This is a genomic window from Gemmatimonadales bacterium, from assembly GCA_036265815.1.
GTDB lineage: Bacteria > Gemmatimonadota > Gemmatimonadetes > Gemmatimonadales > GWC2-71-9 > CAVVWJ01.
Window position 1 is genome coordinate 1 of record DATAOI010000090.1, and the last position, 57671, is coordinate 57671.

Here is a 57671-nt window from a genome sequence, read left to right on the forward strand (position 1 = left end):
TCTCGGCATTCCAGCCGAGCCGGTGCCGACCTGGGACACGGCGCGCGGCCCGCTCGCGCTCGATCGGCCGGTCCTGGTCGGCATTCTCAATGTCACTCCCGACAGTTTCAGCGACGGCGGCCGTTATGCCGGCCGGGACGCGGCCCTGGCGCACGCGGAGGAGCTGCTCGCGTCAGGCGCCACGGTACTCGACGTGGGTGGAGAGTCCACCCGGCCGGGGCGGAGCGAATCGGTTCCGCAGGACGAGGAGCTCCGGCGGGTGGTGCCGGTGATCGAGGCGCTCGCCCGCAACGATCCCGGACTGGTGATCTCGGTCGACACGGTGAAGGCACCGGTGGCGCGCGCGGCGCTGGCGGCCGGGGCGGCCGTGGTGAACGACGTCTCCGCCTTCCGGCTGGATCCGGAGATGGCCGCAGTGGTCGCGGGCGCAGGTGCCGGCGCGATCCTGATGCACTCCCGCGGATCGGTCCTCGAGATCGCCTCCTACCAGCACGCCGACTACGCCGGCGACGTCGTCGGCCAGGTGATCGCCGAGCTCCGGGCCGCCATCGCCACGGCTGCCGAAGCCGGCGTCTCGCCGGGTGCAATCGTGCTGGATCCCGGCTTCGGGTTCTCCAAGACGGTGGAACAGAACGTTCTCCTGTTCGACCAGTTGGAGGCGCTCCAGGCGCTCGGCCGCCCGGTGCTGGTGGGGCCATCGCGCAAGCGCTTCCTCGGTAGCCTCGTCGGGCTGCCGCTGGAGGAGCGGGACCGCGCCACCGCGACCGCCTGCGCTCTCGCGTGGGAGCGGGGCGCGCGGCTCTTTCGGGTCCACGCCGTCGCCGCCGCGCGGGAGGCGCTCGCCCTGGCCGTGGCGATGGAAGGCCCGTAGTGCCGCCGGGCGGCGACGACTCCGGGCCGAACCGGGCCGCGCTCGTCTTCACCGCGCTGGTGCTCGCCGGTTATCTCCTGACGCTCGCTCCCACGGTCACCTTCTGGGACGCGGGCGAGTTCATCGCCGCCGCCAGGACCCTCGGCATCCCCCATCAGCCCGGCACCCCGATGTACGTGATGATTGCTCACGTGTGGGGGATGCTCGACCCACTGGGCGAGTACGCCGCGCGCATCAACCTGCTGAGCGCGCTGCTGAGCGCGGCGGGTGCCGGATGCCTCTTCCTGGTTCTCTACCAATCGCTGCGTGAATGGGCGGCTGACTTGCCCCCGTCTCGACGCTCCATGCTTCGCATCCTGGGTGCTGGATCGGGTGCGCTGCTGGGGGCGTTCAGCTTCACCAACTGGCAGAACTCCAACGAGACCGAGGTCTACGCGGTGGCCACCTGCAGCATCGCGGCCATGGTGTGGCTCGCGGTGGTGTGGCGCCGGCGGCGGGGAACTGCGGCAGCTCCTCGAGTGCTCCTGCTCATCATTTACCTGGCCGCACTCTCGATCGGCAATCACCTTCTCGCGCTGCTCGCAGGGCCTGCCCTCGTCGTCTTCCTGGCCGTCACGCTTCGCGATGCTCCCGCGGAAGATGCGGCGTCACGCCTGGCGGAGTCGGGCCAGGTGGCAATGCTGGCGGGCATGTGGGCGCTGCTGGTGGGCACCGGGCTCGGCAGCGTCAGCCTGGTGGTACTGGGGGCGGTCGCCGCGCTGGCAGCGTCCCTGTACGCGGCCCGGCGCGGGGCAGGGGTGTTCGCGCTGGCGAGCCTGGCCATCGCGCTGGTCGGCGTCACGCCTTACCTCTACCTCTATCTTCGCTCGGCCCAGCATCCGATCATCAATGAGGCGGCGCCCGCGACCTTCGACGCGCTCGTCGCCGTGGTCCGCCGGGCGCAGTATCCGCCGAGGACACCGCTGGACGATCCGACGGTCGTATCGGGAGTGCGCAATCCGGGCCGAACGCTGCTGCTGCTTGCCATTCAGCTGGGCGATTACCTGGTCTACTTCGATTGGCAGTGGGCGAGATCCCTCCGCGGCATGCTGGGGCCGCTGCCGTTGCGGACCCTGATCACGCTCGTCATGGCGTCCCTCGGGATCCGGGGTGCCCTGGTGCTGCGCCGGTCGGACCGGGCGGTCTGGTGGCTTCTGCTCGTGCTCTTTCTGGTCACCGGGCTCGGGCTCGTCCTCTACATGAACTTCCGGCCCGGATTCGGACGCTGGTACGACATCTACCCCCGACCCCAGGATCACGAGGTGCGCGAGCGCGACTACTTCTTCGTCGTGAGCTTCATCGTCTGGGGCCTCTGGGCCGGCGTGGGTGCGGCATCGCTCGCGCGCGCCGCCTGGGCCAAGTCCGGCCAGGTGCGGCGCCTCGCGCCGCTGCTGCTGTTGCTACCGGTTCTCCCGCTGGTCCTCAACTGGAAGGCCGCATCCCGCCGGCAGGGTGCCGACGCGCGCCTGGCGGCCGACTTCGCGTACGACCTGCTCAACAGCGCACCGCCGTACGGCATCCTCTTCACTTATGGCGATAACGACACCTTCCCGCTCTGGTGGGCGCAGGAGGTGGCCGGGATCCGCCAGGACGTGAGCGTGGTCTGTCTGGCGCTGGCGAACACCGACTGGTACATGCGACAGCTCCGGGACAGACCGGCCCGGCCGCTGGATCTCGAGCGCCTTCCCCCGGTATGGCGACCGCGGGTCTCGCCCCGTCCCGATTGGCCGTTGCATACGATGACTGATTCGCTGATCAGGGTCGCGGGGTCGGGCTATCTGGTACGCGGCACCCAGCGGGTGGCACTGGGGCCGGTCACCCGCACGCTGCGGGACGGCACCTTTCTCTATCCCAACGATCTCCTGACGCTGGAGGTGATCCGGCAGAATCTCGGGCGGCGCCCCATCGTCTGGGCCATGACCACCGGCCGCGAGTTCGCCGGGCTGAGTGACTACGTCATCCAGCGAGGCCTGGGCTTCGAGCTGCTCACCGCGCGGCCGGATACCACCTCGCCGGCACTCGACCTCCACCGCTTCGGCGGCGTCCCGCTCGACCTCCCCACCACGGAACGGCTGGTGTGGGACACCTATCGCTACGCTGGCTTGCTGGGGGGCAACCCAGATTCGTTGGAGACCAGCAGCGCCAGCGCCGCGGCCAGCCTGAGCCTTCCGTTCGCCCAACTGGTCTACGCCTATGCCTCCCGTGGCGAGCGGGAGCGGATGCTCCGCGCGGCCGATCGCGCCGGCCGCCTCTCACCCGACCCTGACGTTCGAGACGCGCTCCGGTCGGTGGCCGAGTCGGTGGCCGCCGTTCTCCGTGGGCCCAGGTAGTCTCCCCTGCAACATCGACCCAACCTGAAGTAAATTGGAAGGCTATGGACTTCCGGGACCTCCCCGATCACCTCGCCCAAGTCGGTGAGGCCGTGGCTCGGCACCAGTCCATCGGGGGATGGACCCATCCGGTCCGGATCGTGGCGGTGACCAAGACACATGGTCCGGAGGCCGTCCGCGCCGCCGTTGCCGCGGGGTTGACGGATATCGGGGAAAATCGGGTGCAGGAGGCCCTGGCAAAGCAGGCGCTCCTGGCCGATCTCCCCGTTGCATGGCACCTGATCGGCACTCTTCAGCGGAACAAGGCCCGGCAGGCGGTAGGGAGATTCGCCCTGATTCATTCCGTCGACCGTGGCGACCTGTCGGCCGAGCTGGACCGGCGCGCACCGTCCGGCATCCGGCAGCAGGTCCTGGTGCAGGTCAACTGCTCGGACGAGCCGCAGAAGGGCGGGGCGGAGCCCGGGGAGTTGCCAGGTCTGCTCCAGACACTCGCCGCGTTGGAGCATCTCGAGGTCCGGGGCCTGATGACCATGAGCGCGCTCACCGAGGATCGGGCCGAGCAGCGGCGCGCCTTCCGCCGGCTCCGCGAGCTGCGGGACCAGGCGGAGCAATCGGGTTTCCGGCTGCCCGAGCTGTCGATGGGCATGTCGGGCGATTTCCCCATCGCGGTGGAGGAGGGAGCCACCATGATCCGGCTGGGCACCGTGCTCTTCGGCGAGCGCGAGCCATGAGCGACGACGCGTTCCGGCTCACCCCGCTGGACGTCCGGACCCAACAGTTCGCTCGGCGCCTGCGCGGGTACGATCCCCCGCAGGTCGACGAGTTCATGCTCCGGATCTCGGAGGAGCTCGACCGGCTGCTCCGGGAGAACGGCCAGCACGAAGAGCGGCTCAGAAGCGCGCAGGAACAGCTCCGCGTCTACCGCGACCGCGAGCGCGCGATGAACGAGGCGCTGGTGGCGGCCCAGCAACTTCGGGCCGAGACGCGCGATCAGGCCGAGCGAGAGGCCGAGCAAGTCCTGCGGGACGCGCGGGCGGAAGCCGAGCGGGTCGTGGCGCGGGCGCGGCTGGACGAGCAGATGGTGCGGGAGCGGTCTGACAGTGCGGTGCGGCAGTTCACCGCTTACGTCGCGAGCTTCCGCGCCCTGCTGGAGCGGCATCTGGGCGAGGTCGACGGATTGGCACTGCCCGCCAGAATGGACCCGCCACAAGGTGAGAGGCACGAGGTGAGGGAATGACTGGAGGCGGCAGCACATGATCGCGGCGGCATCGCTCTTCGATCGGATTCAAGCGGCGGCGGCCGTCGTCCGCGGGCGGACCACGCTCGTCCCCGAGGTCGGAATCGTGCTCGGCACCGGGCTCGGCGGACTGGCGCGGGAGATCGCGGTCGAGCGCGAGGTGCCGTACGAGTCGATCCCGGGATTTCCGCTGTCGACCGTGGAGAGCCACGCCGGCCGGCTGCTGCTCGGCCGCCTCGGCGGGCGTGCGGTGGTGGCGATGCAGGGCAGGTTCCACCGGTACGAGGGGTACGACCTACAGCAGGTCACCTTCCCGATCCGGGTGATGCACGCGCTGGGCGCGCGGACCCTGATGGTATCGAACGCCTGCGGCGGGATGAACCCGCTCTGGGCCCCCGGAGACCTGGTGCTGCTCAGCGATCATATCAACCTGCTGGGCGACAATCCCCTGGTCGGCGAGAACGATGAGCGTCTGGGCGAGCGGTTCCCCGACATGTCGGCGCCCTACGATCCGGCCTTGCGCTCGCTGGCGCGGAAGCTCGCCCTCGAGCTCGGCATCACCCTGCGCGAGGGAGTCTACGTGGCGGTATCGGGACCCAATCTGGAGACCCGCGCCGAGTACCGGATGCTGCGCGCCATGGGGGCGGACGTCGTCGGCATGTCCACGGTTCCCGAAGTGATCGTGGCGCGGCACCAGGGCATGCGGACCTTGGGCATCTCGATCATCACCGACCAGTGCCTGCCCGACGCGCTGGAGCCGGCCGACATTGGCCGCATCATCGAGACCGCCGGCCGTGCCGAGCCGCAACTGACCCGATTGACCACGCACCTGGTGGAGCGCCTGTCCTGATGGCCTTTCCGTCCTGGCCCAAGCTGACCCCAGACAAGCTGGAGCAGGAGCAGCTCGCGCTGTGGAAGGCCGAAGGCCTGTTCCAGCGGACGCTGGAGGCCAACCGCGCCGGGCGTCCCTACGTCTTCTTCGAGGGGCCACCGACCGCCAACGGCCGGCCCGGCATCCATCACGTCTTTGCCCGGACCATCAAAGACCTGGTCTGCCGCTTCCACGCAATGCAGGGCGAATCGGTCACCCGCATCGCCGGGTGGGACACCCACGGTCTCCCGGTGGAGATCGAGGTCGAAAAGGAGCTCAAGCTCAGCGGAAAGAAGGATATCGAGCGGTTCGGCGTGGCCGAGTTCAACGCCCGCGCGCGGAAGAGCGTGTTCAAGTATCAGTCCGAGTGGGAGAACCTCTCCGACCGGATCGGCTATTGGCTGGACTACGAGCATCCCTATATCACCTGCAGCAACGACTACATCGAGACGGTGTGGTGGCTGCTGCACCGGCTGCACCAGCGGGAGCTGCTCTACCGGGGGCACCGGGTGCTGCCCTATTGCCCCCGCTGCGGCACGGTGCTCTCCAGCCATGAGCTGGCGCAGGGCTACGAGCAGGTTACCACCAACTCCATCTACGTCACCTTCCCGCTGGCCGATGACCCTGCCCGGCAGCTCCTCGTCTGGACCACCACGCCGTGGACCCTGCTCTCCAACGTCGCGGTGGCGGTGCACCCCGACCAGGAGTATGGCGAGTACCAGGTGGGTGACCGCCGGCTGATCCTGGCCACCGCGCGTGCCTCGCTGCCGAGTAGCTCGCAGAAGGGTGCGCCGAGCTTCGCCGACCTGGGCGCGCGCCGGACGTTCCCGGGCCGCGAGCTGGTCGGTCTCCGGTATTCCCGCCCGCTCGAGGTCGTGCCGCTTCCGGAGGACAAGGCCGCTCGGCTGATCGTCCCGGGCGACTTCGTCACCGCCGAGGACGGGTCGGGCCTGGTGCACCTGGCCCCGGCGTTCGGCGCGGACGACTACCAGGCCGGTGTGGAGCACGACCTGGCGCTGGCCCGGCCGGTGGCCGCCGACGGCACCTTCGTCGGAACCTCCTGGCCGGAAATCGAAGGGCGTCTGGTGACCGCGCGGGAAACCAACGATCTCATCATTCAGCGGCTCAAGCAGGAGGGTCGCTGGCATCTCACCCAGCCGTACGAGCATACCTACCCGCACTGCTGGCGCTGCGATAGTCCGCTGATCTACTACGCCCGGGACTCCTGGTTCATCCGCACCTCCGCGGTCAAGGACCGGATGCTGGAGATCAACCGGACGGTGGACTGGCATCCGCCCGAGGTTGGAGCCGGCCGGTTCGGCGAGTGGCTGGAGAACAACGTGGACTGGGCGCTCTCCCGCGATCGCTACTGGGGCACGCCGCTGCCGGTGTGGGTCTGCGATCGGGAGCCCAGTCACATCGAGGTGATCGGCAGCTACGCCGCGCTCGCCGAGCGATGGGGCAAGCCGCTGCCGGCGGCGTTCGACCCGCACAAGCCGGAGATCGACGGCTACGTCTGGACCTGCGACTGCGGCGGCAGCATGCGGCGGACACCGGAGGTGATCGACACCTGGTTCGACTCCGGCGCCATGCCGTACGCCCAGTGGCACTATCCGTTCGAGCACCAAGAGGAGTTCGCCGCCCACTTCCCGGCCGATTTCATCTGCGAAGGAGTCGATCAGACCCGCGGCTGGTTCTACTCGCTGCTGGCCATCGCGACGACGGCGTTCGACAGCCTGGCCTACCGGCACGTCATCGTCAACGAGCTGGTCCTCGACCCCGAGGGCCAGAAGATGTCCAAGAGCAAGGGCAATGTGGTCGACCCGTGGCAGGCGATCGCCGAGTTCGGCGCCGACACCATCCGGCTCTACCTGCTGGCTTCGAGCCAGGTCTGGCTCCCCAAGCGGTTCGACCGCCGCACCATTCCGGATGTCGCCGGGAAGTTCTTCAACGCCCTGGAGAACAGCTACGAGTTCCTCGCGCGCTACGCCGGGGAGTTGCGCCCGGGCGCCGCGCCTCCCCTGGCGGAGCGCCCGCTGGTGGACCGATGGCTGCTCAGCCGATTGGACAGCACCATCGAGGCGGTCACCGCAGCCTGGACCGAGTACGACGCGACCGCGGGCGTCCGCGCCGTGATGGATTTCGTGATCGAAGATCTCTCCAAATGGTACGTGCGAGTCAATCGGGGCCGCTTCTGGGCCGTCGACAGCGTGGCCGATCCGGCGGCGGTGGCCACGCTCCACGAGGCGCTCACGGCCGTAAGCCGCCTGCTCGCCCCGGCCGCCCCCTTCGTGAGCGATTGGATCCACCGTGCCCTGCAGGGAACTTCCGTCCACCTTGCCGGGTTTCCCGTTGCTGCCGGCAGACGGGACGAGGCGCTGGAAGCCGCGATGGACGCCGTCCGCCGGCTCGCCTCGCTGGCGCGTGCCGTGCGAAACGAGCGCCGCCTTCCGGTCCGGCAGCCGCTGGCCCGGATGCAGGTGGCAGTGCCGGCGGCGGTGCGCGGGCCAGGCTTCGACCGACTCCTGAGCCTGCTCCAGCTCGAGGTCAACGTGAGAGGGGTCGAGGTGGTCGCCTCGGACGGAGAGCTGGTGCGGCTCCGTCCCAAGCCCAACTTCCGTTCCCTGGGCAAGCGTTACGGCAAGCGGACGCCGGCTGTCGCGGCCGCGGCAGCCGGACTCGCGCCGGAGCAGCTCCGGGGACTGGAGCAGGGGGTCGCGGCCACACTGGAAGTGGACGGCGAGGCGGCCACCTATCTGCCCGAAGACGTCGTGGTGGAACGCGAGGTGGCCAGCGATTGGGTGGTGGCCAGCGAGGGCGCCTTCGTCGTGGCCCTCGATCCGCGGCTCACCTCCGAGCTCAGGCTGGAGGGCACGGCGCGGGAGGTGGTGAACCGGGTGCAGCGGCTTCGGAAGGAGGCCGGCTACGTGTTCACCGATCGGATCGCCTTGTGGATCGACGGGGATGATGGGGTGCTTGACGCGGTGCGCGCCCACGCCGAGTTCATTCGGGGCGAGACGCTCACCCGTCGGCTGGAGCTGGGGACGCGTGCCCCGGCGCCGGATCTGGAGCACCAGGTGGACATCGATGGTCGCGGTATGGTGCTCGGAGTGCAACGTCACGCGGACGGCCGGGGTGGCGCCGGCCCAGAACCCAGGGATCGGGAATGAACAAGAAACAGCTTACGCACCTGGAGAAGCGTCTCCTGGAAGAGCGGGCCCGCGTGATGAAGGAGCTCGGGTACTACGACGAGTCCTTCAACGCGACCCTGCAGTCTTCCGACGGTGATCTTTCGTCCTACTCGTTCCACATGGCGGACCAGGGCACCGACGCCATGGAACGGGAAAAGCAGTTCCTCTTCGCCTCGCAGGAGGGGCGATATCTCTGGCATGTGAACGAGGCGCTCCGCCGGCTCTACGGCACCCCGGACAAGTTCGGGCATTGCCATACCTGCGGCCAGGAGATCAACTTCGAGCGGCTCGACGCGCTTCCCCACGCGCGGCTCTGCATCACCTGCAAAGAGAAAGAGGAAGATGGCAAGCGTCGTTGACGCTCCCGATCTCGGCAGCGAGCGCCGGGTGTTCTGGGCCGCCGCCATCGCCACGGTGGGGCTGGACCTGATCACCAAGCTCATCGCCGAGGCGACCCTGCTCCGGACGCCCGGCGTGTCGGTCTTCGGGGACTGGTTTCAGCTTCGCCTGGTGTACAACCAGGGCGCCGCGTTCGGGCTGCACGTCGGCCCCTATTCGCGGTGGATCTTCTTTTCGGTCGCCCTGGTGGCCGTATTCGTGCTCGCGCGGATGTCGCGCAGCGGGCCGGCCGGCGACCGCTTCCGCCAACTCGCCCTCGGGCTGGTGGCCGGTGGGGCGGGGGGCAACCTGCTGGACCGGATCCGCAGCTCCCGCGGCGTGGTCGATTTCCTCGACGTCGGGATCGGCGCCCTTCGCTGGCCGACGTTCAACGTCGCCGACATCGCCGTGAGCTGCGGCGCGATCGCGCTGGCCATCTCCCTCTGGCGGGAGGACGCCCGCCGTCCCGAGACAGAGTCCGCTTCGGCTGCCTGAGCTGAGCTTCACGGTGGCCGTCCCGGCCACCGAGCGGTTGGACCGATTCCTGGCCGACCAGCTGGGACTCTCTCGAACCCAGGCGGCGCGCCTGGTTGCCGACCGCGCCGTCGAGGTCGACGGCAAGCCGGCCCGCGCCTCCCGGGTGCTGGTCCGGGGCGAGCGAGTCACCATCCACTTTCCCGAGCACGAGCCCCCCCGTACTCTCCAACCTGCGTCGATCCCCCTCACCGTCGTGTTCGAGGACGAGCATCTGGCGGTGATCGACAAGCCTGCCGGCCTGGTGGTACATCCGGCGCCGGGCCACTGGGACGACACCCTGGTGAACGCGCTGGTGGCCCGGGGCACTACGCTGTCCGGGGGCGCCGAAGGACGTCCCGGCATCGTGCACCGACTGGATCGCGACACCTCCGGCCTCATGGTGGTGGCCAAGACCGACCTGGCGCATCGCCGGCTGGGCGCCGCGATCGCGGCTCGGCGGGTCCGCCGGACCTACGCGGCCCTCGCGTGGGGGCATCTCGATGCCAGCCCCACGGTGATCGAGGCCCCGCTCGCCCGGCACCCGCAGGACCGGAAGCGAATGGCGGTTCTTCCGACGGGTCGGCTGGCGCGCACCGATGCGTCGGTCGTGGCCCGCTTCGGGGTGGCGGATCTCCTCCGCCTGGAGCTGCATTCCGGCCGGACCCATCAGATCCGGGTGCACCTGGCGCATCTGGGTCACCCCGTGGTCGGGGATCCGGTGTACGGCGGCGGTGGCAGCCGGCGGATCTCCGGTCCTCCGCGCCGGACTGCCGAGGCGCTCGAGCGGGCCACTCCCCGCCAGGCGCTACACGCGGCCGCTCTGGCATTCCGCCACCCCGCTACCTCCGAACCACTCGAATTCCGCTCGGAGTGGCCCTCGGATCTGCGGCCCGCCCTGGTTGCAGTGGGTGGCGAAGATCTGGTTGCCCGACCGGACCCCCTTGGCTATCTTGTTTTCTTCAATAGAGATGGCTGACTCCACTACGCTGCACGCCGTCGTTTTTCGGATCGGTGCGCTAATTTGCGCGGCTCCGGCAGGGATCGTGCGGGAGATCCTGCCGCGCCTCCCGGCCACCCGGATCCCGGGCGTCGCACAAGCGATCGAAGGACTGGTCAACGTCCGGGGCACCCTCCTCACCGTTCTCGACGGCCACGTCCTCCTCCAGCAGGCTCGGCGGGAGGAGGACGAAGGCGCGATTGTGGTCCTGGAGGTCGCGGGCAAGCGCTACGGACTCGGGGTGGGGCAGGTGCTCGACTTCCTCGAGGTGCCGGAGCGCTCGGTGTCCCCGCGCGCCGACCTCCCGGGAGTCGATCCCCGGCTGGTGCGCGCGGTCGGCCTGCAGGACGGCCGGCATTTCATTTTGCTCGACGTGGATGCGCTGTTCGCGCCGATCATCGGCAGCTAAGCACGACGACCCTGGAGTTGCACGGAGGAATCTGTGAGCCATACGGTGCTCGTCTGCGATGACGCCATCTTCATGCGCACGATGATCAGCGACATTCTGAGCCAGGCCGGGTTTGAGGTCGTCGGGGAGGCGGAGTCGGGCAGTCAGGCCGTCGCCAAGTACCGGCAGCTCAAGCCCGACCTGGTCACCATGGACATCGTGATGCCGGACATGGGCGGGATCGAGGCCGTGCGGGAGATCTGCAAGACGGACCCCGAGGCCAAGATCCTCATGTGCAGCGCTATGGGACAACAGGCGCTGGTGGTCGAGGCCATCCAGGCGGGCGCCAAGGATTTCGTGGTCAAGCCATTCCAACCTTCCCGCGTTCTCGAGGCGGTGCAGCGCGTCCTGGGCTGATCCGTGGACGTCTCGAAGTATGCCGCCCTGTTTCTGGACGAGAGCCGCGAGCATCTGAGCGGCTGCAACCAGCTGCTGCTCGAGTGGGAGCGGGAGCCGGCCGCGAGCGAGCCCGTCGGCGGGTTGTTCCGCTCGATCCACACGATCAAGGGAATGGCGGCGACGATGGGCTACGCCGGTGTGGCCCAGCTGGCCCACCGGATGGAGAATCTGCTCGACCTGCTCCGCCAGGCGAAGCTGCCCGCCGGACCCGGAATATTTCAGCTCCTGTTCCGCGCGGTGGATGCGCTCGGGCGGGCGGTGGAGGATGCGGCCGCGGGGAAGGACAGCTCGGCCGAGGAGCTCGAGGCCGAGCTTGACGCCGCGGCTGGAGGCGAGCCCTCGGCCGCGGTGTCGCTGGCCGCGCCGGCGCCGGCCGCCCGTCCGGTCCGGGTCGCGCTCCGGGCCGACGCCCTGATGCGGGGCGCCCGCGCCACCCTGGTGGTGCGGCGGGCCGAGGCGCTGGGCCGGGTCACCGCGGTTCGTCCTCCGCTGGCCCACTTCGACCGGGATGACTTCGACGGGCGGTTCTCCTTCCGTCTCCTGACGAGCGCCACCGAAACCGAGATCGCTGCGGCCCTGCGCACCGCCGGTGATGTCGATCAGGTGCGGTTCGACGAAGGACCGGCCGAAGCCGCGATGGTCACTCGGGCCCGCCAGATCCGAGTCGACCTGCGCCGGCTGGACGCGCTGATGAAGCAGGTCGGAGAGCTGGTGGTGGCGAAGAACCGGCTCGCCGTCTTCGCCAGCGCCAGCGGGGACGAGAGCCTGGTCGTTCTGGGTGACCGGATCTCCAAGCTGGTGTCCGGCATGCAGGCCGAGGTGATCGCCGCGCGGATGACTCCGGTGGGCGACGTGTTCGAACGCTTCCCCCGGCTGGTCCGCGATCTGGCCCGCGACCTGGGCAAGCGCATCCGGTTCGAGATGGAGGGCGAGGAGATCGAGCTCGACCGCTCCATCCTGGACGAGGTCGGTGATCCGCTGCTTCACCTGATCCGCAACGCTGCCGATCATGGAATCGAGCCGCCCGCCGAACGGGTCGCGGCCGGGAAGCCGCCCGAGGGCCGGATCCTGCTCTCGGCCAGCCGCGAGCGAAACAGCGTGGCGCTCAGGATCACCGACGACGGGCGGGGTGTCGATCGCGCTGCGATCGCCGCCAAGGCGCGAGACGAGGGCGTGGCCGGTGTCGTCTCGGCGGCCGATGGAGAGGGGCTCACCGACGACCTGCTGCTTCGGCTCCTCGCCCGGCCCGGCTTCAGCACCGCGCAGACCGTGAGCGGCGTGTCCGGCCGGGGCGTCGGCGTCGATGTCGCCATGACCCGGGTGCGCGCGCTGGGCGGGACCCTCGAGGTGAAGACCGAGGTCGGGCGCGGGACCACCTTCGTCATCCGGGTGCCGCTCACGCTGGCCATCGTCCGCGCGCTCCTGGCCGACGCCGCGGGCGAGCGGTACGCCGTTCCGCTCGCCTATGTAGCCGAGACGGTGGAGTTCGATCCGCGATCGGTCACCGCGGTGCGGAATCGCGAGGCGCTGGTGGTGCGGGAGCAGGTGATCCCGACGGTCCATCTCAGCCAGCTGGTGCGGCCCGGCGCCGATCGCGCCTCGTCCCCCCGGCGACCGACCCTGATCCTCGAGGTGGGCGAGCGCCGCACCGCGCTGGTGGTGGACCGGCTGCTGGGACAGCAGGACATCGTGGTCGAGCCGTTCGACGCCCCCCGTGGGATGCCGCCGTTCGTCGGTGGCGCGACCATCCTGGCCGACGGCGCCCCGGCGCTGATCCTCGACGCCGCAGCGCTGCTGTAGGAAGGGGAGAGCATGGAAGACGTGCGGGACCTCAAAGCACTGCAGCTCGACGCCCTCCGCGAGGTGGCCAACATCGGCGGTGGGCATGCTGCCACCGCGCTATCCCAGATGACCAACCGCACGATCATGATCGCCGTGCCGGAGGTCAATGTGCGGGCGCTGGAGGAGGTGGCCGATCTGGTCGGGCGACCCGACGAGGTCATCGCGGCCGTGCTGATGCACATGATGGGCGACCTCACCGGCCGGACCCTGGTGCTTTTCCCCGAAGGATCGGCCCGAACTCTCTGTGATATACTGATGCGGAGACCGCCCGGGACCACCCGGGAGTTCGGCGCGATGGAACAGTCGGGGCTCAAGGAGGCGGGCAACATCCTCGCCAGCGCCTACCTCAACGCGCTGAGCGATTTTATGGGCATGATGCTGGTGCCCTCGGTGCCCAGCCTGGTGGTCGACCTGAGCGCGGCGGTGCTCACCACCACCTACCTCAACTTCGGCCACGACCGGGATTTCGTCTTCTGCGTGGAGACCTCCTTCCAGGTCGCCGGGGCGATCGAGCCCCTGCGCGGTCATTTCCTGCTCCTGCCCGACATGCCGTCCCTCCGGGCGATCTTCGACGCCATCCGACTGCCCTGATCCGATGCCCGGCCCCGTGCTGTCGGAGCGCGATCTCGCCGTTCTGCGCTCCTTTGCCCGCCGGATCGATCCCTCCGATGCCGGGGCCCACAATAACCTGGGCGTCCTGTACTACCAGAAGGGATTGATCGAGGAGGCGATCGCCGAATTTGTCAGGGCGCTGGAGCTGGACTCCCGGATGCAGGTGGCCCAGGCGAACCTCGACATCGCCTACCGGGACAGCGGTCACTACGATCGCCGGATCACCGCCCTGCTGGAGCGGGTTGGCCAGCAGCCCGAAGACCGGGACGCGCGATGGGAGTTGGGCCGCGCCTTTGCCGCGCTGGGCCGCCACCCGGAAGCCATCGCCCAGTTCGAGGCGCTCCTCACCTGGCACCGGCACGACGTCCCCGCCATGCTCCAGCTCGGTCTGGCCGAGAAGGCTCGCGGCAACCTCGACGCGGCGAGCGAATGGCTGAGCCGCGCGTGCCGGGAAGACCCCGGCAGCGCGGTCGCTCACTTCTACGCCGGCGAGGTGTTCTACAATCGCGGGCTCAACGAGCCGGCGCTCGCCGCCTTGCGCGAGGCCATCGAGCGGAGCCCCGAATACGCCGAAGCGCATTATCTGCTCGCCTTCGTCTACGGTGATATGGGCCAGCACGAGGCGGCCCGCGAAGCCACCCGGCAGGCCATCAAACTCAACCCGACACTGGCGCGGGCTCAGGCCAACCTCGCCCTCGAGCGATACGGCGGGGAGCGCGAGAAGACCCACGCGCGACCGCAGATCGTCGAGGGCCGCGCGCTGGCCCACTGCAACCTCGGGCTTGCCCTCCGACAGAAGGGGTATCACGAGGAGGCGATGCGCGAGTACCACCTCGCGCTGGAGGCCGGCGAGGACCCGCGGCTCTGCCGCCAGGCGCTGGCCGAGCTCCACATCCTGCGCCGGGACCTGGTCGCGGCCCTGGCCCTCTACGAGGAGCTGGTCCGCGACTACCCCGATTCTCCCAAAGTGTGGAACGAGCGCGGGGTCTGCCTCCATCAGTCGGGCCGCCGGGAAGAGGCCGTCGCTTCGTACGAGCAGGCGGTCGCGATCGATGGCAGCTATCAGCTGGCCTGGAACAATCTCGGCGTGGTGCGCGCCCACGAGTCGGGCAGCGACGGGGCCATCATTGCCTTCGGGCGGGCGCTCGCGGGCGAGCGCCCGTTGCTGGCGGCCCGGCTCAATCTCGGGCTCCTGCTGTTCCAGCGGCGCCAGCTCAAGTCGGCGCTGGAGGAGTACCAGCGGGCGCTGGCCGAGCAGAGTGGCAGCGCCGTGGCGTGGAACGGCGTCGGCCTGGTGCTGATGGAGCTTCGCCGGTTCGAGGATGCCCGGAATGCCTTTGGCCGCGCGGTCGACGCCGACCCGGCGTTTGCCGGCGCGCACTATAACCTGAGCTTCGTGCTGAGCCAGCTGGGCGACTTCGATGGCGCGCTGCGGGAGACCCGGCGCGCGCTCGAGCTGGAGCCGCTCTACGTCCCCCAGAAATTTTCCCTCACCATCGATCTGCAGTACGAGGACCCGACCATCGCCATCGCGCCCGAGCTCGCGGCGGACGTGGGAGGGGAGGAGCTGGCGGGAGAGTTCGCCTTCGAGCCGCCGGCGCTCGACCAGCTCTTCGCCGAGCTCGCGCCGGCCACGTCCGCCGTGGGCAACGGGCACGCCGGCGACGCTCTGGCGCTGGCGCGCGACTACATCGGCAAAGGGCTGCTCGATCTCGCCTCGGCCGAGCTGAGCCGGGCCTCCGCACGGGGGGCGCCGATCGGTCCCACGGCGGTGCTTCTGGGTGACATCTTCGCCAAGCGGGGACTCTACGGCGAGGCGCTCGAGCGCTACCGCGCCGCCCGAGCCGCGAACCCCGACGACCCCGACGCCACCCTGGGTGAGATCAGGGCGCTGCTCGCCCTCGGCTGGCCGGGAGACGCGGTGGAGCTGGCCGATGCCCTGGCGACGCGCGTGCGGGGCGACGTCGAGGTGCTGGTGGCCCGGGCCCGCGTGCGCCTCGCGGTGGGCGACGCGCTCGGCGCCCTCGACTGCATCCGCGAGGCCCAGACCACGGCGCCGGGGCGGTCCGATCTCTTCCACCTGCAGGCGCAAGTGTCCGCCCTCCTGGGCGACCGGCCGGCCGCGCTCGCGGCATTCAACGCGGCGCTGCAGCTCGATCCCACGCTGGTGGGCGTCTGGTACGAGCTCGGTGGACTGGAGGAGGAGCGGGGCAACGTCGCCTCGGCTCGCGCCGCCTACGAGCGCGCGCTGGACCTGCTGCCGACCTACGGGGCCGCGGCCCGCGCGCTGGCGGATCTCCTCCGTCGGACCGAGTCCGCCCGCGCCGCCGTGGCCGTGCTGGTCGGTCTGCTCGAGGCGGATCCGTACGAGCTGGAGGCGCTGACGGCGTTGGGACGCGCCCTCCTGGAGGACGGCCGGACCACGCAGGCGCTGGAGGCGTTCGAGCGGGTGCTGCGGTTCGATCCGGAGCACGCCGCCGCGCTCTACAACCAGGGAGCCGCGCTCGCCCGGCAACGACAGTTCGAGCTGGCCGTGCAGGCCTGGGAGCGGGTAGTCCAGATCGATCCGGCCGGCCCCTATGCGTCACAGGCCCGGAGCCGGGCGCGTTCGGCCCGCGATCTCCAGCACATCTTCGCTGCCTCGGCGGGGTGACCGGTGGCGCTCGAGGGTCCACTCAAAGAGCTGCACATCCAGGACGTCTTCCAGCTGCTCGACCTGGGTCGGAAGAGCGGCGTGCTGCGGGTCACCTCCGACCTGCGCCAGACGGCGGGTACCGTCTGCTTCGACCGGGGCGGGGTGGTGGCGGCGGCCGTGGGCAGCGATGCGCAGCCGATCGGCGCCCGGCTGGTGCGCTCGGGCAAGATCACCGCCGCCGATCTGGACCGCGCGCGCGCCGCGCAGAACGCGGGCGACGGCCGACGTCTGGGGGACATCCTGGTCCAGCTGGCCGTCATCTCCCGGCGGGAGCTCGACCGCCAGCTGAAGGCGCAGATCGAGGAGGCCGTTTTCGACCTCCTGCGCTGGTCGGAGGGCTACTTCGTCTTCGAGGAGGGGAGCCCTTGCCACGCCGCGGTCGAAGCCCCGGTACGGTTTCCCACCGAGGCGCTGCTGATGGAAGCCGCGCGGCGGATCGACGAGTGGTCGCGGATCGGGTCCAAGGTGTCGCACCTGCGATTGGTCCCCCGGCTGCCGCCGCCGGAGCAGCAGGGGAGCGAGCTGCTCGATCTGGTCCCCTTCGAGTGGGAGGTGCTCGCCGCCGTCGATGGCCAGCGGGACCTGCACTCGCTGGCCGAGGTCCTGGGGCGCTCGGAGTTCGAGATCGCTCGCACCGTGTACGGACTCACCAACGCCGGCGTAGTGGTGCTGGACGATCCCGCGCGCCCCGGCGAGGAGCCGGAGCCCGGCCGCGATCTCGCCGCCCTGCTGGTGCCTGCGCGCGAGGCGCTGGGACAGGGGGAGTACGACCTGGCGGCAGGGGCACTGGAAGAATTGCTGGAGCACGATCCCGAAATGCCGGAGGCCCGTCGGCTGCTCGGTCTCTGCTATGCCGCCAAAGGTCACTTCCCCGAGGCGCTGACCTGCTGGGCCCAGTGGACTCACCTCGCCAGCCGCACGCCGGGCGAGGAGTCGGAGGCGTCCGCGGTGGAGCGTCTGCGTCAAGGCGTGGACCATCTCATGAAGGAGCTGGCGCGCTACCGTGAGTGACGACATCAGGAGTCTGACCGATCGCCTGGCCGCCGAGCCGTCCAGCCTCGCCTTCCTCGAGCTGGGCGAAGCCTTGCGGCGTCGGGGACAGCTGGAGGCCGCGTACAAGGTGGCGCGCGGTGGAGCGAGCCGGTATCCGGGTCTGGCGGATGCGCACGACCTGATGGCGCGGATCCTGAGCGATCAGGCGGACCTGGCCGGCGCGTTCGACGCCTGGTCCTCCGCGCTGCAGCTCGATCCGATGCGGGTCTCGGCGCTCAAGGGGATCGCGTTTCTCTATTTTCGCGCGGGGGACACGGTGGCCGCGGTGGATCACCTGCAGCGCGCCGCCGAGGTCGATCCGGACGATCCGTCGATCATCCAGGCCCTCGATCGGGTGCGCCGGGACGTGACCAGCGCCGGTCCACCCGCCCCGGTCGACACTCCGTCGCCGACCCCGCCTGCGCCGCCGACAGCGATGGCGTTCGAGGGCGTCGACGGCGGGGAGCAGGGCCAGCTGCTGGTGGACGGGAACGGACTCCGCCTCGCCGGCAAGCTCGCGCTGTCGGATGGGAGCGATGCCAGCGACCAGGTCGCGGCTCGGCTCGCCGGAGCCTCCCGGGAAGCGGCGCGGGCGACTCGCTTGCTCGGGCTCGGCGGATGGCACTCGATCGCGCTGGAATGTCCCGATGGCCACATCGTGCTCTCCTCGCCCACGGTGGACACGGTGCTGCTCACCGTACGCGATCGATCGCTGCCGATGGCGCGGGTCGGACTGCTCGCCGAACGGGCGGCCCGGAGCGCGCGAACCTGGCTGGAGCGCCTGGGATGAGCCCGACCGACGCGGCACTCGATCGTGTGACCCGGGTCCCGGGTGTCCGGGGGGCGCTGCTCGTGGCCGGCAGCGATGGCCTGGTCGTGGCCGAGCAGCTCATGGATGGAGTGGACGGCCGGGCGGCCGCGGCGCTCACGGCCAGCCTGGTCGGCCGCCTGTCGCGCGCGGCGGAGTGCGCCGGCATGCAGCCGCCCGCGTTCGTGCACCTCAAGGGCGAGGCGGGCTCGGTGCTCGCGGCGCCGGCCGCCGCGGACCTGGTGCTGGTAGCGGTGGTGGGCCCCGACGCCAACGTCGGACTGGCGCGGCTGGAGATGCTCGACGCGGTGGGCCGGCTGGACTGATGCGCGCCCTCGAGCCCTGGGTAGTGGATCCGCTGCAGAGCTTCCTGACGGAATCGTCGGCCCGGCTCACCCTGCTGATGACCACCTCTGGACAGGTGGTGGCACAGCATGGCTTCAGCCGCTCGCTCGACGTGATGACGGCCGCCGCGCTGGGCGCCGGCATCGTGGCCTCGACCGAGGAGCTCGCCCGGCTGATGGGGGCGTCGCGGTTCGGTGCCCTGGTGCATCACGGGGTGCGGCAGAGCTGTCTGCTCTCCGCCTTCGCGACGCCGCGGGGGCGCTGGATCGGACTGGTAGTGTTCGGGCCGGAGACCTCGGTCGGTATCGTGCAGCTCTTCTTCGATCAGATGGTGCAGCAGCTGATGACCGCGGCACCCCGCGAGCAGGCCCACGCGGCGACGCTGGCGGAGAATTTCGAATCCGAGCTCAACGCGAGCCTCAAAGCGCTCTTCGGACGGTAACGAAATGTCTCTGGTCAACTTCACGGCGCGCGAGATCACCTGCAAGATCGTGTATTACGGACCGGGCCGGTCCGGCAAGACCACGAACTTGCAGTACGTCTATGGCCGGGTGCCGGAGAGCCGGCGCGGCCGGATGGTCTCGCTCGCCACGCAGACCGACCGGACCCTGTTCTTCGATTTCCTGCCCCTGGAGCTCGGCACCATCTCCGGGTTCACCACCAAGTTCCAGCTCTACACCGTTCCGGGGCAGAGCTACTACAACGCCACCCGGAAGCTGGTGCTGCAGGGCGCCGACGGCGTGGTATTCGTGGCCGACAGCCAGGCCCGCCGCTTCGACGACAACCTGGAGAGCCTGCAGAACCTGCAGGACAATCTGCTGGGCCAGGGCGTCGATGTCCGCCACCTGCCGGTCGTCTTCCAGTACAACAAGCAGGACCTCCCCACCGATCTCATCCTTTCCCACGAGGAGATGGACGATGCGCTGAACTTCCGGGCGGTGCTGAGCTTCGGGGCCGACGCGCTGCACGGAAGCGGCGTGTTCGAGACCCTGCGCGGTATCTCCGAGATCGTCCTCAAGCGGCTGGCCGCCGGGAGCCCGGTCGCGTGACCGTCACCCTCAATCCCCTCTACCGCTTCGACACCATGGTGGTCGGCGCGGCCAACCGCCTGGCGGTTACCGCGTCGAAGGCGGTGGCCGAGTCGCCGGGGACGGTGTATAACCCGCTCTTCATCTATGCCCGCCCGGGCCTGGGGAAGACCCACCTGCTGATGGGCATCGGCCACGCGGCCCGGGCGATCAACCCGCGGCTTTCCGTCGAGTATCTCACCCTGGACGAGTTCGTGGAGGCGTTCCATGCCGCCATCGCCGCCGGCCACGGCGAGGCGTACCGCAAGCGTTTCCTCGACGTCGATCTGCTCCTGGTGGACGACGTGCAGTTCCTCACCCACCGGCGGGAGATGCAGGCTGAGCTGCTGCGGCTCACCGACGCGCTGCAGCAGGCCAACCGTCAGATCGTGCTCACCAGTGATCGGCCGCCTGCGGAAATCGAAGCGCTCGACGAGCGCCTGATCCGTCGTTTCGCCGGGGGTCTGGTGATCGATATCTCCGCCCCGGACTACGAAACTCGGGTCGCGATTCTCCGGCGCAAGGCGGAGGAGCGGCGCGCCGGGTTCGCCGATGGAGTGCTCGAGGCGGTAGCGTCGCTGGGAATCGACAACGTGCGTGAGTTGCTGGGCGCGCTCAACCGTTTGATTGCCTTCCAGGCGGTGAGCGACACGCCGCTCGGCCCGGCGGAGGCGCGCTCGCTGATCGGGGGCCCTGGGGCGCCCGATGCGGATGACGCGCCGGGCGCGTCGGTGCCGGCGGACGCGGCGGCCGAGTCGCGCGACGAGTTCGGCGAATTCCTGAGCGAGATCTCCGCCACCGTGGCCCAGCAGGTCGACGCGTGGCGGACCAAGGTCAGCGCGGCCCTCCTCCGTTGGCAGGGCGAGGGGTTCGTCATCACCCGGCTCCAGGCGCTGCTGGATCAGGAGATGGTGAGCGATCCCGCGCGGGCCATCGGCGAGTTCGAGGCGGACGTCGAGCGGCTCCAGGCCATGCGGAGGGAGGCCGCGGAGCTCGCTCCCGAGCTGGCCGGCTCGCCGGCGTTCCACGATCCGGCGGATCTCGCTGCCGCCGAGGCCGCGCTCGCCCGCGCGCGGGCGGGCGCGGTGCCTCCGCCCGCGCCGTCGCCACTCTGGCGCCTTGGGGAGCTGGCCGAGTCCACCGGCAACCGCCTCGCGCTCGAGTCGGCCCGTCTGGTGGCCGCCGAGCCCGGCACCGGGTACAACCCGCTGGTCATCGTGGGTGCCGGCGGGACCGGGAAGACCCACCTCCTCCACGCCATCGGCAACGAGCTCGCGGGACGGGGTGGACCGGTCGCCTGCCTCAGTGCTCCGGAGCTGACCGGCGAGCTGATCGAAGCGATCGACCGAGACGCCGTGGCCGGCTGGCGCGCGCGCTACCGCCGGATATCGGCGTTCCTGCTGGACGACGTGCACCTGATCGCCGACAAGGACCGCAGCCAGGATGAGCTGTTCGTGCTCTTCAACCTGCTGCTGGAGTCGGGACGGCAGATGGTGTTCACCTCGGCGGTGCCGCTGGCGGGACTGCCTGGGGTGGAGGCCCGACTCCGAACCCGGCTGGAAGGCGGTCTGGTGGTCGAGCTGCCTCCGCCGGACGAGGACATCCGCGGGCGGGTGATCGCCCGCGCGCTGGGCGAGAAGCTGGGCCGGGCGGACGCCGCACTGGTGTCGTACCTGGCCGCCCGCCCGGTGGAATCGGTGCGTGCGGTGCAGGGGCTGGTTCAGCGGGTGATCGAGGCCGCGGAGGCTCGCGGGATGGCGCCGACGGCCGGGCTCGCCCGCGAAGTGCTCGAGGGACCCGTCGCTCCAGTGCCGTCGCGGAGCGAGGCCGAGCGGCCCCGGCCGCCCCGCTCGAGCGGCATCGTCGCGCCCACGGCCGGAGGCGCGCGCAGCCGGGAGAAGATGGTCTGGGAGTGGCCCGACGTCAGCGAGCGCGTGCTGGAGGAGTGGCGCTGATGGCGATCAAAGGCAGTCTCAAGGAGGCCAGTCTCCCCGATGTGATCCAGCTGCTGTTCCTGGGACGCCGCACCGGCTGCCTGGCGCTGGCCGACCGCCACAACTTCGGCACCATCTACTTCGAGGAAGGCCACATTGTCTACGCGGCGATCGTGAACCGCCGCGATCGTCTGGGAGACATCCTGCTCCGCAGCGGGCGGATCACCGCGGAGCAGCTGCAGAGCGCCGTCGATCAGCAGGTGGGAGACCGGGAGCACAAGCTGGGCGAGATCATCGTCCAGCTCGGCGCGCTCACCCGGGAGGAGCTGGAGAGCTACATGCGGCTTCAGATCGAGGAGGCGGTCTACTACCTGTTCACCTGGGTCTCCGGCACCTTCAACTTCGAGGCGGGCGTGCGCCCGGAGCGGGAGGACTTCCTGGTCCGGATCAACCCCGAGTTCCTCCTGCTGGAGGGTGCCCGCCGAGTGGACGAGTGGAGCCTGATCGAGAAGAAGATCCCCTCGTTCGACCTCATCTTCGCGGTGGACCGGAGCCACATCGGCGAGTCGGCGCCGGACCTGTCGCGCGAGCAACAGCAGCTGCTTCCGCTGCTCGACGGGACCCGGGACGTCCAGCACCTCATCGACCAGTCCGGGATGGTCGAATTCGAGGTGGGGAAGGCGCTCTTCGGCTTGATCACGGCGGGGTTCGCCCGCCGGGTCGGCACCTCCACGGCGGCGGCCCCCAAGGTGAACGACGGACGGGTGGACGAGCACCGGAACCTGGGGGTGGCCTTCTACAAGGCTGCCATGCTCGACGAGGCGCTGCGGGAGTTCCGCCGGGTGGCCGAGCTCCGGCCGGAGGATGCGAGCGCGCCGTTCTATCTCGGGCTCATCGCGCTGAGGCAGGCGCGCTGGGAGGAGGGAGCCGACGCGTTCCGCCAGGCCGCATCGGGGCCGGCCGCGCGGCCGGCGGCGCTCCACAACCTGGGGTTCGCCCTGGAGCGGCTGGGGCGTCTGGACGAGGCGGAGGCCGCGTACGGCGATGCGGCCGGGCGGTCGCGCGAGGATCCCCGCATCATGCTGGCCTGGGGGGTGGTGGCCCTCAAGCGCGGGGAGCATCAGGTGGCGCAGGGCCGGCTGGCCCGCACCATCGAGCTGCTGGGTCCCAAGCCCGCGCCCGCGCTCTGGTACTGGGCGGCGACGCTGGCCAGCGCCGGGCTCAACGATCAGGCCGGCGCGCTCAGCGCCGCCAAGGCCGGAGCCGCGGCCTATCCCGCCAGCGCGGTGCTGCAGAACAATCTCGCGGTGCTTCTGGAGTTGGCGGGAGATCTGCCGGGCGCCGAAGCGCTGCTCCGGACGGCGCTGGCGGAGGAGCCCTCGCTGCCCCAGATCTCCAAGAACCTGGCCGACATTCTGTACCGCAACGGCCGCTACGACGAGGCGCGCGAGGCCTACGAGCGGGCGGCCAAGCTCGCGCCCGATCTGGGAGACGACCTCTACTTCAAGCTGGGGAACATCGCCTACAAGCGGCGGGACACCACCCGCGCGCGGGAGAGCTGGAGCCAGGCCACCAGCCTGAATCCGGGGCATGAGCTCGCTCGCGCCAACCTCGAGATGCTGGACCTGGCCAAGTGACCCCCCCCGACGACCTCGCGTTCGCCAGGCTCGCGCAGGTGATCGCGCAGGGCTCCGGCTTCACGGTGGAGGCCTACAAGGAGAAGTGCGTCCGCCGCCGGATCGCCGTGCGGATGCGGGCCTGCGGGGTCCACACCTACCAGGACTATCAGACGCTGCTGGAGCGGACGCCCGCGGAATACGAGCTGCTGCGCGACGCGCTGACGATCAACGTCACCCGTTTCTACCGGAACGCCGAGACCTGGAACCGGCTCCGTCGGGACCTGGTGCCGCAACTCTGTGCCGAGCCGATGACTCGGCTGACGGCCTGGAGCGCAGGCTGCTCCTCGGGAGAGGAGCCCTATACTCTCGCCGCCCTCATTGCCGACGCGCTGGACCGGAGCGGCCGGGCCGACCAGCTCGACCGGGTGACCATCGACGCGACCGACGTCGATCGGGGCAGCCTGGAGCGTGCGGCGGGCGGCCGCTACAGCACCGAGGCGCTGAGTGAGATGCCGCCGGAGCTGGTGCGCGCCTACTTCGAGGCCGACGGGGCGGAGCACCGGGTGATCGAGCGGCTGCGCCGCCGGGTCCACGTCCGGCGGCTGGATCTGAACCAGGAGCCGCCGGTCCGGCGAGCCTATCATCTCATCCTCTGTCGCAATGTGGTCATCTACTTCGACCGGCTGATGCAGGAGCAGCTGTTTCAGACCTTCGCCACCGCGCTTGCCCCCGGCGGCTACCTGGTGCTGGGCAAGGTCGAGACCCTGTTCGGCCCCGCGCGCGACCTGCTGCAGCTCATCGATCCGCGGGAACGGATCTACCGGCGACCTGGATGACCGGCCGAGAGATTCTGGTGCGCGTGGCCGACCTCCGGGTCGGCTGCCGGGAGGACGTGCTGATCACCATCGGCTTGGGGAGCTGCGTGGCGATCATGCTACACGATCCGATGGCCCAGGTGGGTGGGCTGGCCCATGTGCTCCTGCCCTCGCCCGGGCTGGGAAGAAAGGACGCGAACGCGGCCAAGTTCCCCCAGACGGCGGTGCCGATGCTGATCGAGCTGATGGCCGCCCAGGGCGCCAGCGTCCGCCGGATGGTGGCGCGGCTGGCGGGCGGGGCCAGCATGTTCGCCTCGCTGGCCCCGAGCGGCACCATTCAGATGGGCGAGCGCAACGTGGTGGCCTCCCGTCAGGTGCTCAACCAGATCGGCATCGCCCTGGTGGGCGAAGCGGTGGGCGGGGACTACGGCCGGACTGTCCGGCTCCGGGTGGCCGATGGGCAGGTCGAGGTCTCCTCCGTGGCGCATGGTATCCACACGCTCTGACCAGCCCACGGTCCTCGTGGTCGACGACAGCCCCTTCTTCCGCCGGCTCCTGACCGAGGTGGTGGACGGGACCGGTGAGTTCCGCGTCGTCGCGACCGCGAGAAACGGACTGGACGCGCTGCGGAAAGTGCACGACCACGTGCCCGACATGGTCCTGATGGACCTGGAGATGCCGGAGCTCGACGGGCTGGGCGCGATCGGCTACATCATGTCCGAATCGCCCCGGCCGATCGTGGTAGTGAGCTCCTATGCCGGGCCCGGCACGGCGGCCGCCATCCGCGCGCTCGAGCTCGGCGCGGTCGACCTGGTAGCCAAGGAAGACGAGCGCTCGGAGCGCTCGACGGCGCGCTTCGCCGAGCGGCTGATCGGAGTGCTGCGGGCGGCGCGGAGTGCCGACATCGGCCGGCTCCCGGTCCTCGCCCGGCCCGCGCGCGGTGTACCGGATCAGGCGCTCTTCGCGCTCCCCGGCCGCGCGCGCTACTGCGTCGCCGTGGCCGCCTCGACCGGTGGACCGCGCGCGCTGGCGGAGCTGGTGCCTCGCCTGGTCACCGGCCAGGGGGCCGCGGTGCTCATCGTGCAGCACATGCCGCCCCGCTTCACCCAGAGCCTCGCCGAGCGGCTCGCGTCCCAGAGTCGGTTCAACGTGGTCGAGGCGCGGCACCAGACGCCGATGCTCGCCGAGACCGCGTACATCGCGCCGGGAGACTACCACATGCGGGTCGAGGCGGCCCCGGATGGTCCCCGTCTGACGCTGGACCAGGAGCCGTCGGTCTGGGGCGTCCGCCCGGCCGCCGACCCGCTCTTCCGGAGTGTGGCCCAGCGATTCGGCGAGCGCGCCATCGGCGTGGTGCTCACCGGGCTGGGCCGCGATGGCGCGGAGGGGCTCCGGCTGATCCACGACGCCGGCGGGATCGGGATCGCCCAGGACCGCGAAAGCGCCACCATCTATGGCATGCCCAACGCCGCGCTGCAGGCGGGCGGGGCCGATCATGTCCTTCCGGTCGGCGCCATGGCCGACCGGATTCGCCTCGAGCTGTCCCGCATGGAGCGACGATGATCCCGAAAGGCGAGGGATATCTGCTGGTGCGCGCCGCGGGCCGGCGAGTGGGGCTCGCCTTGGCGCAGGTGGTCGAAGTGCTCGACCCCGGCCCAACGTATCCGGTCCCGGCGGTCGAGCCCGCGGTGCGGGGCGTGACCACCGTTCGCGGCCGCATCGTCCCGGTCATTCACCTGGGTGCGCTGCTCGAGGGAACCGCCTGTCCCGACGCCCGCGGCGATGTGGCTATCGTGGTGGAGCTCGCCGGCCGCACGCTCTGCCTCGAGGTGGAGGAGGCGGAGACAGTGCTCCGGGAGCCCGGGTTCGCGGTACCGCCGGGCGCGGCGCTGGCATGGGCCGTCGCCGTGGCCCGGACCGACGAGGGGCTCGTCCCGCTGCTCGATCTGACCGCGCTCGGCGCGCGCATCAAGGAGGACCCAGCCGCATGAACACCGTCGACGACGTGCAGATGGTGACCTTCCGGGTCGGCAGCCAGGAGTTCGCCTTCGACATCCTCCAGGTGGAGCGGATCCTGCGCTACTCGGCGCCCTCGCCGCTTCCCAAGGCGCCGGAGTTCCTCGAAGGCGTGGTGGCGTACGAGGGGAGCGCCGTGCCGGTGGTCGACCTGCGGAAGCGATTCGACCTCGAGGCCCCGATCCGGGAGGAGACCCGCCTCATGGTGGTGGATCTGGGCGAGCAGCGCGTCGGCGTGCTGGTGGACGAGGTCCGGGAGGTCATCCGAGTCGACAGCACCACCATCACGGCGCCGGGTCCGATGGTGAGCGGGCTGGCCGCGTCCTACATCGCGGGCATCATCACCCGGCCGGGGCGGACCATCATCATTCTCAACGCGCGGAAGCTGCTCTCGTCGAGCGAACGGCACGCGCTCACGGGCATCGGGAGCGGATGAGATGAGTGAGCCGTGGCTCGCGACACTGCGGGCACAGTTTCAGGAGATCGAGGGCCGGCTGGGCGCGGTGGGGCAACCCGCCGAGCGGGACGCGGTGAAGCGCGACATCATCGCCCTGTTCAAGCGGGTCGATGCGACCCTCACCGATCTCGGCCAGATGAAGGAGGACATCCGCGGCCTGGTCGACCGCTACAAGCAGGCGAGCGGCGCGGCCAGCGCGGCGGCCGCCCCCCAGTTCACCGGTGCCAGGCCGGCGGTGCATGCGGACCATCTGGGCGCTTCGACCTTCATCGAGAAGGGCTGGAGCCTCATCTCCCTGGGTGATTACGTCGGCGCGATTCAGGCGCTGGAGAAGGCGCTTGCGCTCTCTCCCGGGGCAGTGCAGGCGCAATCCCTGCTGGGCTGGGCCCAGATGCTGCACGAGGACTACGACGATGCGCTGGGGACGTTTTCCAAGGTGCTCATGAAGGAGCCCGCCAACGCTCTGGCCCGGATCAACGTCGGGTACATCTGCCTGAAGAAGCGGATCTTCGGCGAGGCGATCGAGCATCTCTCCAAGGCCATCCGGCTGGACAACGACCGCAAGGCGACGCTCTACGCCCATTATTACCTGGGACTGGTGTACCTTGAACGGGAGATGTTCGAGGATGCCCAGACGTTCTTCCGGAAGACCCTCACGCTGGGGCCCAACCTGATCGAGGCCTATTTCGAGCTGGGCCGCGCGCTCTGGTTTGCCGGACAGAAGGACGAGGCGCTGCAGAGCTGGACCGATGGCCACAAGGCCAACAGGTTCAATCCGTGGGCCAAGCGCTGTAAGGAGATGCTCGACCTGGCCGCCGCTGGAGGTGAAGTCCCGCGCCACCTGCTCTCGTAGTTCTCGCGCTGCTCGGGGCGGCCGCGCTCCAGACGGAGCCGTCGGCCATTCAGGTGGGGCAGGTGACCGCCGTCGCATGGCCGGCCCAGTCGCGCCTCGCGGCCGACCTCGCCAGAGAGGCGGGACGTCCCGCCGACTGGCCGGGGCTCGGCCGGCGGATTCCCGGGCCGCTTCGGCTGATCGTGGTGCCGGATGCACGTCGTCTCGACTCCCTCACTTCCGGTCGCGCCCCGCATTGGGGCGCCGCCATCGCCCTGCCGGACACCCGCACCATTCTCCTCCGCGCCGATGGGGAAGACCTCTCCCGCACCCTGCGCCACGAGCTGGCCCACCTCGCCCTCCACGAGGCTGTTGCCGTCCGTGTGCCACTCTGGTTCGACGAGGGATACGCCGGGTGGGCGGCCGGCGAGTGGGACCGCTTCGGCTCGCTGGAGCTCAACCTCGCCGTTGTGCGGGGCGCCATTCCCGACCTCGGCTCGCTCGATGGCGCACTCCGCGGCTCGGCCTCGACCGCCGATGCCGCCTACGCGCTGGCGGTCTCCGCCGTGGCCGAGCTCGCCCGGCGGAACCCGAGCGGCACGCTTCAACCCTTATTGTCCCGGCTGGAAGCGGGAACCGATTTCGAGGCCGCGGTCCGCGCCACGACCGGACTTTCCCTGGGTCGGTTCGAGGAGCAGTGGCAGCGGACGACCCGCCAGCGCTACAGCGTCGGCACCTGGCTCATCGCGGGCGGCGGGTGGCTGGTATTGGCGCTGGTCATCCTGGGACTCCGCCAGGTGCGGCGACGGGCCGACCGGGTCCGCCGGGCGGCCCTCGACGTCGGCTGGGATGTGGGGCCGGAAGATGCGCCAGGGCCTGAACTTGACCCGACCCAAGAACGGTGGTAGCCTCATCCCCTATGTCCACTTCTCGCCCACCGGGTGTCTCGCCACCACGCACTCCCCGGGGTGCTGCCGCCGCATCCGCGCCCGTGCGACGGCACTTTCTGGCTCGACGGAACCTGCTGATCCTGGCCGCCGCGCTCGCGGTCCTGGTGCTGGGGTACGTCACCCTCTCCGCCGGGCACGCCAGCGTGGCGGCGGCAATCTTGGTGGTCGGGTACTGCGTCCTCTTTCCGCTGGGTATCGCGTTATAGGAAAGTGCTGCTCGTCACGGCACGGAGCCTGCAAAGGGAGGTAACTCCTCTGGTCAGGTCCGTGTGAGGCAACGGGCGAATAGCTCAGCTGGTTCAGAGCGCCTGCCTTACACGCAGGATGTCGGGGGTTCGAATCCCTCTTCGCCCATTCGTTTTCTCGTCCAGCGCGGCCAATGCTGGCTCTGTGGGCTGATCCTTCGCGGAGGACTTGGAATGTACCTGTTCCGTCTCGTCGGTCTGGCCCTTCTGGGTGGGGCGATCGCATCGCCACTCGCCGCCCAGGGAATTCCGCGCAACGCTCGCACCTCCACCATCGCCAGCGCGGCACCGCGCTTCATGGTGGCCAATCCGTTCGCCTTCGCCCCGGCGGATTCGGGGCCCGCGGTCCAGATCGGCTCGGGCATGCGGGAGGAAATGAAGGATGTGGTGGGCAGGGACTTCCAGGTCATCGAGCAGACCCAGATGAACGACGCGCTCAAGCAGTATGGCTATCCGGTGGATGCCATTCTGACTCCGGCGCTCGCCACCACGCTGGCCAAGAACATCCAGGCGCGCTTCGTCGTGAACTCCACGATGGCCAAGGGCGACGGGGGCCGCTACGCGGTCACCGCCCGGCTGGTCGGCGTGAGCGACGATGCCGGCAATGTGGTGACCGTGACCCAAAACGCCGGGGAGTCGGCCCAGGCGTTCGGCAAGCGGCTGGCCGCGGCGCTTCAGCCTGCCGTCAAGTCGCTGCCCGACGCCAAGGCGTGCATCGATCAGCGCACCACCAAGCCCGACAAGGCGGCCGACGCGGCAGCCAAGGCGATCAAGGCGCTCCCCAACCATGGCCTCGCCGAATACTGCCTGGCGCTCCTGGCCATGGACAAGAAGGCGCCGAGGGCAGAGGTGGTGAAGCACCTCCAGGCCTCCACCAAGGGCGATCCGTTGAGCCTCCCGGTCTGGACGGCGCTCGCCTCTCAGTTTCAGGCGGCGAACGATACGGCCAACACGCTGGTGGCCTTCAAGGAGATGCTTCGGGTGGCGCCGACCAACCAGAAGCTGCGGCAGGAGCTGTTCAAGTACTTCCTCCAGTCCGGCCATCCGGAGACGGCGCTCGAGGTCGCGGACCAGGGCCTCAAGATCGACCCCTACAACGCCGATCTCTACGACCTCAAGAGCAACGCCTGCCTCTTCCTGAGCAACTTCAAGTGCGCGGTGGACGCCCTGGAAACGATGTACGCCACCGATTCGACCAAGGCGGACACTCTATTCTTCACCAAGATTTCCGCCGCGGCCGCGGAGGGCGAGAAGCCGGACACGGCGCGCCTGGTCAAGTGGGCCCAGCTCGGGGTCCGGAAGTATCCCGACAATCCGACCCTGCTGGGCTATCTCAACAAAGCGTATTCCCTGACCGGGCAGACGGACAGCGTTATCTCCGTCACCAACCGGATCATGGCCAAGGACACCACGGCCATCGTGCCGGCGCTTTCCGCCGCCAAGTCGCTGATCGACGCGAAGCGGCCGAAGGATGCGGTGCCGTTCCTCGATTACGCCATCAAGCACGGTGATCCACAGGCCAAGGAAAACGCGGCCGCCCTGCTGTACACCGGCGCCGCGCCGCTGTTGCAGCAGCCGCAGGACCTGCAGGGCGCGTCCCAGTTGCTGCAGATGGCTGTCTCGTCCGCCAATCCAAGCGGCAAGGTGTTTCCGGCAGCCAACTATCTGCTCGGCCTGGCGACCCTGTTCCAGGTTCCTCAGATCGACCCCCAGGCGGAGAAGCAGAAGTCGTGCGACCTGGTGCACCAGGAGGACTCGCTGCTCACCATTTCGGACTCGGCCCTGACCCTCGGGCGCGCGGTCAACCCCGAAGCGGTCGACAAGAATCTCGGCATCATCAAGCAGTACAAGCCGCGGATCGCGTCGATGCGCAAAGCGTACAAGTGTGGCTAGCGGACGCGGGTGATTCGGCACTTCCTCCGCCCTCGCAGTCCGTCTATATTCACCCGGCTGTCTGAGGGGGCTGTAGCTCAGCTTGGTTAGAGTGCCGCACTGTCACTGCGGAGGTCGCGGGTTCGAGCCCCGTCAGCCCCGCTGGTTTCCCTGTCAGACACGCCACCCCGTCCAGCGGACGGGGTGTTGCGTTTCCTCCCCTCGACACCGACATGGCCGATCTGATCACTCCGGTACACCAGCCGGTGCTGCTCGCGCCGGTGCTCGCGGCGGCCGCGGGCGCGCGCCGCGTGGTGGACGCCACCCTGGGCGACGGCGGCCACGCCGAGGCGCTGCGCCGGGATGGCGTGGAGCTCCTGGGGATCGACCGTGACCCCGCCGCTCTCGCGGTGAGTCGGCGCCGCCTCGGCGAGCAGGGAATCCGGTACCTTGAGGCGACCTACAGTGACCCCGCCGCTCTCGCGGCGGTGGCGGCCTTCCGTCCCGACTTCGTGTTGCTCGACCTGGGGGTGTCCTCCAGGCAACTGGACGAGGCGGAGCGCGGCTTTACCTTCCGTCCGGGCGCGCCGCTGGACATGCGGATGGGCTCGGCCGGCCTGACGGCCGCGGACTTCCTCACCCGCTCCCCCGAATCGGAGCTGGAGCGGGTCTTCGCGGAGTACGGCGATGAGCGTCAGAGCCGCCGGCTGGCCCGGGAGATCGTCCGGCGCCGGGCCCACCGTCCGTTTACCATCAGTGACGATCTGGTCAACGCGATTCGCGCGGCGCTCGGTGCTCGGTCCGGACCGGGTGAGTTCGCCCGGCTGTTCCAGGCCGTCCGGATCGCCGTCAACGACGAACTGACCGGATTGGAGCGGGCCCTCCCGGCGATGCGGGACGCGCTGGTGTCCGGGGGACGGCTGGCGGTGATCACCTATCACTCGGGCGAGGACCGGCTGGTGAAGCTGGCGTTCCGGGAGTGGGCCAGCGCCTGTATCTGCCCGCCCCGGCAACCCGTCTGTACCTGCCGAGGGCACCCGCTGGGGCGGGTCGACCCACGGAAGCCGATTCTCCCCGATCCGGCGGAGCTGGCGGCCAACCCCCGTGCCCGGAGCGCGAAGCTCCGGATCTTCCAGGTGGCTGATGCGGCTTAAGGGACGGCACTGGCTGATGCTCTGGCTGCTGATCTTCCTCTGCGCGCTGCTGGCCATCACCACCCGGCAGACGGCCGGCTTCCGCACCGCGCGGCAACTGAGGGAGCTGCGCGACCAGCGGCTGGCGCTCGAGGCTCAGCGGGGCGAGCTGGAGCGGCGCATTCGCCTGGGCGCCAGCCGGCAGGTGCTGATCCCCACCGCCCGCGGGCTCGGGCTGCACGAGCCGGCGGACTCGGAGTTCGTCCTCTTCGCCGTGCCCGCGTCGGACAAGCGCTGATGGCCAAGCCGACGGCACGGATCGCCGCCATCCAGTTCGGGTTCGCGCTCGGCATCGCGGCCGTGCTGGGCCGTGCGGCGCAGCTGCAGATCGTCGAGCGGGAGTACTGGAGCCTGGAAGCCAGCAGTCAGCGCACCGAGCGGGCGGTGCTCCCCGCGAGGCGGGGGGCACTCTATGACCGGAATGGGGTGCCGCTGGCGATCACCCAGGAGTTCTATCACATCGGCGTCGCGCCCAACGAGCTCACCGACGTGCGCACTGTGTTCGTGCTGCTGGTGCGGGGTCTTGGGGTATCGGCGGCGGCACTCAATCGGGAGTTCCAGGCGCGGAAGCGGTGGATCTATCTCCACGGGCCGTTCAACGCGACGCAGGTGCAGGCGCTGCGTGGGGTCAAGGGCGTTCACCTCACGGGTGAGTACCAGCGGTTCTATCCTTCGCGCGACCTGGCCCGTCCGATCATCGGTAGCCTGGCGCCCGACCGCACCTTCGGTGGCGACGGCCTGGAGTTGTCGCTCGACTCCATCCTGACCGGACGGCCCGGGGCCGCGGTCCTGCTCAAGGACCGGGCGGGCAGGCGCTACGACTCGCCCGGCCGGCTGGTGCGTGATCCGGTGGCCGGCAACGACGTGATCCTCAGCCTGGACGCCGAGCTGCAGGAGATCGCCGAGCGGGGGCTGGACGACGCGCTCGACGCGATGCGCGCCCAGGGTGGTGATGTGGTCTTCCTGGACCCCACCAGCGGCGAGCTGCTGGCGCTCGCCTCCCGGGAAGGTGGCGGCGGCGGAACGCCGACCGCCTCCACGTTCACCAGCCCGTTCGAGCCCGGCTCGACGGCCAAGCTCTTTACCGCGGCGGCGCTGTTGACCCTCGGCCGGGTCGGCAGCAGCGACGTGGTCGCCGGCGAGAACGGCGCGTGGGAGATGCCGGTGACCTCGTCCGGCCGGACCCGCCGGATCACCGACGCCCACGCGACTCGCGGGACACTCACCCTGGCGCAGGCGATCCAGGTGTCCAGCAACATCGCGATGGCCAAGTTCTCCTCCCGGCTTCGGCCCGAAGAGCAGTTCGAGATGCTGCGCGACTTCGGCTTCGGGACCCCGACCGGCGGAGAGTTCCCCACCGAGTCGCGAGGCACGCTGGCCCGGCCGGACCGGTGGCAGCCGATGTATACCCGCGCCAGCATGGCCATGGGCTACGAATTCAACGTCACCCCGGTGCAGCTCGCGGCCGCGTACGGGGCGATCGCCAACAACGGGGTGCTGCTCGAACCGACGCTGGTGCGGGAGATTCGTGATCCCAGCGGAGCGGTCCTCTATCGTCATCGTCCCGAACCGGTGCGCCGGGTGATCAGCTCCGCGGTCGCGGCGCGTCTCCGGGAATTTCTCCGGGGCGCGGTCGGGGAAGGGGGCACCGGCAAGGAGGCCCAGCTGGTCAACTACTCCCTGGTCGGGAAGACCGGGACGGCCGTGCGATTCGAGAACGGCCGCTATGTGCAGGGCACCTATACCGCATCGTTCGCGGCGCTGTTTCCGGCCGAGCATCCGCAACTGGTGGTGATCGTCAAGATCGACAACCCGAAGGGGAGCTATTACGGCGGACTCACGGCGGCGCCGGTGACCCGCACCATGCTGGAGCAGGCGCTCGCCTCCCGCCGGGTGGCGATCGATCGCGGGCGGCTCGCCGCTCGTGACACCGCGCCGCCGGACTCGCCAAAGCCGTCGGCGACACCGATGGGGCTGCGCACGGTGATTCTCCCATGGCCCTACCGGCCCGATCCGCCGGACGCGACGGCCCGGCCGGTGCCGGACGTGGTAGGGCGTTCGGCCCGAGAAGCCGCGCTTGCGCTCCATCGGCGGGGGTTCCGGGTGAGCCTGCGGGGGTTCGGCCGGGTGAGTCGCACCCTCCCGGCAGCGGGCGAGAACGCACGACCCGGTGGTACCGTCACCGTGTGGGCCCAGGAGGCAGAATGACGCTGAGCTGGCAGGCCTTGCTCGACGAGCTGCGGCGCGCCGACCTGCTGGTGAGCGCGCCCGCTGTCGGGCCGGCACCGACCGGCGTGAGCATGGATAGCCGGACCGTGGAACCGGGCACGGTGTATGTCGCGGTGAGGGGCTCTCAGGCCGACGGTCATCGGTTCGTGCCCGACGCGGTGCGGCGGGGAGCCGCGGCGGCCGTGGTCGAGACCGCGCAGGGTTCCACGGTGCCAGAGGTGATCGTCCGCGACGGCCGGCGGGCGGCACTCGTGCTCGGTGCCGCGTGGTACGGGCATCCCGGCCGCCGGCTCACTCTGCTCGGGGTGACCGGCACCAACGGGAAGACGACGACGACGGGGCTTCTCCGCCACCTTTTCAATGCCGAAGGCACCGCGGGCAGCATCGGCACGCTGGGCGCGTTCGATGGCGCGGGCGCACCGGTCGATTCCACCGCCGGTACCCTGACGACCCCCGGGCCGATCGACCTGCAGGCCACCCTGGCTGAGCTGGTGGAGCGGGGGACGAGCTCGGTCACGATGGAGGCCTCGTCCCACAGTCTCGACCAGGGACGGCTCGATGGTCTGAGCTTCGCCGCTGGCGTGTTCACCAATCTCACGCGCGATCATCTCGATTACCACGGCACGATGGAGGCGTACCTCGCCGCGAAGCTCAAGCTGAGCGCGCTGCTGAGTCTGCATGGAGTAGAAGTGGTGAATCTGGACGACCTGGCCTGGGAGAAGATGCCGGTCCGCTCACCCCGGGTGACGTTCGGCCTCCACCCGGCCGCCGACGTGCGGGCCACTGGCGTGGTGCTCGACGCCATGGGGAGCCGCTTCGCGCTGTGCGGCCGGTTCGGCTCCGCCGAAGCGTCGCTTCCGTTGCTGGGCGACTTCAATGTGGCCAACGCGCTTGCCGCCGTCGCCTGCGCGCTCGGCCTCGGCCAACCGCTGGCCCAGGTAGTGAGCCGCCTCGCCTCATCTCCCCAGGTGCCGGGGCGGATGGAGCGCATCTCCGACCTGCCGTGCGTCGTCCTGCGGGACTACGCCCACACTCCGGACGCGCTGGAGCGCGCCCTCGCGACGCTGCGGCCACTCACCCGCGGGCGGTTGATCGTAGTCTTCGGCTGCGGCGGCGACCGCGACAAAGGCAAGCGTCCGCTCATGGGGCGGATCGCGGCGGAGGGCAGCGATGTGGCGGTGGCGACATCGGACAATCCCCGGACCGAGGACCCCGTGGCGATCATCGACGATATCGAGCAGGGCATGGGCGGCGTGCCGCACCTCCGGATCACCGATCGGCTCGCGGCGATCCACGCGGCGCTGACCGAGGCACGCCCGGGCGACACCCTGCTCCTGGCCGGGAAGGGGCACGAAACCTACCAAGTGCTCGGCACCGAGAAGGTCCCGTTCGACGAGAGGGAGATCGTGCGGCGCGCCGTGGGCGCCGCACGATGAGCGGCTGGACCGAGGTCCGGGTTTGCGAGGCGTTGGATCTTCCCCCGGGCGCGGACCAGCGTCGCTTCAGCCTGGTTTCCACCGACACGCGCGCGCTCGGACCCGGCGCCCTCTTCGTGGCCCTCGCCGGTGAGCGGTTCGACGGGCACGACTACCTGCCGGCCGCCGCGGCGGCCGGTGCCACCGGCGCGGTGGTGCGCCGGGGGACGCCGCCCATCGAGGGGCTGATACTCTACCAGGTGCCCGATACGCTGGTGGCCTATGGCCGGCTGGCGCGCGCGCGGCGCCGCGAGATCTCGGGACCGGTGATCGCCGTGACGGGCACCAACGGGAAGACCAGCACCAAGGAGATGCTCGCGGCCGTCCTCGCCACCCGCTACGTAGTCCACGCGACCCGGGCCAACAACAACAATCTGGTGGGTGTGCCGCTCACCATCCTCGAGGCCCCCGCAGGCACCGAAGCCCTGGTGGTGGAAGCCGGAGCGAATCTGCCCGGCGAGATTGCACGCTACCGGGAGATCATCGAGCCATCGATCACGGTCGTCACCAACACGGTGTCCGGCCACCTGGAGGGGTTCGGGAGTCTCTCCGGCGTGGTGAAGGAGAAGCTCGCGCTCACGGAGGGTGTCCCGCTCGCCATCGTGGGCACCGACCCGCCCGCGTTGGCCGAAGGCGCCGAGCGGCTGGCGCGGCGGGTGCTCACGGCGGGACTCCAGGGCGCGGCCCTCGTGCCGGAGCGAGTCGAGCTCGACCAGGAGGCGCGCCCGGTCATCACGATCGGCGGCGAAGTCTTCACCCTCGCCGCCCGCGGGCTGCACCAGGCCGACAATGCGATCCGGGTGTGGGCCGTCGTCGAGGAGCTCGGCCTGGATCGAGCGGCGGCGGCGCGCGCGCTCGAGCAGTTCACCATCCCCGGCGGTCGGGGCGAGCTGCTGCAGGTCGGGAAGCTTACGATCCTCAACGACTGCTACAACGCCAACCCGCAATCGTTCCTGGCGGCCGTGGCCACGGCGACGGCGCTTCGGCGCGGCCGACGGCTGGTGTTCGTGGCGGGGACGATGCGGGAGCTGGGGGAGTCTTCGGCCGCGCTGCATCGGGACGTGGCGGAGGCGCTGATGAAGCTCGATCCCGAGGTGCTCGCGGTGGTCGGCGAGTTCGTGGCGGCACTGGCGCCGCACGCCGCGCGATTGGGTGAGCGCCTGGTCACCGCGGCGGACCCGGTCGAGCTCGCGCCCCTGCTGGCGGCACGGCTTCGAGGGGATGAGGTGGTCGTGCTCAAGGCGTCGCGGGGGGTCGCGCTCGAGCGCGTGCTCCCCGTGCTCCGCTCCGCCGCAAAGAGATAGCGGCTCTACCTTCATACCGGGTTGAACGTATACTTCCACCGCTCGCAGCCCGCGCGAACCCCCCACGCTGAGGACCGATGTTCTATCACTGGCTCGCGCCGCTCGGCAAGACGTACATCATCTTCAACCTTTTCAACTACATCAGTTTTCGAGCGGCGGGCGCGACGGTGACGGCGTTGCTGCTGGCGTTCGTGGTGGGGCCGCCGGTCATCAACCGGCTGCGCGCGCGGAAAGTGGGGCAGGTGATACGGGCCGACGGCCCGGCCACCCATCAGTCCAAGCGCGGGACCCCCACCATGGGTGGCCTCGTCATCATCCTCGCCACCGTGGTGCCCACCTTGCTCTGGGCCCCGCTTACCAATCGCTTCGTCGTCGTCGCGATGCTGTCGATCCTCTGGATGGGATGCATCGGGTTCCTGGACGACTACCTCAAGATCGTGCAGGGAAAGTCGCGCGGCCTGGTGGCCCGGTGGAAGCTGGCGGGGCAGGTGAGCTTCGGCCTCCTGCTCGGACTGTTCCTGGTGTTCTTCCCCGTGGTTCCCAGGGACACCATCCCGGCGACCGCCACCTCGTTGCCGTTTTTCAAGTACCTGGTCGTCAACTTCGCTCCCTGGCTCTATGTCGTCTTCGTCACCCTGGTCATCACCGGCAGCAGCAACGCGGTCAACCTGACCGATGGACTCGATGGTCTCGCGACCGGCCTGGCCGGCATCGCCGCGGCGGCGTTCGCCACGTTCGCCTATTTGTTCGGGCGGGTGGATGTGACGAGCTACCTCAACCTGTTCTACCTGCCGGGCGCGGGAGAGCTCGCCGTATTCTGCGCGGCGCTGATGGGTGCCACCATCGGATTCCTCTGGTTCAACGCGCATCCGGCGCAGGTCTTTATGGGCGATACCGGCAGCCTCGCCATCGGTGGCGCGCTCGGCACGGTTGCGATCCTGCTGAAGGCGGAGTTTCTCCTGCTGCTCATCGGCGGCGTCTTCGCCGCGGAGGCGATCTCCGTGATTGTCCAGACCGGCACCTACAAGTGGCACAAGCGCACCCGGGGCAGGGAATACGCGGACGGCCACCGGGTCTTCCGGATGGCCCCGATTCACCACCACTTCGAGAAGCTCGGCTGGGCCGAGACGACGGTGGTCACCCGGTTCTATATCCTCGGGCTGCTCTGCGCGCTGGTGGCGCTCTCGACACTCAAGGTGCGCTGACCGTGCCGACGGCCGATCTGTTCACCCAATGGCAAGCCGCCGGCCGCGAGATCGCGGTGGTCGGGCTGGGCAAGAGCGGCGTCGCGGCAACCCTCCTCCTCCGGCGCCGGGAGATCCCAGTCTACGCTTCCGACAGCGGGCGCGGCCCGGTGTTCGACGAGTGGGCCACCCGGCTGCGCGAGACTGGCGCCGCTGTCGACCTCGGTGGCCACGATCTCGACCGGATCGGCCGCGCGTCGGCCGTGGTGGTGTCGCCCGGGGTTCCGCCCGACGTGCCGGCGCTCGAGGCGGCGCGCCGCAACGGACGGGAGATCTATGCGGAAGTCGACATCGGCTTCCTCGCCCTGGGAGGCTCGCGCTGCATCGGAATCACCGGCACCAACGGCAAGACCACCACCACCTCGCTCATCTCCCACATCCTGGTGGCGGGCGGGATCCGGGCGGAGACGGCCGGGAACATCGGCCGGCCGCTCTCCGAGGTGGCCCTGGTGAGCGATCCCCCGGAATGGCTGGCGCTCGAGCTCAGCTCGTTTCAACTGCACGACGCCCCGCACCTCGCGCCGGCCATCGGAGTGTTGACCAACCTCGCGCCCAACCACCTCGATCGCTACCACTCGCTGGAGGAGTACTACGGGGACAAGGCGCTGCTCTTCCGGAACGCCGGCCCGGAGTCGGTCTGGATCACCAACGCCGACGATGCCGCCGTGGAGACGATGGCCGCTGGAGTGGCCGGGCGGCATCTCCGGTTCTCCATCGAGCGAAGGGCCGAGGGCTGGTTCGACCGGACCGGCGCCCGCCTCATGCTGGGCGACGAGCCGCTGCTCCGCCGCGCCGAGCTGCCGCTCCTGGGGGACCACAACGTGGCGAACGCCCTCACGGCGGCGCTGGTGGCCGACACGCTCGGCTGTCCGCGTGAGCGAATCGCGGTGGGCCTCCGGAGCTTCCGAGCGATACCGCACCGGGTGGAGCCGGTTCGCGAGGTGGATGGGGTGCTATGGATCAACGATTCGAAATCCACCAATGTCACCTCGACCGAGGTGGCCATCGCGGCGATCGACCGGCCGTTCGTGCTCCTGCTCGGCGGCCGCCACAAAGGCGAGCCCTACACCCGCCTGGCGGAGCGGATGGGGACCCGCTGCCGCGCCGTGGTGGCGTACGGCGAGGCGGGGCCCATCGTGCGACAGGATCTCGCCGGCCTGGTCGAGGTGGTTCCCGCCGGCGACTTCGATGACGTGCTGGCGAGCGCGCGACGTCTCGCCCGGCCGGGCGACGCGGTGCTGCTCTCTCCCGCCTGCTCCAGCTACGACATGTTCCGGAACTACGAGGAGCGGGGCGCGCGGTTCCGCGCGGCGGTGGAGGCGATGTGATCGACCGTGCGGTTCGGCATCCTGGTGAGCTTCGGTGGGAGACCAGGCTTCTCGGCGTGGTCACCGTCGTGCTGCTCGCCTTCGGTGTGGCCGCCACCTACGGCGCCGCCAGCCTGGTGACGATGAAAGGGCAGAGCGTCGGCGTGGGATTCGCCGCCCGGCAGCTCAGTGGTGCCGCCATCGGCGGGATCCTGCTGCTCCTTGCCTCCCGGCAAGACTACTATCGCTGGCGGCAGCTCGCCTGGCCCCTGCTCCTGATGACGGTCGCCTTGCTGCTGATCCCCCTCCTGCCATTCACCCGCTCCATCGCGCCCTCGATCAACGGCGCCCGCCGGTGGATCGACCTGGGGCCGGTCAACTTTCAGCCGTCCGAGCTGGCCCGGCTGGTCGTGGTGATCTGGTGCGCCATGCTGGCATCCAAGAAGGGCGTGCAGGTCCGCGAGTTCCGCAAGGGCGTGGTGCCGTTCATCGTGGTGCTCGGCATCGTGTCGCTGCTGATCCTGCTGGAGCCGAACCTCTCGATGGCCACGCTGGTGGCGCTGCTCGGCGGATTGGTGCTCTTCACTTCTGGCGCCAAGATCGGCCACTTCATCCTGCTGGGCGGCGTCGGCGTCATCCTGGTCTTCCATCAGATCCGCGACGCCCAATACCGATTGGCGCGGCTGCTCACCTTCCTGAATCCGGGCGACGCCACCACCGAAGCGGGATTCCAGATCCATCAGTCGCTGGTCGGCATCGGCTCCGGCGGAGTGTTCGGCACCGGGTTCGGGATGGGACAGCAGAAACTGGGCTATCTACCGTATGCGTACTCCGATTTCCTTTTCAGCACCATCGGCGAGGAATGGGGCTTTGCCGGCGTGTGCCTGGTGGTCTTCCTGTTCACCCTCTTCTGCTGGCTGGGATTTCGGATCGCCAAGACCGCGGCGGACCCGTTCGGGCAGTATCTCGCGGTCGGACTCACCGCCACGATCGGGCTCACCGCGTTCATGCACATGGCGGTCTCACTGGGACTGATGCCGACGACGGGCCTGACCTTGCCGTTCATGTCCTACGGCAGGTCGAGCCAGGTCATCTCGCTGCTCGGCACCGGCATCCTCATCAACATCGGTCGGCTCAGGGGACGGCCCGCGCCGGGTAAACGGGACACCCGCGAGGCCGGAGACGCACGGGAGGGCCGGGACGCGCGGGACAGCCGGGAGGAGCGGGCCCGCTCCGACTCGAGGCGAAAGCCAGACCGATGATCGAACGGCTCGATGACGAGCGGACTGCCGCCAAGCGGGTCCTGATCGCCGGCGGTGGCACCGGCGGTCACCTCATGCCCGCGCTCGCGATCGCGGCCGCCATCCGCGACCGGCTCCCTCAGATCGAGCCGGTGCTGGTGGGAGCCGTCCGCGGGGTCGAAGCCCGGATCCTTCCCACCCGCGAATTTCGCTACCACCTGCTGCCTGCCGAGCCGATCTACCGGAACGCCTGGTGGCGCAACGCGCGCTGGCCGCTCATCGCGGGCCGTCTGCTGCGGGAGGTGTCCTGGGTCTTCGAGGAGGAGCGGCCGGTCGGGGTGCTGGGCACCGGCGGCTACGCCTCCGGCCCGGTGGTCTGGTGGGCCGCGCGGCACGACACACCGGCCGCGATCCAGGAACAGAACGCCTATCCCGGACTCGCCACCCGCTGGCTGAGCCGCCGGGTGCGCCACGTCTACCTGGGCCTGCCCGAGGCGCGCCGGCTGCTCCGCTTCGGCCGCCGCACGACCGTGTTCGACACCGGCAACCCGATCACGCCGCCCGTCCCTGCCCGCCGGGCCGGTGCGCTGGGCCGATTCGGACTCGGTTCCGGCCGGCGCGTGGTGTTGATCACCGGTGGCAGCCAGGGCGCGTTGCCGATCAACCGTGCCGTCGCCGGCTGGCTCGAAGCCGGCGGCGCGCGAGATATCACGGTGCTGTGGGTGACCGGTCGCGCGACGCACGAGGAGTTTGCCCGCTTTCACCAGCCGCCGGCCGTGCAGGTCATCGACTTTCTGGATCCGATGGCCGATGGCTACGCGGTGGCGGATCTGGTGGTGTCGCGGGCGGGGATGATCACCGTGGCCGAGCTCTGCGCCTGGGGGCTCCCGAGCATCCTGGTGCCGCTCCCGACCGCGGCGGCCGATCACCAGACCTACAACGCCCGGGTCCTGGCCTCGGCAGGCGCGGCATTGCAACTGTCCCAGAAGGACCTGACCCCGGCCACGCTGGGCGCGCAGGTCGACCGGTTATTGGGCGATCCCGACGCCCGGTCGGCGATGGCGGCGGGTGCGCTCGCCCGCGGGAAGCCGGCGGCCGCTGACGATATAGTGTCCAATTTCTCGACACTGTTCCGCTGAGCGACGGACTTTCAGAACCCGCAGCAACTACTTACATTAGCTGATCCATCATGAACTTGTTCAACCCCGCGGATAGCCGTCCTGTTCACTTTGTCGGAATCGGCGGCGCCGGCATGAGTGCGCTTGCGCTGATCGCCGTCCGCCGCGGGATTGCCGTGAGCGGGTGCGACGCCGACCCGAGCGGCGCCGCCGATCTGGCCGCGATGGGCGTGCCCATCTTCCAGGGGCACGATCCTGCCCACCTCGAAGGAGTGCGTGCGGTGGTCGTCACGGCCGCGGTGGTGGCCGGCCATCCCGAGCTGGAGCGCGCGCACGCGCTCGGCCTCCCGGTGGTCCCGCGGAAGGAGGCGCTCGCCGCACTCATCGGACGGGCACGCTCGGTGGCGGTCGCGGGAACGCATGGAAAGACCACGACTACGGTGATGACCACGGAAGCGCTGACGGCCGCGGGCCTGGCGCCGACCGGCATCGCCGGCGGACGGGTGAGCGCCTGGGGTGGCAACGCGCGGCTGGCCAGCGACGAGCTGTTCGTGGTCGAGGCGGACGAGTTCGACAAGGCGTTCCTCACGCTTCACCCGACGGTGGCCGTGGTGAACAACGTCGAGCCCGATCATCTGGAGTGCTACGGCTCGCTGGCCGCTCTGGAGGACGCCTTCGTGGAGTTCGCCGGGCGAGCTGCCACCGCCATCGTGAGCGCGGACGATCCCGGGGCTCGCCGGATAGCGGGAAGGCTCCGGACCGGGGCCCGGAAGTTCGGTTTCGCGGCGGACGCGGAGGTGCGGATCTCCGATGTGGTGCAGCGGGCCGACCGCACCGAGGCGCGGGTCACCTTCCAGGGGCGTGGGGCCGTGCCGCTCCGGCTCAAGGTGCCGGGAGTGCACAACCTGCGGAACGCCGTGGCCGCGCTGGCGGCGGTCGAGGCGCTGGGCGGAAACCTCTCGGCGGCCGCGGAGGCGCTGGGCGCGTTCGAGGGGGTCGGCCGCCGATTCGAGCGCCTGGGCGAGCATGGCGGGGTGGCGGTGGTCGATGACTACGCGCACCACCCCTCGGAGCTCTCGGCGACGCTGTCCGCCGCCCGGCAGGCGTTTCCCAGCCGGCGGCTGGTCGCGGTCTTTCAGCCGCATCTCTACTCCCGCACCGAGGCGCACGGGGAGGCCATGGGGGCGGCGCTGGCGGAGGCCGATCTGGTCTTCGTCACCGAAGTCTACGCGGCGCGGGAGCAGCCGATCGCGGGCGTGAGCGGCCGGCAGGTTGCCGATGCGGCGCGCCGGGCCGGCGCCGATGCGCGATTCGAGCCCGCCAGGGCGGCGGTCGGCCGGCAGGTGTTCGAGTCGCTGCAGCCAGGCGACGTGGTCCTCACGCTCGGAGCGGGTGACATCACCCGCGTCGGCCCCGAGCTGGTGCAGTGGCTGGGCGCCTGAGGCCATTAGGGAAGCTGCTCGGCGCCGCCGGACTCTGCGCGGCCGTCTGGCTCGGTGCACCTCCGCTCCTCCGCGAGCTCGAGTTCTTTCGCGTGAGGCGGGTGGAGATCAGCGGATTGCAGTATCTTGAACCGTCCAAGGTGATCGCCGCCTTGCGCCTTTCGTCCAAGGCGAGCGTGTTCGACGATCCGGCGCCGCTCGCCCGCCGGGTGCTCGCGCTGCCGGGTGTCACCGCCGCCGAGGTCGGACGCCACGTGCCGGGCACCTTGCTGGTCGAGGTGAGCGAGGCGGTGCCGGTGGCACTCGCTCCTCGTGGCGACGGCCTCGCAATGGTGGACGCGGGCGGCCGGGTGCTCCCGTTCGATCCGGCGGCCGCGGCGCCGGATCTCCCGCTGGCGGGCTCGGCGGACCCGGTCCTGGCCGGCGTGCTCGCGACGGTGCGCGACTCCGATCTCGACCTGTTCGGGCGCATCGATGCCGCCTGGCGAGTTGGTCCGGATGTGGTGCTGGAGGTGGATGGGCGGCGCCTCTGGTTCGGGGCGCGGGTTTCCGCGGAGGACATTCGAGCGGTGATGGCGGTGGCGCAGGCGCTGGCCCGGCAAGGGCGCGCATACCAGGAACTCGACGGGCGCGTCGCCGGCCAGGTGATCGTGCGGGGCGCGCGGGCGTGAGCGCGCAGCCCCAGCGGCTGGTGGCCGCGCTCGACCTCGGATCGACCAAAGTGGTGGCCCTCATCGCCGAAGTGACCGGCAGCCCGCGCGACGTGGGGGCCCGGATCCTGGGCGTCGGAGTGGAGCGGAGCAACGGCAGCCGCCGGGGCGTGGTGCGGGACATCGAGGAGACCACCCGCGCCATCGACAAGGCGATGAAGGGCGCCCAGCGGATGGCTGGGGTCGAGGTGGGCTCGACCTATTGCGGCATCGCGGGCGAGCACGTGGCGGGCAGGAGCTCCCACGGGATGGTGTCGGTCACCGGCGACGAGATCCGCACCAGCGACGTCGCCCGGGTGAACGACATGGCGAGCAACATCAGCTTCGGGCGGGACCACGAGCTGCTGCACGCCATCCCCCAGGACTACCTGATCGATCAGCAGGGCGGGATCAACGAGCCGATCGGCATGACCGGCTCCCGGCTCGAGGCCGAGGTCTATCTCGTCACCGTGCTGTCGAGCGTGCTGCAGAACCTGAGGAAGTGCGTGGAGCGGGCGGGCTATCACGTCGCCGAGTTCGTGCTGGAGCCCCTGGCCGCCTCACTCGCCGTGCTGACCCCGGACGAGATCGAGCTGGGCTGCGCCATCGTGGAGCTGGGCGGCGGCAGCACCAACGTTTCGATCTTTCACAACGGGAAGATCCGGCACACCGGATCGCTGCTCTGCGCCGGCGGACACGTCACCGCGGACATCGTGCATGGGCTCCAGGTCACCCAGCTCGACGCGGAGCGGCTGAAGGAGCGATTCGGCGCCGGATTCGAGCCGCTGGTGCCCGAGAGCGATGTCTTCGATCTGCCGAGCACGCCCGGACAGGGCCCGCGCAACGCGCAGCGACGGGTGCTCGCGCACATCATGCACATGCGGTTGCAGGAAGTGCTGGAGTACGCGCTCGACGAGATGACGCGCGCAGGCTATCATCAGCGCTTACCCGCTGGAGTGATCCTCACCGGAGGTGGCGCACTGACCCCGGGCATCGTCGAGCTCGCCCGCGAGGTCTTCGCGCTCCCGGCCCGTTGTGGAATCCCCGGGCAGCGGCTGCGTGGGTTGGCGGACAGCGTTGAATCACCGCGGATGGCCGTACCGGCTGGCCTGGTCCTCTATGGCGCGCGGCAGGTCGCGCTGAGCGGCGGGCTGGGGACCGGCGGCCGGAAATCGCCCGCGGTCGAGAAGGTGCTCGCTCCGGTGAAACGGTGGCTCCAGGACTTCTTCTGAGTCGGGCCGAGGAAACAAACCATGATCTTTGAGCTGGAAGAGAGCGGGGTCCAGACCGCCCGGATGAAGGTGATCGGGGTGGGTGGCGGCGGCGGCAACGCCGTCAATCGCATGATCGAGGACCAGCTGGGCGGAGTCGAGTTCATCTCGGTGAACACCGACGCGCAGGCGCTGGCGATGTCGAAATCGGACATCAAGATCCAGATCGGCCGAAAGCTCACCCGCGGGCTGGGGGCGGGCGCGCGGCCCGAGATCGGCCGCCAGGCGATCGAGGAGACGCGCGACGAGGTCTGTCAGTCGGTCCAGGGCGCGGACATGGTCTTCGTGACCTGCGGCATGGGCGGCGGGACCGGTACCGGGGCGGCACCGGTGGTGGCCCAGATGGCCCGAGAATCCGGGGCGCTCACCGTGGGCATCGTCACCAAGCCGTTCCTCTTCGAGGGGCGGCGGCGGATGAAGCAGGCCGAGCTGGGCATCGCGGAGCTCAGGAAGCACGTGGACACCATGATCGTGGTGCCCAACGAACGACTCCTCGCTGTCGTGGGCAAAGGGATCCCCTTCCAGGACGCGCTCAAGAAGGCCGACGAGGTCCTGCTTCACGCCACTCAGGGCATCGCCAGCCTCATCACCAGCACCGGCATCATCAATGTGGACTTCGCCGACGTCCGCACCGTCATGCAGAACGGCGGCGCCGCGCTGATGGGCACCGGCATCGGGCGGGGCGAGAGCCGGGCGCTGGAGGCGGCCCAGCAGGCGATCTCCAGCCCGCTGCTCGACAACGTCTCCATCGCCGGGGCCACCGGCGTGCTGATCAACATCATCGGCGGGGATGACCTCACGCTGGGCGAAACCACCCAGATCAACGACATCATTCACGACGCGGTGGGCGACGAGGCCGAGATCATCTTCGGCGCCGGGAACGACGCGGCGATGCACGGCGAGGTGCGGGTGACCGTCATCGCCACTGGCTTCGACCGCGCGGTGGCCAGCGACCCGCCGCTCAGCCGCGCCTCCGGCGCCGCGGGCGTCCTCAACTTCCCGGCCCAGCGCCCGCCGCGTCCCTCGGCGCCTGCCATGCCCGCGCCGCAGACCGCGGCCAATCCGACGCCCCGCGCGGCTCCGCGGATGCCGCACAGCCCGCCGTCCGGCACGACCGACGTGCCCGAGATGGAGATCCCCACCTTCATCCGACGGCAGATGGACTGATGTCGTTCGGGCGTTTCTCCGGCGGCCCCCGGCGTATCCTGGGGGCCGTCCTGTCGGTCGGCATCATCGCGGCCGCGCTCGCCGGCGCGGCGCGATTCTCCCGAGCGCGCCAGACGCCGGTCAGCCGGCCGGCCGTGGCACCGGCGGCCGTGGATCTCTCGGCCGAAACGGTCGATACCCTCCATCGAGGCGAGACGATCTCCGACGTGTTCGCGCGCCACGGTGTGGTGGATCTCGATCTCTCCCGCATCGACCCCGCGCTCGCGCTGGACCCGCGGCGGCTCCGCCCCGGCCTGGTGCTGAGCTTCCGCCAGGGGCCGGCCGATTCGTTCCCCAACCGCATTACGGTCCGGAGCGCGCCGGAGCACCGGGTCAGCTTCCAGCGGGTGGCCGATCACTGGGACTCCGCCGTCGAGCCGATCCAGTGGCGGCCGGAACAGGTGCGCATCGAAGGCGCCATCGACAACTCGCTGTACGAGGCACTGGACGCGCAGGTCGGCGACGACCAGCTCGACGCGGCCGACCGGCAGCGGCTGGCCTGGGACCTGGCCGACGTCTACGCCTGGCAGGTCGACTTCACCCGTGACATTCAGGCGGGCGACCGGTTCCAGGTGCTGTTCGAGCGGCTCATCTCCGAGGATGGCGAGGTGCGCTTCGGCCGGGTGCTCGCGAGCGACCTCACCATGTCGGGGAAGAGCCTCACCGCCTTCCGCTACGAGGGTGAGGGCCGTCCCGCGTTCTACGACGCGAATGGCAACTCCCTCCGCCGCGCCTTCCTCCGTGCACCGGTGCAGTTCCGCCGCATCTCATCCGGGTTCGCCCGGTCGCGATTTCACCCGATTCTCGGCTTGACCCGGCGCCACGAGGGCACCGACTACGCCGCCGCACCGGGTACGCCGGTCATGGCCGCCGGCGATGGGGTGGTGCTGCGTGCCGGGTGGGCCGGTGGCTACGGCAACCTGATCGAGATTCGCCATCGCAGTGGCATCACCACGCGCTACGGTCATCTCCGCGGCTTTGCCCGGGGAGTTCGGGGCGGCGCTTGGGTGCAGCAGGGGCAGATCATCGGGTACGTCGGATCCACCGGCCTGGCCAGCGGCCCGCACCTGCACTACGAGTTTCGGGTGAACGGAGTGGCCAAGGACTCCCGCCGGGTCGAGCTCGGCAACGGCGCGCCGATCAGCCCTGGCCAGCGGCCGGCGTTCGAGCTGGAGCGGGACCGCCTGCTGCTGCTGCTGCATCCCCGATCGACCGTCGCGATCGGCTCCTAACCGCGGGCACGTGGCGCCGGGCCCGCCGCCTCCCTTGGACCTCTTCCCAGCCATCGACATTCGGAGCGGTCGGGTCGTCCGCCTGAGCCAGGGCGAGACGGCGCGGGAAACCGTCTATGGGCACGACCCGGTCGCGGTCGCGGCGCGGTTCGCCGAGCAGGGCACGCCCTGGATCCACCTGGTGGACCTCGATCGGGCGTTCGGGGATGGGGAGAACGACGCGGTGGTCCGCCGGGTGGTGGACGCGGTCAGCGCCAGCGTGCGGGTCCAGCTGGGCGGCGGCTTTCGCTCGCTCGACCGGATCCGGCAGGCGCGCGACCTGGCGGTCGCGCGCGTCGTGGTCGGCACCAGCGCGGCGATCGATCCGGAGTTCGTGCCGGCGGCGTCCGAGATCCTCGGTCCGGCGCGGATGGCGGTGGGGATCGATGCGCGGGACGGCTGGGTGGCGCTGCGCGGCTGGACCGAGACCTCCACGCTTCGCCCAGAGGAGCTCGCCCGAAGGGTGGTTGGGCAGGGAGTCACCACGTTGATCTATACCGACGTGGCGCGCGACGGTCTGCTGGGCGGGCCCGACATCCCGGGAGCGGTGAGTCTGCAGCAGACGGGTGGCGGCCACGTGATCGCGAGCGGCGGCGTGGCCAGCCTCGATGATATCCGAGCCGTGAGACGGGCCGGCCTGGCGGGTGTCGTGGTGGGTCGGGCGCTCTATGAAGGGACGCTCGGCCTGGCCGATGCGCTCGAGGCCGCGGGATGCGCGTCGCGCTCGTCATAGCACTGGCGCTGGCGCTGGCCGCGTTCACCTACCTGCGGCTGGAGCGGACCGGCGCGCGCGGCTGGGTGCCGCTCGCCTGCCGCGCGCTCGCCTGGTCGGCACTCGGGCTGCTGCTGCTCAACGTGAGCTGCCCCGTGGCGGCCGCTCCACGCCGGCCGCTGGTGCTACTCGACGCCTCGCTGAGCATGGGTGGTCCCGGGGGCAGGTGGGCGGAGGCCCGCGACTCGGCCTATCGCCGGGGCGACGTGCGCCGCTTCGGCGACGAGCGGCCGGGCGACGACTCGGCGGCATCGCGTGGGCGCTCGCTCCTGGCACCGGCCCTCATCGCGGCGTCCGCCTCCGACCGGCCCGTGATCGTGGTGACCGACGGCGAGATCGAGGATGCCGGCGATCTGCCGCCGGATCTGCTCGCCAGGGCTGGAGTCCGGCTCTTTCCCCGCGCGGCCCGACCCGACGTCGCGATCACCCGAGTGACTGGGCCGGCGCGGGTGACCGCCGGGGACTCGATCCCGCTGGACGTCGAAGTGTCCGCCGTCGGAGGCGGGGCGCCCGACAGCGTGGTGGTGCAGGCGATGGCGGGAAAGACCCGGCTCGCCAGCCGCATCGTGCGGCTCCATGCCGGGGGCGGCCGGATCCATCTCACCCTCGGCTCGGCGGCGATCGGCACCGGCGAGCAGGTGCTGCGGATCTCGCTGGCCCATTGGAGCGACGCCGAGCCGCGCACCGATACCCGGCTCCATCTCGTCACCATCGCCCCGACGCCGGGCGTGGTGCTGCTGGCCGGCTCGGCAGACTGGGATGCGCGCTTTCTGTACCGCACCTTGCGCGAAGTCGCCCAGCTTCCGGTGCGCGGGTTCGTGCGGCTCGACCCCGACCGCTGGCGCTCGATGGCGGATCTGTCGGTGGTGCCGGCGGCGCAGGTTCGCCAGGCGGCCCGCCGCGCGGACCTGCTCATCCAGAAGGGCGGCGTTGGCCGGCTGGCGGAAGGGACGGCGGCGCGTGGCATCTGGAGCTGGCCCGCCGGCCAGGAACGTCAGACCCAGATCGCCGGCGACTGGTACCTGGTCCCTGCCGAAGGATCACCCGTTTCCGGCGCCTTTCTCGGCCAGCCCGTGGATTCCTTCCCACCCGCGATTCAGCTCAGCACGCTCGAGACCGCGCCCGGCGACTGGATCGCCCTCAACGCCCAGCTCGGCCGCCGGGGTGCGCAGCGGCCGGCGGTATTCGGACGGCAGGAGGGGCGGGTCCGCCGGGTGTTCGTCGCGGTCGACGGCCTCTGGCGGTGGGCGTTCCGCGGCGGCTCGAGCGAGCAGAGCTATCGGGCATGGGTGGCATCCACCGCGAGCTGGCTGTTGGGCGGGGCCGACTCGGCCCGCGGGGCCGCGAGGCCGGTGCGAGCGGTGGTCAGCAACGGGAGGCCCGTCATTTTCGAGTGGGTCGCCACCGGCACCCCGGAGCCGCTCGGCATTGGCTGGAGCGGTAACGGGGCGGCGCGGACCGATACGCTCCGGTTCGACGGCGCCGGCACAGCCACGGTCTGGCTTGCCCCGGGCGAGTATCAGTACCGGCTGGCCACGGGGGGCAACGGCACCGTGGCGGTGGAGGAGTATTCCGACGAGCTGCTGCCACGGCCGGCGACGCTTGCGGCGCACCAGGCGCGTGCCGGACGCGCCACCGGTCGGAGTGCTGCCCGGGACTGGATCTGGCTTTTCGGCCTCTGCGTCCTCGGGCTGGCCGGCGAGTGGCTCGGGCGGAGAAGACTGGGGCTGCGCTAGGAGGGGTGTAAGTTTGGGCATGGCAAACGGTAGACTGATCGACAGGAAAGACAGCCTCTGGTCGCGCATCAAACGCGTCGCGCTCACCGATGTCGGGGCCCTCATGCGGGGTCTCAACGCCGACGACATCGAGAACCTGGAGCGGGTGCTGATCGAGGCCGATTTCGGGGTCACCGCCACGGTGGAGCTCACTCAGGCGCTGGAGGACGAGGTGCGCCGGGGCAAGCTCAAGACCGAGGCCGACCTCCGGCGCTCGCTGGAAGGGCGGCTCGCGGGCATGCTGCAGGCCGAGGGGCAGCCGGGCGTCATCGCCCGCGCGGAAAGCGGGCTTACGGTCATTCTGGTCGTGGGTGTGAACGGCACCGGCAAAACCACCAGCGTGGCCAAGCTCGCCCGGCGGCTGCAGCGCGAAGGGCGCAAGGTGCTCCTTGCCGCGGCCGACACCTACCGCGCCGGCGCCATCAGCCAGCTCCAGGTCTGGGCCGAGCGGCTGGGTGCCGCCTCCGTGGCGGGCGCGCCAGGTGGGGATCCCGCGGCCGTGGCGTTCGACGCCATCGATGCAGCGGCGTCCCGCGGCCTCGACACCGTGATCATCGATACCGCGGGCCGGCTGCACACCCAGGAAGGCCTCATGGACGAGCTGCGGAAGGTGGTCCGCGTGGTATCGCGCAGGCTGCCGGGCGCGCCTCACGAAACGCTGCTGGTGCTGGACGGCACCGTGGGCCAGAACGCCGTGCAGCAGGGGCGGCTCTTCGCGGAGGCGGTCAAGCCCACTGGGGTCATCGTCACCAAGCTCGATGGAAGCGCCCGGGGTGGGGCGGTGGCCGCGTTGCGACGTGAGCTCGGCCTGCCCATCCGCTTTCTCGGCGTGGGCGAGGAGCTGGACGATCTCCAGCCGTTCGAGCCGCAGCGATTCGCCCAACACCTGTTGTCCGAGGCTCCCGCCGGAGCCCGCTGACCGGGCCTGCCCCGATGCCGCCCAGAGCCACCCGGGAAGGTCAGTCGCTCAGGCTGGATACGCCGGTCAAGTTCCTCAAGGGCATCGGCGAGCGCCGCGCCGAGCAGCTCGAGCGGCTGGACATCCGCACCGCACGCGATCTCCTGTGGCACCTTCCCCATCGCTACATCGACGCATCCACCGTCACTCCCCTGGTCCGTGCCGAGGTGGGGCAGGAGGTAGCCTGCGTCGGCCGGGTGATGGCCAAGGGCGTGGTGCCGACCCGGCGCGGGCTTCGGATCTTTCATGCGGTGCTGCGGGACGATAGCGGCGTGCTGGAGTGCGTCTGGCCAGGACAGGCGTTTCTCGACCGGACGATCGCGGTGGGACAGACGCTGCTGGTATCCGGGCCGGTGCGCTTCTATCACGGCCGGCAGATGGCGCCCCGCGAGTTCGTCATTCTGTCGGATGCCGACTCGGAGGAAGAATCAGAGCCGCTGGCCGCCGGCAAGGTGCTGCCGGTCTACCCGGCCACCGAGGGCTTGAGCCACAAGGTGCTCCGTGGGCTGATCGAGCGGCACCTGGATGGGTTGATCGCCCTATCCGAGGATGTCCTGCCAGAGCAGCTCCGCCGGTCGCTCGAGCTGCCCACGCTGGCGGACGCGCTCCGCGCCGTCCATCGTCCGGCCACGGCCGCCGAAGCAGAGCTGGGCCGCCGTCGGCTCGCCTTCGACGAGCTCCTCGACCTGCAGCTGATGCTGATCCGCGCGCGCACCGTGGCCAAACGTCATCGGACCGGCGTCGCGTTCACCGTGAAGCGAGACCTCACCACTCGGCTCAAGACCAGCCTCCCCTGGGAGCTCACCGCGGATCAGCAGCAGGCGCTCCGGGAGATCACTGCCGACATGACCTCGCCAGACCGGATGCACCGGCTCCTGATGGGCGACGTGGGCACCGGGAAGACGGTGGTGGCGCTCTTCGCCATGCTGCTGGCGTTGGAGAACGATTATCAGGCCGCGCTGATGGCACCGACCGAGCTGCTGGCCGAGCAACACGCGGATACGCTGGAACGGCTGCTTGCGCCGGTATCGATTCGCCCGGAGCTCCTGCTGGGGCGGCAGACGGCGGCGGAGAAGACCGCGGTGCGCGCGCGCCTGGCATCGGGGCAGGCACGGCTCGCCATCGGCACCCACGCGCTCATGCAGGAGAGCGTCTCGTTCCGCGGGCTGGGCCTGGTGGTGATCGACGAACAGCACCGGTTCGGGGTGGAGCAGCGGGCGGCGCTGATCGGCAAGGGAGCGGCACCCGACGTACTGCTGCTCACCGCCACGCCGATCCCCCGTTCGCTCGCGCTCACGCTCTACGGCGATCTGGACGTGTCCACCATTCGGCATCGGCCGCCCGGCCGCGGCCACGTCCGCAGCGCACTGCGCACCGGCGGGCAGCGCGAGCGGGTGCTGGAGTTCGTGCGTGGAGAGTGCAGCAAGGGGCGGCAGGCCTACGTGGTGCTGCCGGTCATCGAGGAGTCCGAGCGGGCCGACGTGCGTGCCGCCAGCACCATGGCCCAGACCCTCGCGGCCCGCTGGCCCGAGCTCCGGGTCGGACTGGTGCATGGGCGGCTCAAGGCCGAAGAGCGGGACGGGGTGATGCGCGGGTTTCGCGCGGGCGAGTTGGACGTGCTGGTGGCCACGACGGTGATCGAGGTGGGGATCGACGTCCCCAACGCCACGATCATGCTGGTCGAGCATCCCGAGCGCTTCGGGCTGGCACAGCTGCATCAGCTGCGCGGCCGGATCGGGCGCGGCCAGGATGAAAGCTTCTGTATCCTGCTCTCCGAGGGCCCGGCGCCGGAGCGGCTGCACGCGTTCGCGGCCACCCAGGACGGCTTCCGGATCGCCGAGCTGGACTTGGAGGAGCGGGGGATGGGCGACCTGATCGGCGCGCGTCAGTCGGGTGGGTTCGAGCTCCGCCACGCCCGGCTGCCGGCGGACGACGACCTGCTGACCCGGGCCCGCGCGCTCGCCGTCCGACTCATCGACGCCGACCCGGCGCTGCAGCGGGTGGAGAACCAGCGGCTCCGGGAGCGCGCGGTGGGGCGGTATCCGCGGGCGGTGGAGCTGTTCCGGGTGGGGTAGGGGTGCGGGTCGGTCATCATCAGCGGCGGGGCCGTGCGCGGACATCCTCTTTAGCCCAGGTTCTCCTGAATGAACCGGGGGCTGAGATGCACATCGAGCTGCACCAGCGGCCCGTCGCTATGCAGCGGAAACCGTGGACCTCTCCGGCCTTGATGACACAATGTCACCGGCACCGCCTCGGATGCACCGCCGATCAGCAGGGCGGAGCCGACTTTGGATGCTCCGAGCTTCACATTCGGCCTGCCCTCGGGGCTCATCAATCGCAACAGCACCGTTTGCGGTGGAGCGACTGGTAGCCGAGGGCGCCTACGTTCACCGCCGTGAGGGCGACGAGCAGTGTCTGAGTGTGCATGATCTTCCCCTACGATATGGTCGGAGCGTCGATGCCGCAGGGGCCACCGCCTCGTGACCTCAACCGGTGCTCCAGGTGCTGGCGGACATCGGGCCACTCGGTCGCCAGAATGCTGTACATGACGGTGTCGCGGACCGTGCCGTTCGGACGAGCGTGGTGATGCCGGAGCACGCCGTCTTTCTTCGCGCCGAGCGCCTCGATGGCACGCTGGGAGCGAAAGTTGAAATTGTCGGTTCGGAGGCCCACCACCTGGCACCCGAGCGTGTCGAATGCGTGAGACAGCAACAGCAGCTTACAGGCCGTGTTGATGTGACTCCGGTGCCGGCTGGCGGCGTACCAGGTGTAGCCGATCTCGACCCGATCGATCTTGGGCATGATATCGTGATAGCGGGTCGAGCCTACGATCGCATTGCTCGGAAGATCCCGGACCGCCCACGGCAGCATGACACCCTGTTGCTGGCCCGCGAGCGCGTCCGCGATGTACGCCGCGGTTTGGTCGGGGGATGGGACGGAGGTGAACCACAGCTCCCAGAGGCGGCCGTCCGAGGCGGCCGCGATGAGGCCCTCAAGGTGAGCGGTATCGAGTGGCTCGAGGCGCACACCGTGACCCTCGAGGGTAACGGCTCCGGGTGTGATCACCCTAAAACCCCACGCTAATCCCCACCCCCGTCGCCTCCCGCAGTTTCCGCACTTCCGGCTTGAACGGCACGATATCCGGACGATGGGTCTTCCGGGTCAGCTCCCAGACGAACATCGCCGCCGCGCCGAGCAGCGCGGTCTCGCCGCCGAAGAGCAGGCGCCGCGCCTGCCGGTCGTAGCGGAGCGACTCCTGATAGAAGAGCTCCGAGCTGGCATCCGAGTAGCGGCCCGACACGTTGAGATCGCAGGCCCGCTCGTTGGAGAAGCAGCGCTGCTCCAGTGCGTCGAAGTTGTCCTCCGCCCGATTGTGCGCCTTGGCGGCGAGCAGGTTCATCCCCAGCGCTCCCGCCGCGAGCGCCCATTTGCCGTACTTCACCAGAGGCCCGACACCCTGCGCCTGCGCCGGACTGGCCAGGAGGATGAGGGCGAGGAGCGAGCCGAGTCGTCGGTTCATTGGCGGTACCGATGGATGTCGCCGTTGCCCCCGATGGCGAGCATGCCGTCGGCCAGCCGGGCCGGACTCAGCTCGATCGGCCCGAGGAGCCGAAGGCGCCAGAGCTCCCGCCCATTCTCGGGCCGGAAGGCGCGGAGGGTTCCGTCCGCGCCGCCCAGCAGGATCGCGCCGCCGAGCAGGGTGACGGGGGCGGTCACCGGCCAGGAGAGGGTGACGATCGGCTGCGCCGCAGTCGCGGAGTCGCCGGTGATCCGGTAGAGCGTGCCCCGGCGAGAGACCGCAAACACCGTGTCGCCGCTGACCGCCGGCGCGCCGACCACCGGGGCGTCCACCCTTACCCGCCACGCCGGCCGGAGGTCGGCAAGCCGGATCGACACCACCAGGGAGTCGGTGGTCCCCGCGACCAGTCTGCCGCCGACCCGTATCCAGGGGGAGAGGATCACGCCGGGCGACGGCGCCCTGTGCAGCACCTTGCCGCCGGCACCAAGCCGGAAGAGCGAGTCGGTCGTAGCCACGATGAATGCGCCGCTATCCACCGGGAGCGCCGGAATCCGGGAGGCGCCAAGCCGCCGGCGCCAACGGACGTCGCCGCTCGCTGGATCGAGTCCGACCACCTGGCCTTCCTGGGTCTCGGCGACGAGGGTGCCGCCGATCAGACTGAGTGGGGCACCGACGATGTCCAGCCTGGTCCGCCAGAATCGCTTGCCCGTGGCCCGTGCCATGGCGTAGACCGCGCCTTGCGGGCGGCTGGTGGCGGCGTAGACGGTATCTCCAGCGAGGACCACCCCTCCGGCGATCAGCCCCGAGAGCCGGGCCGACCAGATGGTGTTGCCACGAGTCAGGTCCACGGCATAGACCTTCCGGTTGACTCCGGCGCCGAACAGGGTGTCGCCCCTGATCACGAAGGGCCCGGTCCACCTCCGGCCGGCCTTCGCTGACCAGACCGTCGCCGGTCCTCCGGAGGCCTCGGCCGGCGCCACCGCCGAAGAATGGTGCGAAACCACGGCGCACGCCGCGTTGACGGCCCCCAGGAGGAGGACTAGACTCAACGCTCCGCGTGATTTCCCCGTCTCGACAATGGATGACGCATGGCCACGATCCGGATCAGCGATCTGCGCACGCACGTGGGGGAGACGGTTACCCTGCGCGGCTGGGTCGTGACCACCCGGTCGAGCGGGAAGATCGCGTTCGTGGTCATCCGGGATGGCTCGGGAACGGTGCAAGGTGTCCTGTCCAAGAAGGAGGTTCCGGAGTCGGCCTGGGCGGCGTTTGCCGGGTTGACCCAGGAGACCAGTGTGGCGCTGACCGGCGTAGTACGGGAGGAGGCCCGCTCGCCCGGGGGACACGAGATGTCGGTGACCGGCCTCGAGGTGCTCGGTCCCAGCGTGGACTACCCGATCACCCCCAAAGAGCATGGGACGACGTTCCTCTTCGAGCATAGACACCTGTGGCTCCGCAGCCGGCGCCAGGTGGCCGTCGCCCGGGTGCGCCACGAGGTGGTCCAGGCCATCCGGGACTACTTCTACCAGGAGGGGTTCACCCTGGTGGACACGCCGATCCTGACGGGCGCGATCGGTGAAGAGGCCGGGAATCTCTTTGCCACCGAGTACTTCGATCTGGGCAAGGCCTACCTGGCCCAGACCGGCCAGCTCTACGTGGAAGCGGCGGCCGCGGCGCTGGGCAGGGTGTACTGCTTCGGACCCACCTTTCGCGCGGAGAAGTCGAAGACCCGGCGGCACCTGACCGAGTTCTGGATGGTCGAGCCCGAAGTCGCGTTCAACGACTCCGATGCCAACATGGAGCTGCAGGAGTCGTTCGTGAGCTACATCGTGGCACGGGCGCTCGAGCGGCGCAAGGAGGAGTTGAAGGAGCTGGAGCGGGACACGGCGCCGCTGGAGCGGGTGCGGGCGCCGTTCGCCCGGATCTCCTACACCGACGCGGTGGACCGGCTCAATCAGCTTGGCTCCGACATGCAGTGGGGCGGGGACCTGGGCGGCGACGACGAGACCTTGCTGGCCAAGGAGTACGACCGTCCGCTCTTCGTCTACAACTACCCGAAGCAGGTGAAGGCCTTCTACATGAAGGAGAACCCGGCCGACCCGCGGACGGTGCTGAACAACGATTGCCTGGCGCCCGAAGGCTACGGCGAGATCATCGGCGGATCTCAGCGGGAGGACGATTACGAGCTCCTCCTGGCCCGGATCGAGCAGCAGGGGCTCGACCCGGACGCCTACCGCTGGTATCTCGACCTCCGAAGGTACGGGACGTTCGTGCATTCGGGCTTCGGCCTGGGAATCGAGCGCACCGTGGCTTGGATCTGTGGCATCCCCCATATCCGCGAAGCCATCGCGTTTCCCCGCCAGATCCACCGGCTCTATCCCTGAGCGTTGGCCCTCGGCGGTTCGGCACCCTGCAGCTTCACTTCGTCCCAGAGCAGATCGAGCTCCGCCAGGCCCGCCTCGGTCATCTCGATGCCGCGCTCGGCCGCGAGGCGCTCCATCGCGTCGAACCGGTTTCGGAATTTCCGATTGGCCCGCTCCAGGGCGAGTCCTGGGTCCACACCGGCTTTCCGCGCCAGATTGACGGCGGCGAAGAAGAGATCGCCGACCTCGTTGGTCAGCGCGTCGGTGGCCGGGGCTAAAGCGTTCGGATCGGCGGCCGTGGCGCGGGACCGTCCGCCGCTCCGCCGCAGCTCCTCCTCCACCTCGGTCAGCTCCTCTCGCACCTTCTCAGCCGGCCCCTGCACGTCGGGCCAGTCGAACCCGACCGATGCCGCTCGCTCCTGCAGCCGAAATGCCTTGAGCAGCGGTGGAAGGGTGGGGACAATGCCCGCCAGCGTGCGGCCCCGCCGTTCCCTCCGCTTGATTCGCTCCCACGGCTCCGCCTCGCCCAAGTCGAACAGGTGGGGATGGCGGCGCTTCATCTTGGCCTCGAGATCGTCGGCCACCGCGGCCGCGGTGAACTCCTCCCGCTCCTCCGCGATCACCAGCTGGAAGGCGAGGTGAAGCAGCAGATCGCTCAGCTCACCCCTGATGGCATCGGGCTCGCCTTCACCCAGCGCGTGGTCCAGCTCCAGCACCTCTTCGATTAGATACGGCCGCAGCGTTTCCCGGGTCTGCGCCCGGTCCCAGGCGCAGCGGGCCCGGAGGTCGCGCACCATTGCGAGGGCACGCCCAAGCGCTGAATTCTCTTGCATTTATCCCTCGTGACAGATAAGATACCGCCGCCCTAATATGAT

General features: G+C 70.0%; 54 protein-coding genes and 2 tRNA genes (1 of these 56 running past the window's edge). 52 read left to right on the forward strand and 4 right to left on the reverse strand.

Annotated elements, in window-relative coordinates:
- From folP to recG, 50 genes are all read left to right on the forward strand, one after another.
- The coding region (gene folP / locus VHR41_17925; protein HEX3236079.1) for a dihydropteroate synthase at positions 1–871 on the forward strand (871 nt) is incomplete at its 5' end.
- Positions 871–3240: a DUF2723 domain-containing protein gene (locus VHR41_17930; protein HEX3236080.1), complete on the forward strand. Its 2370-nt coding sequence runs from the start codon at positions 871–873 to the stop codon at positions 3238–3240. The genes folP and VHR41_17930, both read left to right, overlap by 1 nt.
- Positions 3241–3284: 44 nt before the next feature.
- On the forward strand, positions 3285–3971 hold the full coding sequence (locus VHR41_17935; protein ID HEX3236081.1) for a YggS family pyridoxal phosphate-dependent enzyme: 687 nt from the start codon (positions 3285–3287) through the stop codon (positions 3969–3971).
- A complete protein-coding gene (locus VHR41_17940) occupies positions 3968–4477 on the forward strand; it encodes a DivIVA domain-containing protein (GenBank protein HEX3236082.1) in 510 nt (169 codons plus the stop codon). Before VHR41_17935 ends, VHR41_17940 begins: the two co-directional genes overlap by 4 nt.
- 16 nt (positions 4478–4493) lie before the next feature.
- Complete coding sequence (locus VHR41_17945; GenBank protein HEX3236083.1) at positions 4494–5327, forward strand: purine-nucleoside phosphorylase; 834 nt, start codon at positions 4494–4496, stop codon at positions 5325–5327.
- Entirely contained in the window at positions 5327–8518 is a 3192-nt protein-coding gene (gene ileS / locus VHR41_17950) for an isoleucine--tRNA ligase (GenBank protein HEX3236084.1), read from the forward strand. The genes VHR41_17945 and ileS overlap by 1 nt, the downstream gene beginning before the upstream one ends.
- Entirely contained in the window at positions 8515–8898 is a 384-nt protein-coding gene (locus tag VHR41_17955) for a TraR/DksA C4-type zinc finger protein (protein HEX3236085.1), read from the forward strand. Before ileS ends, VHR41_17955 begins: the two co-directional genes overlap by 4 nt.
- Positions 8882–9412 carry a signal peptidase II gene (gene lspA / locus VHR41_17960; protein HEX3236086.1) on the forward strand — a complete coding sequence of 177 codons (531 nt, stop codon included), beginning with the start codon at positions 8882–8884 and terminating at the stop codon, positions 9410–9412. The genes VHR41_17955 and lspA overlap by 17 nt, the downstream gene beginning before the upstream one ends.
- 13 nt (positions 9413–9425) lie before the next feature.
- Positions 9426–10409 carry an RluA family pseudouridine synthase gene (locus VHR41_17965; protein HEX3236087.1) on the forward strand — a complete coding sequence of 328 codons (984 nt, stop codon included), beginning with the start codon at positions 9426–9428 and terminating at the stop codon, positions 10407–10409.
- Complete coding sequence (locus tag VHR41_17970) at positions 10402–10839, forward strand: chemotaxis protein CheW (protein ID HEX3236088.1); 438 nt, start codon at positions 10402–10404, stop codon at positions 10837–10839. The genes VHR41_17965 and VHR41_17970 overlap by 8 nt, the downstream gene beginning before the upstream one ends.
- A 33-nt stretch (positions 10840–10872) precedes the next feature.
- Positions 10873–11235: a response regulator gene (locus VHR41_17975; protein ID HEX3236089.1), complete on the forward strand. Its 363-nt coding sequence runs from the start codon at positions 10873–10875 to the stop codon at positions 11233–11235.
- Positions 11236–11238: 3 nt separating this feature from the next.
- A complete protein-coding gene (locus VHR41_17980) occupies positions 11239–13077 on the forward strand; it encodes a chemotaxis protein CheA (GenBank protein HEX3236090.1) in 1839 nt (612 codons plus the stop codon).
- A gap of 12 nt (positions 13078–13089) precedes the next feature.
- On the forward strand, positions 13090–13710 hold the full coding sequence (locus VHR41_17985; protein HEX3236091.1) for a chemotaxis protein CheC: 621 nt from the start codon (positions 13090–13092) through the stop codon (positions 13708–13710).
- A gap of 4 nt (positions 13711–13714) precedes the next feature.
- A complete protein-coding gene (locus tag VHR41_17990) occupies positions 13715–16384 on the forward strand; it encodes a tetratricopeptide repeat protein (protein HEX3236092.1) in 2670 nt (889 codons plus the stop codon).
- Positions 16385–16387: 3 nt separating this feature from the next.
- Positions 16388–17437, forward strand: a complete 1050-nt coding sequence (locus tag VHR41_17995) for a DUF4388 domain-containing protein (GenBank protein ID HEX3236093.1) — start codon at positions 16388–16390, stop codon at positions 17435–17437.
- Complete coding sequence (locus tag VHR41_18000) at positions 17430–18248, forward strand: tetratricopeptide repeat protein (GenBank protein HEX3236094.1); 819 nt, start codon at positions 17430–17432, stop codon at positions 18246–18248. Before VHR41_17995 ends, VHR41_18000 begins: the two co-directional genes overlap by 8 nt.
- Positions 18245–18592 carry a roadblock/LC7 domain-containing protein gene (locus VHR41_18005; GenBank protein HEX3236095.1) on the forward strand — a complete coding sequence of 116 codons (348 nt, stop codon included), beginning with the start codon at positions 18245–18247 and terminating at the stop codon, positions 18590–18592. The genes VHR41_18000 and VHR41_18005 overlap by 4 nt, the downstream gene beginning before the upstream one ends.
- Positions 18592–19053 carry a hypothetical protein gene (locus VHR41_18010; GenBank protein HEX3236096.1) on the forward strand — a complete coding sequence of 154 codons (462 nt, stop codon included), beginning with the start codon at positions 18592–18594 and terminating at the stop codon, positions 19051–19053. The genes VHR41_18005 and VHR41_18010 overlap by 1 nt, the downstream gene beginning before the upstream one ends.
- 4 nt (positions 19054–19057) lie before the next feature.
- Positions 19058–19660 carry a GTPase domain-containing protein gene (locus tag VHR41_18015; protein ID HEX3236097.1) on the forward strand — a complete coding sequence of 201 codons (603 nt, stop codon included), beginning with the start codon at positions 19058–19060 and terminating at the stop codon, positions 19658–19660.
- Positions 19657–21633, forward strand: a complete 1977-nt coding sequence (locus VHR41_18020; GenBank protein HEX3236098.1) for a DnaA/Hda family protein — start codon at positions 19657–19659, stop codon at positions 21631–21633. Before VHR41_18015 ends, VHR41_18020 begins: the two co-directional genes overlap by 4 nt.
- Complete coding sequence (locus tag VHR41_18025; protein HEX3236099.1) at positions 21633–23249, forward strand: DUF4388 domain-containing protein; 1617 nt, start codon at positions 21633–21635, stop codon at positions 23247–23249. Before VHR41_18020 ends, VHR41_18025 begins: the two co-directional genes overlap by 1 nt.
- Positions 23246–24067 carry a protein-glutamate O-methyltransferase CheR gene (locus VHR41_18030; GenBank protein ID HEX3236100.1) on the forward strand — a complete coding sequence of 274 codons (822 nt, stop codon included), beginning with the start codon at positions 23246–23248 and terminating at the stop codon, positions 24065–24067. Before VHR41_18025 ends, VHR41_18030 begins: the two co-directional genes overlap by 4 nt.
- Positions 24064–24552, forward strand: coding sequence for a chemotaxis protein CheD (locus VHR41_18035; protein HEX3236101.1), 489 nt, complete (start codon positions 24064–24066; stop codon positions 24550–24552). The genes VHR41_18030 and VHR41_18035 overlap by 4 nt, the downstream gene beginning before the upstream one ends.
- Positions 24533–25609 (forward strand): chemotaxis-specific protein-glutamate methyltransferase CheB, encoded by a 1077-nt coding sequence (gene cheB / locus VHR41_18040; protein HEX3236102.1) that lies wholly within the window; start codon positions 24533–24535, stop codon positions 25607–25609. Before VHR41_18035 ends, cheB begins: the two co-directional genes overlap by 20 nt.
- Complete coding sequence (locus tag VHR41_18045) at positions 25606–26037, forward strand: chemotaxis protein CheW (GenBank protein HEX3236103.1); 432 nt, start codon at positions 25606–25608, stop codon at positions 26035–26037. The genes cheB and VHR41_18045 overlap by 4 nt, the downstream gene beginning before the upstream one ends.
- Positions 26034–26498 carry a chemotaxis protein CheW gene (locus VHR41_18050; protein HEX3236104.1) on the forward strand — a complete coding sequence of 155 codons (465 nt, stop codon included), beginning with the start codon at positions 26034–26036 and terminating at the stop codon, positions 26496–26498. Before VHR41_18045 ends, VHR41_18050 begins: the two co-directional genes overlap by 4 nt.
- 1 nt (position 26499) lies before the next feature.
- On the forward strand, positions 26500–27372 hold the full coding sequence (locus VHR41_18055; GenBank protein ID HEX3236105.1) for a tetratricopeptide repeat protein: 873 nt from the start codon (positions 26500–26502) through the stop codon (positions 27370–27372).
- Positions 27373–27434: 62 nt separating this feature from the next.
- Positions 27435–28259 (forward strand): hypothetical protein, encoded by an 825-nt coding sequence (locus tag VHR41_18060; protein HEX3236106.1) that lies wholly within the window; start codon positions 27435–27437, stop codon positions 28257–28259.
- Positions 28260–28342: 83 nt separating this feature from the next.
- A complete protein-coding gene (locus VHR41_18065) occupies positions 28343–28507 on the forward strand; it encodes a hypothetical protein (protein ID HEX3236107.1) in 165 nt (54 codons plus the stop codon).
- A 73-nt stretch (positions 28508–28580) separates the two neighbouring features.
- Positions 28581–28655 (forward strand) — tRNA-Val (locus tag VHR41_18070).
- A 65-nt stretch (positions 28656–28720) separates the two neighbouring features.
- Complete coding sequence (locus VHR41_18075; protein ID HEX3236108.1) at positions 28721–30439, forward strand: hypothetical protein; 1719 nt, start codon at positions 28721–28723, stop codon at positions 30437–30439.
- A gap of 66 nt (positions 30440–30505) precedes the next feature.
- A tRNA-Asp gene (locus VHR41_18080) sits at positions 30506–30580 on the forward strand.
- Between the two features lie 71 nt (positions 30581–30651).
- On the forward strand, positions 30652–31572 hold the full coding sequence (rsmH, locus tag VHR41_18085; protein HEX3236109.1) for a 16S rRNA (cytosine(1402)-N(4))-methyltransferase RsmH: 921 nt from the start codon (positions 30652–30654) through the stop codon (positions 31570–31572).
- Positions 31562–31849 carry a hypothetical protein gene (locus tag VHR41_18090; GenBank protein ID HEX3236110.1) on the forward strand — a complete coding sequence of 96 codons (288 nt, stop codon included), beginning with the start codon at positions 31562–31564 and terminating at the stop codon, positions 31847–31849. The genes rsmH and VHR41_18090 overlap by 11 nt, the downstream gene beginning before the upstream one ends.
- Positions 31849–33819, forward strand: coding sequence for a penicillin-binding transpeptidase domain-containing protein (locus tag VHR41_18095; GenBank protein ID HEX3236111.1), 1971 nt, complete (start codon positions 31849–31851; stop codon positions 33817–33819). Before VHR41_18090 ends, VHR41_18095 begins: the two co-directional genes overlap by 1 nt.
- Positions 33816–35276 carry a UDP-N-acetylmuramoyl-L-alanyl-D-glutamate--2,6-diaminopimelate ligase gene (locus VHR41_18100; GenBank protein ID HEX3236112.1) on the forward strand — a complete coding sequence of 487 codons (1461 nt, stop codon included), beginning with the start codon at positions 33816–33818 and terminating at the stop codon, positions 35274–35276. Before VHR41_18095 ends, VHR41_18100 begins: the two co-directional genes overlap by 4 nt.
- Complete coding sequence (gene murF, locus VHR41_18105; GenBank protein ID HEX3236113.1) at positions 35273–36619, forward strand: UDP-N-acetylmuramoyl-tripeptide--D-alanyl-D-alanine ligase; 1347 nt, start codon at positions 35273–35275, stop codon at positions 36617–36619. The genes VHR41_18100 and murF overlap by 4 nt, the downstream gene beginning before the upstream one ends.
- Positions 36620–36696: 77 nt before the next feature.
- Complete coding sequence (mraY, locus tag VHR41_18110; GenBank protein ID HEX3236114.1) at positions 36697–37824, forward strand: phospho-N-acetylmuramoyl-pentapeptide-transferase; 1128 nt, start codon at positions 36697–36699, stop codon at positions 37822–37824.
- Positions 37825–37826: 2 nt separating this feature from the next.
- On the forward strand, positions 37827–39191 hold the full coding sequence (murD, locus tag VHR41_18115; protein ID HEX3236115.1) for a UDP-N-acetylmuramoyl-L-alanine--D-glutamate ligase: 1365 nt from the start codon (positions 37827–37829) through the stop codon (positions 39189–39191).
- Positions 39188–40432 carry a putative peptidoglycan glycosyltransferase FtsW gene (locus VHR41_18120; protein ID HEX3236116.1) on the forward strand — a complete coding sequence of 415 codons (1245 nt, stop codon included), beginning with the start codon at positions 39188–39190 and terminating at the stop codon, positions 40430–40432. The genes murD and VHR41_18120 overlap by 4 nt, the downstream gene beginning before the upstream one ends.
- Positions 40429–41550: a UDP-N-acetylglucosamine--N-acetylmuramyl-(pentapeptide) pyrophosphoryl-undecaprenol N-acetylglucosamine transferase gene (locus tag VHR41_18125; GenBank protein HEX3236117.1), complete on the forward strand. Its 1122-nt coding sequence runs from the start codon at positions 40429–40431 to the stop codon at positions 41548–41550. Before VHR41_18120 ends, VHR41_18125 begins: the two co-directional genes overlap by 4 nt.
- A gap of 50 nt (positions 41551–41600) precedes the next feature.
- Positions 41601–42971 (forward strand): UDP-N-acetylmuramate--L-alanine ligase, encoded by a 1371-nt coding sequence (murC, locus tag VHR41_18130; GenBank protein HEX3236118.1) that lies wholly within the window; start codon positions 41601–41603, stop codon positions 42969–42971.
- Positions 42956–43642 carry an FtsQ-type POTRA domain-containing protein gene (locus VHR41_18135; GenBank protein ID HEX3236119.1) on the forward strand — a complete coding sequence of 229 codons (687 nt, stop codon included), beginning with the start codon at positions 42956–42958 and terminating at the stop codon, positions 43640–43642. The genes murC and VHR41_18135 overlap by 16 nt, the downstream gene beginning before the upstream one ends.
- Positions 43639–44892, forward strand: coding sequence for a cell division protein FtsA (gene ftsA, locus VHR41_18140; protein HEX3236120.1), 1254 nt, complete (start codon positions 43639–43641; stop codon positions 44890–44892). Before VHR41_18135 ends, ftsA begins: the two co-directional genes overlap by 4 nt.
- Positions 44893–44913: 21 nt before the next feature.
- The gene (gene ftsZ / locus VHR41_18145) at positions 44914–46098 is read left to right on the forward strand and encodes a cell division protein FtsZ (GenBank protein ID HEX3236121.1); all 1185 of its coding nucleotides are present in this window, start codon (positions 44914–44916) and stop codon (positions 46096–46098) included.
- Positions 46098–47369, forward strand: coding sequence for a M23 family metallopeptidase (locus VHR41_18150; protein HEX3236122.1), 1272 nt, complete (start codon positions 46098–46100; stop codon positions 47367–47369). Before ftsZ ends, VHR41_18150 begins: the two co-directional genes overlap by 1 nt.
- A gap of 34 nt (positions 47370–47403) precedes the next feature.
- On the forward strand, positions 47404–48141 hold the full coding sequence (locus VHR41_18155; GenBank protein ID HEX3236123.1) for a 1-(5-phosphoribosyl)-5-[(5-phosphoribosylamino)methylideneamino] imidazole-4-carboxamide isomerase: 738 nt from the start codon (positions 47404–47406) through the stop codon (positions 48139–48141).
- Complete coding sequence (locus VHR41_18160; GenBank protein HEX3236124.1) at positions 48120–49916, forward strand: hypothetical protein; 1797 nt, start codon at positions 48120–48122, stop codon at positions 49914–49916. The genes VHR41_18155 and VHR41_18160 overlap by 22 nt, the downstream gene beginning before the upstream one ends.
- A gap of 19 nt (positions 49917–49935) precedes the next feature.
- Positions 49936–50874 carry a signal recognition particle-docking protein FtsY gene (gene ftsY, locus VHR41_18165; GenBank protein ID HEX3236125.1) on the forward strand — a complete coding sequence of 313 codons (939 nt, stop codon included), beginning with the start codon at positions 49936–49938 and terminating at the stop codon, positions 50872–50874.
- A 14-nt stretch (positions 50875–50888) separates the two neighbouring features.
- Positions 50889–52988, forward strand: coding sequence for an ATP-dependent DNA helicase RecG (gene recG / locus VHR41_18170; protein HEX3236126.1), 2100 nt, complete (start codon positions 50889–50891; stop codon positions 52986–52988).
- 361 nt (positions 52989–53349) lie between these two features.
- On the opposite strand, the gene VHR41_18175 is transcribed toward recG, so the two are convergent.
- Genes VHR41_18175 through VHR41_18185 form a run of 3 tightly spaced genes read right to left on the reverse strand, consistent with a single transcriptional unit; the run spans position 53350 to position 55482 of the window.
- A complete protein-coding gene (locus VHR41_18175) occupies positions 53350–53940 on the reverse strand; it encodes a GNAT family protein (protein HEX3236127.1) in 591 nt (196 codons plus the stop codon).
- Between the two features lie 40 nt (positions 53941–53980).
- Positions 53981–54433, reverse strand: coding sequence for a hypothetical protein (locus VHR41_18180; GenBank protein HEX3236128.1), 453 nt, complete (start codon positions 54431–54433; stop codon positions 53981–53983).
- Complete coding sequence (locus tag VHR41_18185; protein ID HEX3236129.1) at positions 54430–55482, reverse strand: PQQ-binding-like beta-propeller repeat protein; 1053 nt, start codon at positions 55480–55482, stop codon at positions 54430–54432. The genes VHR41_18180 and VHR41_18185 overlap by 4 nt, the downstream gene beginning before the upstream one ends.
- Positions 55483–55521: 39 nt before the next feature.
- On the opposite strand from VHR41_18185, the gene asnS reads away from it, so the two are divergent.
- Entirely contained in the window at positions 55522–56817 is a 1296-nt protein-coding gene (asnS, locus tag VHR41_18190) for an asparagine--tRNA ligase (GenBank protein HEX3236130.1), read from the forward strand.
- Here asnS and mazG read toward each other — a convergent pair.
- Positions 56808–57629, reverse strand: coding sequence for a nucleoside triphosphate pyrophosphohydrolase (gene mazG, locus VHR41_18195; protein HEX3236131.1), 822 nt, complete (start codon positions 57627–57629; stop codon positions 56808–56810). The genes asnS and mazG overlap by 10 nt on opposite strands.
- Positions 57630–57666: 37 nt before the next feature.
- On the opposite strand from mazG, the gene alr reads away from it, so the two are divergent.
- A protein-coding gene (gene alr, locus VHR41_18200; protein ID HEX3236132.1) for an alanine racemase crosses the window boundary here: on the forward strand, positions 57667–57671 show its beginning. Its footprint extends 1093 nt past the window's final position; only the first 5 of its 1098 coding nucleotides appear in the window; it begins with the start codon at positions 57667–57669; its stop codon lies off the right edge, out of view.

Excerpts from the sequence above, each read along its gene's own strand:
- VHR41_17935 (HEX3236081.1), top strand. The coding sequence starts at position 3,285 with ATGGACTTCCGGGACCTCCCCGATCACCTCGCCCAAGTCGGTGAGGCC.
- VHR41_17940 (HEX3236082.1), top strand. The coding sequence starts at position 3,968 with ATGAGCGACGACGCGTTCCGGCTCACCCCGCTGGACGTCCGGACCCAA.
- VHR41_17945 (HEX3236083.1), top strand. The coding sequence starts at position 4,494 with ATGATCGCGGCGGCATCGCTCTTCGATCGGATTCAAGCGGCGGCGGCC.
- ileS (HEX3236084.1), top strand. The coding sequence starts at position 5,327 with ATGGCCTTTCCGTCCTGGCCCAAGCTGACCCCAGACAAGCTGGAGCAG.
- VHR41_17955 (HEX3236085.1), top strand. The coding sequence starts at position 8,515 with ATGAACAAGAAACAGCTTACGCACCTGGAGAAGCGTCTCCTGGAAGAG.
- lspA (HEX3236086.1), top strand. The coding sequence starts at position 8,882 with ATGGCAAGCGTCGTTGACGCTCCCGATCTCGGCAGCGAGCGCCGGGTG.
- VHR41_17970 (HEX3236088.1), top strand. The coding sequence starts at position 10,402 with ATGGCTGACTCCACTACGCTGCACGCCGTCGTTTTTCGGATCGGTGCG.
- VHR41_17985 (HEX3236091.1), top strand. The coding sequence starts at position 13,090 with ATGGAAGACGTGCGGGACCTCAAAGCACTGCAGCTCGACGCCCTCCGC.
- VHR41_17990 (HEX3236092.1), top strand. The coding sequence starts at position 13,715 with ATGCCCGGCCCCGTGCTGTCGGAGCGCGATCTCGCCGTTCTGCGCTCC.
- VHR41_18005 (HEX3236095.1), top strand. The coding sequence starts at position 18,245 with ATGAGCCCGACCGACGCGGCACTCGATCGTGTGACCCGGGTCCCGGGT.
- VHR41_18010 (HEX3236096.1), top strand. The coding sequence starts at position 18,592 with ATGCGCGCCCTCGAGCCCTGGGTAGTGGATCCGCTGCAGAGCTTCCTG.
- VHR41_18015 (HEX3236097.1), top strand. The coding sequence starts at position 19,058 with ATGTCTCTGGTCAACTTCACGGCGCGCGAGATCACCTGCAAGATCGTG.
- VHR41_18025 (HEX3236099.1), top strand. The coding sequence starts at position 21,633 with ATGGCGATCAAAGGCAGTCTCAAGGAGGCCAGTCTCCCCGATGTGATC.
- VHR41_18035 (HEX3236101.1), top strand. The coding sequence starts at position 24,064 with ATGACCGGCCGAGAGATTCTGGTGCGCGTGGCCGACCTCCGGGTCGGC.
- cheB (HEX3236102.1), top strand. The coding sequence starts at position 24,533 with ATGGTATCCACACGCTCTGACCAGCCCACGGTCCTCGTGGTCGACGAC.
- VHR41_18045 (HEX3236103.1), top strand. The coding sequence starts at position 25,606 with ATGATCCCGAAAGGCGAGGGATATCTGCTGGTGCGCGCCGCGGGCCGG.
- VHR41_18050 (HEX3236104.1), top strand. The coding sequence starts at position 26,034 with ATGAACACCGTCGACGACGTGCAGATGGTGACCTTCCGGGTCGGCAGC.
- VHR41_18055 (HEX3236105.1), top strand. The coding sequence starts at position 26,500 with ATGAGTGAGCCGTGGCTCGCGACACTGCGGGCACAGTTTCAGGAGATC.
- VHR41_18075 (HEX3236108.1), top strand. The coding sequence starts at position 28,721 with ATGTACCTGTTCCGTCTCGTCGGTCTGGCCCTTCTGGGTGGGGCGATC.
- rsmH (HEX3236109.1), top strand. The coding sequence starts at position 30,652 with ATGGCCGATCTGATCACTCCGGTACACCAGCCGGTGCTGCTCGCGCCG.
- VHR41_18090 (HEX3236110.1), top strand. The coding sequence starts at position 31,562 with ATGCGGCTTAAGGGACGGCACTGGCTGATGCTCTGGCTGCTGATCTTC.
- VHR41_18095 (HEX3236111.1), top strand. The coding sequence starts at position 31,849 with ATGGCCAAGCCGACGGCACGGATCGCCGCCATCCAGTTCGGGTTCGCG.
- VHR41_18100 (HEX3236112.1), top strand. The coding sequence starts at position 33,816 with ATGACGCTGAGCTGGCAGGCCTTGCTCGACGAGCTGCGGCGCGCCGAC.
- murF (HEX3236113.1), top strand. The coding sequence starts at position 35,273 with ATGAGCGGCTGGACCGAGGTCCGGGTTTGCGAGGCGTTGGATCTTCCC.
- mraY (HEX3236114.1), top strand. The coding sequence starts at position 36,697 with ATGTTCTATCACTGGCTCGCGCCGCTCGGCAAGACGTACATCATCTTC.
- VHR41_18125 (HEX3236117.1), top strand. The coding sequence starts at position 40,429 with ATGATCGAACGGCTCGATGACGAGCGGACTGCCGCCAAGCGGGTCCTG.
- murC (HEX3236118.1), top strand. The coding sequence starts at position 41,601 with ATGAACTTGTTCAACCCCGCGGATAGCCGTCCTGTTCACTTTGTCGGA.
- ftsZ (HEX3236121.1), top strand. The coding sequence starts at position 44,914 with ATGATCTTTGAGCTGGAAGAGAGCGGGGTCCAGACCGCCCGGATGAAG.
- VHR41_18150 (HEX3236122.1), top strand. The coding sequence starts at position 46,098 with ATGTCGTTCGGGCGTTTCTCCGGCGGCCCCCGGCGTATCCTGGGGGCC.
- VHR41_18160 (HEX3236124.1), top strand. The coding sequence starts at position 48,120 with ATGCGCGTCGCGCTCGTCATAGCACTGGCGCTGGCGCTGGCCGCGTTC.
- ftsY (HEX3236125.1), top strand. The coding sequence starts at position 49,936 with ATGGCAAACGGTAGACTGATCGACAGGAAAGACAGCCTCTGGTCGCGC.
- recG (HEX3236126.1), top strand. The coding sequence starts at position 50,889 with ATGCCGCCCAGAGCCACCCGGGAAGGTCAGTCGCTCAGGCTGGATACG.
- VHR41_18180 (HEX3236128.1), bottom strand. The coding sequence starts at position 54,433 with ATGAACCGACGACTCGGCTCGCTCCTCGCCCTCATCCTCCTGGCCAGT.
- asnS (HEX3236130.1), top strand. The coding sequence starts at position 55,522 with ATGGCCACGATCCGGATCAGCGATCTGCGCACGCACGTGGGGGAGACG.
- mazG (HEX3236131.1), bottom strand. The coding sequence starts at position 57,629 with ATGCAAGAGAATTCAGCGCTTGGGCGTGCCCTCGCAATGGTGCGCGAC.